This is a genomic window from Bordetella sp. FB-8, assembly GCF_000382185.1.
GTDB lineage: Bacteria > Pseudomonadota > Gammaproteobacteria > Burkholderiales > Burkholderiaceae_B > Bordetella.
This window is the reverse complement of record NZ_KB907784.1, coordinates 1,622,195-1,678,195: the sequence shown is the minus strand read 5'-3', so window position 1 is coordinate 1,678,195 and position 56,001 is coordinate 1,622,195. Positions and strand designations below refer to the sequence as shown.

Below are 56,001 nucleotides of genomic sequence, written 5' to 3'. Positions count from 1 at the left end.
GCCGCCTCGTTCCTGGAGTGGTTCGGCGAACAAGCCAAACGCATCGACGGCGACGTGCTGCAAAGCCCGAAATCCGGCCAACGCTTGATGACGCTCAAGCAAGCCATCGGCGTCACCGCTGCCATAACGCCCTGGAATTTTCCCTCTGCAATGATCACGCGCAAGGCCGGCCCGGCATTGGCCGCCGGCTGCGCCATGGTACTCAAGCCGGCCGAGCAGACGCCGCTGTCAGCCCTGGCCCTGGCCGTGCTGGCCGAAGAGGCCGGTGTGCCCAAGGGCGTTTTCCATGTCATCACGGGCGACGCGCCCGAGATCGGCGGCGCGCTGTGCGACAGCGACACGGTGCGCAAGCTCAGCTTTACCGGCTCGACCGAAATAGGCCGCCTGCTGATGAAGCAATGCGCCCCCACCGTCAAGAAACTATCGCTGGAACTGGGCGGTAATGCGCCCTTTCTGGTGTTCGACGATGCCGATCCCGATGCCGCCGTCGAAGGCATACTCGCGTCGAAGTATCGCAATGCCGGCCAGACCTGCGTCTGCGCCAATCGCATCTACATCCAGTCGGGCATCTACGAAGAGATCGTCAAGCGCCTGACCGAGAAAGTCCAGGACACGCTCAAGGTGGGCAATGGCTTTACGGCCGGCGTCAACCAGGGGCCGCTGATCGACGAGGCGGCCATCGCAAAGGTCAAGGAACACATCGCCGATGCCACGGCCAAGGGGGCCAAGGTGGTCACGGGCGGCAGGCCCCATGCGCTGGGCGGGACGTTCTTCGAGCCGACCATCTTGCGCGATGTGACGCAGGCCATGAAAGTGGCGACCGAGGAGACTTTCGGCCCGGTTGCGCCGCTGTTCAAGTTCGAGACCGAGCAAGACGCGCTGCGAATGGCCAACGACACGATCTTCGGACTGGCCGCCTATCTATACACGCGCGACTACGCGCGGGTCTGGCGGGTCTCGGAAGCGCTCGAATATGGCATCGTCGGGATCAACACCGGCATCATCTCGAACGAAGTGGGACCCTTCGGCGGAGTAAAGCAGTCCGGCTTGGGACGCGAAGGATCCAAGTACGGGATCGAAGACTATGTCGAGATCAAGTACTTGTGCATCGATCTGGGAACGTAGATTTCGGTTCCGGCCCAACAGCTTAGGGGCACGCGGCTCAACAGGTGGAGACGGCCTGACGACGGAACCCGCAAGTGGCATCCTGAGCCGCGATGCCGCCGGCAGTCCTGTTGCCCCTAGCCCTGAGGCGACGGCCGTCACCTCGAAAACGCTCGGCCAGGCAGGCCGGACTGCGCGCGAACGGAAGCGGGAGATACTGCTGGACCGTGAATCGAGAGCCCGGACCCGTCAAACTGGACGCAAGCCCAGCGGCACTGGAAACGCTGGTTTCCGAAATGAAAATGGGCACTCCGGTCGAAGTGCCCAGTTCCGTATCCGTTTGGTGCGGCCGACAGGAATCGAACCTGTATCGAGGGCTTCGGAAACCCTAATTCTATCCATTGAACTACGGCCGCAACGGGCTGCATTGTACCGAAGAATCGGAACTATGCCGCCGCCTGCGCCAGCAAGGACATCTGCAGCTGCACGCGGCGTTGCAGCCATAGGCTGGGGCGATAGCGCATGTCGCCGGTGCCGCGCTGCATATTCACCAGGATCTCCATGATGCGGTGCGCGCCCAGAGCGTCGCCCAACGCAAGCGGACCCATGGGATAGCCCAGGCCCAACGTGACGGCGCGATCGATATCCTCGGGCGTGGCGATGCGCTGCTGCGCGATGTCGCACGCGATGTTGACGATATACGCGACGATGCGCTGGGCGATGAAGCCCGCCGAATCGGCGATCACGCTCACGGGTGTGCCGTCGCAGGCCAGCAGCGCATGCGCCGCGTCGCGCCAGGCCGGCTGCGTGGCCGGCGACAGCATCAGCGTGCGCCGGCGGCCGGGAGTGAACTCATGCAGCGTGTCCAGGCCCACTGTGCGCGCAGCATCCAGGCCCTGCTGCGTGACGCAAGTGGCGATGTCCTGGCCGTAAGGCGTAACGATGAAAAGCGCGTCCGCCTCGGGCTTTTCGCAGACCGTGACGCCCAGGCCCGAAAGCAGCGCCGTGGCCCTTGCACAGCCTTGCGCGCTGTGGCGGCTCACCCATACCTTCAAGCCTGCCGGCAATGCGGGCGCGGCGGGTTCGGCCGGCACCTGCTTCTGGCCGTCGACGTAGTGATAGAAGCCCGTGCCCGTCTTGCGGCCCAGCATCCCGCCCACATGCCGCACGGCGGTAATGGGCGAGGGCCGGTAGCGCGGCTCGTCGTAGAACTGTTGATAGATCGACTCCATCACAGGATGCGAGACATCCAGGCCGGTCAGGTCCAGCAGCTCGAAAGGCCCCATGCGAAAACCCGCCTGCTCGCGCATGACCGCGTCGATCTGGTCGAAGCCGGCCACGGCCTCCTGCGCCGCGCGCAACCCTTCGATGAGCATGCCGCGGCCCGCGTGGTTGACGACGAAGCCGGGCATGTCCTTGGCGCGCACAGGGGTGTGGCCCATGCGGCGCGCAAGCGCTGTCAACGCATCGCCCACGGCCGGGTCGCTGCGCAGGCCGTCGATCACCTCGACCACTTTCATCAGCGGCACGGGGTTAAAGAAGTGGTAGCCGACGACGCGCGCGGGACGATTGCAGGCCGTGGCGATGGCCGTGATGGACAGCGAGGACGTGTTCGACGCCAGGATGCAATCGGCCGCCACGATGGATTCGAGCTTGGCGAACACCTCGCGCTTGACGTCCAACCGCTCGACAATGGCCTCGACCACAGCTTGGCAGTCGGCCAGGTCCTGCAGCGCAGCGGCCGGCTCGATGCGGGCCAACGCAGCCTGAGCATCTGCCGCGCTTAACTTGCCCTTTTGCACCAGCTTGTCCCAAGTCTGACGCAGCATTTCGCGCGCGCCGGCCACGGCGTCGCCATTGGCATCGAACAGCCTGACGCGCACGCCGGCCTGCGCGGCGATCTGTGCAATGCCGCGTCCCATGGCGCCGGCGCCGACAATGCCAAGAATTCGAATGTCTTGCATGATTGCTTTCTCACCTTGATGAATGGAGTGGGCACGCCCATCGGGCCAGCCCGCCAGTAGACGACGATTCAGTTCGCAGGTACGGACAGCGCTTCGATCTGTGCATCGGACAAGCCCAGCCGCTCGCCCAGCACCTGCCGCGTGTGCTGACCCAGCGTGGGCGCGGGTCGCTCGTAGCGCACCGGGCTGCCCGACAACCTGAGCGGACTGGCCGCGATGGGCGCCAGGCCGGCCGTCGGATGCGGCAGCTCCAGCCTCATGCTGCGCGCCTGCACCTGCGGGTCCTGATAGACCTGGTCCAGGCTATTGATGGGACCTGCCGGCACGCCTGCGGCTTCGAGCTCGGCCAGCCACGTGTCGCGCGCGGCGGCCTTCATGCGCTCGGCCAGCATGGGCACCAGAACCTCGCGATTGACCACCCGCTGTGGGTTAGTGGCAAAGCGCGGATCCTCGGCCAGTTCGTTCATGCCGATCACGCGGCAATAGTTGCGAAACTGGCTGTCGTTGCCCACGGCCACGATAAGATGGCCGTCGGCGGCCGCGAACACTTGGTAGGGCACCAGGTTCTGGTGCGCGTTGCCCGCACGACGCGGCGCCTTGCCCGAGGTCATGTAATTGAGATTCTGGTTGGCCAGCATGGCCACCTGACAATCGAGCAAGGCCATGTCGATATGCTGGCCCAGGCCGCTGTTGCCACGTTCGATCAGCGCGGCCAGAATGCCCACTGCGGAATACATGCCGGTCATCAGGTCGGCTACGGCCACGCCAGCCTTCTGCGGACCGCCGCCCGGCAGATCGTCGCGCTCGCCGGTGATGCTCATCAGCCCACCCATGCCCTGGATCATGAAATCGTAGCCGGGCCGGTTGGCATAGGGACCAGTCTGGCCGAAGCCTGTCACCGAACAGTAAATGAGCCGCGGATTGATCTCGCGCAGGCTTTCATAGTCCAACCCGTATTTGCGCAGCCCCCCCACCTTGAAGTTCTCGACGAGAATGTCGCTCTGGCGGGCCAGTTCGCGCACGACGTCGGCGCCGCTCTCGCTGGCGATGTCGACCGTCACCGACAGCTTGTTGCGATTGGCAGACAGGTAATAGGCGGCTTCGCTGGTGAGGTTGCCGTCCAGGTCCTTCAGGTAGGGCGGCCCCCAGGCGCGCGTATCGTCGCCCGCTCCCGGACGCTCGATCTTGATGACCTCGGCACCCAGGTCGGCCAGGTTCTGTGTGCACCAGGGCCCCGCGAGTACGCGGGTCAGATCGAGAACGCGAATGCCGGTAAGCGGTGCGGGACGGGGTGGCGTGGATTGCGCGGACATAAGCTTCAAGCCTAAAAAGACACGACAAGCCGGTAATCTTAGCCAATTCGTTGGGGACGCCCGGTTAGGGACGCCCGGTTAGGGACGCCCGGTTAGGAATGACTGGCTGAGAGTCCTCGCCGGCCGCACCTAGCCGGCCGCACCTCGCCGGCCGCACCTCGCCGGCCCATTTTTTCTCTTTCGCATTCTTCCAGACCATGACCACACCCGCTCCGATCCAACGCGACCAGTTGCCCGCGCTTTTCGCTCCGCGCGCGACCGATACGCACAAAGGCAGCTTCGGCACGCTGGGCGTGCTGGGCGGAGGCCCTGGCATGACGGGCGCGGCCCTGCTGGCCGCTCGGGCCGCGTTGCGTCTGGGGGCCGGTAAGGTGCTGGTGGGTTTCGCCCAGGAAGCGCCCCCTCTGGCCTGCGACCCGTTGCAGCTCGAGCTGATGCTGCGCGCCGGCCGCGACCTGCTTGCCGACGCCCGCCCACTGGGGCTGACAACCTGGGTGGCCGGTTGCGGACTGGGCACGCTGGACAATGCAATCCTGCTGCTGGACACCCTGTTCCGGACCCGTGCGCAAACACCGCTGGTCCTGGATGCAGACGGTCTTAACCTGTTGGCGCAAGGGGCCCTGCAACCCGACTGGGGGCCGGCACCCGTTGTGCTCACGCCGCATCCGGCCGAAGCCGGCAGGCTGCTGGGCTGCCCGGCTGCGCGCGTACAGGCCGACCGTCCCGCCGCAGCCCTGGCCCTGGCCCTCAAGTACCGAGCTTGGATCGTCCTCAAAGGTGCGGGTACCCTGGTCTGCCCCCCGGCGGCGAACGCCTGCTGGATCAACTCCACCGGCAATCCCGGCCTGGCCAGCGCCGGCACGGGCGATGTGCTGGCCGGCATGCTGGGCAGCTTGATCGCCCAGGGTGTGCCGCTGGAACAGGCCGTGCCCGGCGCAGTATGGCTGCACGGCGCGGCGGCCGACGCCCTGGCGGCCGCAGGCACCGGCCCCATCGGGTTGACGGCGGGAGAACTCGCGGATGCCGCCCGTGCGCTGCGAAACCAAATCTAGGGAGGATAAAAATTTCATATTATGAAAACTTATCTCATGATGCAGAAATTTTTACAAAATACCTGGGGTTTACCCTAGAAATTTCATTGCAACGATTTAGGGTTATCCCTATACTGACTTCATTGCATACCAAGGCACTTCCGCCTACCTGGAGCTGCGATGAACACCAACACCGAATTCCGCCTGACCGACCAACTGGAACGCGAGCTGATGCTCGAGGCCATGAACGCCCCCGAACCCTCCTCGCTGCTCCTGCTGCTGAAGTCGTCCGCCCTGACTCTGCTGCGCGCCTGCGACAAGGTGCTGGCCTTCGTCGGCAACCTGAACGACGCCATGGAGCGCGCCTACAGCCGCAACACGCGGTTCGCCAGCCCCCAGCGGTAAGCAACTCGTACACACATTAAGGACCGCGCGTACCCGCGCGGCCTGATTCTTGACCACGGCCTGACCGACGGATTGATCCGCCGGCCAGGCCGTGGTGCTTTTCAGTCCCGCGCATCGGGGAGATAATCGCCTGCTCATCAATCCGGAGTCGCATCCATGATGTCGTGCATCACAGCCGTGCATCACGGCGGTTTTCTTTGCCGCGCTGGGCTTGGCCGATGAAGGTTGCCCCAACCGGTGCATGTTGGCCATGTCGGTCAAACCCGTAAAGATGTAAGGTCATGAGCACGATGCACGCATTCGATTTACCCAAGCCGGATATCACCGCCGAACGCGTCGGCAACACTGGTACCGAAGGTGTCTGGCATTTCGACTCCGGTGCGGCCGGCCGCCACGTGATGGTCTGCGCGCTCGTGCACGGCGACGAAATCTGCGGCGCCTGGGCCCTGAAGGCGCTGCTGGCCGAGGGAGTTCGCCCACGGCGCGGCAAGCTCACCCTGGTCTTCTGTAATCTGGCCGCCTTCGATCGCTTCAATCCGCAAAGCAATCCATCCTCGCGCTTTGTGGACGAGGACATGAACCGCATCTGGAGCGCGGACAAACTGGCCAAGAACGACACACAGGAGCGCCGCCGCGCCAATGCGCTGCTGCCCTGGGTCCAGCAGGCCGATTGGCTGCTCGATCTGCACTCGATGAGCGCATCGGCCGAGCCCCTGCAGCTCACCGGGATCGAACGGCGCAACATCGACCTAGCCTTGTCGCTGGGCCGGCCGGCCTACATCATCGCCGACGCCGGCCACGCTGCCGGCGTACGCATGCGCGACTACGGCCGCTTCGGCGAGTCCGGCGACAACGGCACGCGCTCGCTGCTGATCGAATGCGGCCTGCATGGCGCGGTCCAATCGCGCGCGGTGGCCATCGACCAGACGGCGCGCTTTCTCGCGGCCTGCGGCGCGGTCGATCGCGCCGATTTGCCCGCAGCCTGGTTCCTGCCCGACATCCCACGCCAGCGAGTCCTGCGCGTCACCCAGGCCGTCGCCGCACGCAGCACCGATTTTCGTTTCGCCCAGGCATGGAAAGGCCTGGAATCCCTGCCCGCCGGCGCGGTCATAGGCTGGAGCGACGGCGAGCCGGTGACCGCGCCCTACGACGACTGCGTGCTCATCATGCCTTCGTCGCTGGCCAATTTGCGCCCGGGCGTCACGGTGGTGCGCCTGGCCCAAACCCTGGCCTGAGCCTTGCAAAAACCCCAAGGCGGCCCTATCCCCTGGATCCCGGCCGATCCAAAGCGCTATCGCAAGCTTCGCATCGGCCACTGGTCGGCCTGCCACCTGAACGAAACCGCCTGACCGAATCTGCCTGCCACGACATGAAACCCGCTGATCTGAGCAACTCTGAACGCCTCGCCCTGGAGCTGGGTCACGCCGGCCGCAACGCCATCGTCTACATCGACGAAGACCGCAATGCCGACCGCCCCATCACGCTGCATACCTACCGCCCGTACGGCCACACGCCCGACTGCCCGGTGGTGATCGTGCAGCACGGCGTGATGCGCAACGGCGACGACTACCGCGATTTCTGGGTTCCCGCCGCGGACAAGCACAAGCTGCTGATCGTGGCGCCGACTTTCTCCAACCAAATCTGGCCCGGCGTGGAAAGCTATAACAACGGCCTGGCCTATACCGCCATGGGAAATCCGCGCCATGTCGAGGGCTGGGCCTACGCCTTGCCCGCGCGCGTGGTGGCCGACTTGATCGCGGCCGAACTCGCGGACGGCAGCAACACCTATCTGTTCGGCCACTCGGCCGGGGGCCAGTTCGTGCACAGGCTGATGAGCAGTCAATCGCACACGCCCTGGAAAGAGGTGACCCTCGGCAACCCCGGCTGGTACACGCTGCCCACCCTGGAGCGCAAATTCCCCGAAGGCCTGGGCGGCGTCGGCCTGACCGAAGATCACCTGGAACGCCTGCTGTCCTATCCCATGACGATTCTGGCCGCAGACCGGGACACCGAAACCCAGGGAGAGCACCTGCCCTGCGATCCGCCCGCCCTGGCCCAGGGTCCGCATCGCCATGCACGCGCGCACAACTATCTCGAAGCAGGCAGGACCGAAGCCCGACGGCTCGGCCTGGCCTGCAACTGGACCCTGCACAGTGTGCCGGGCGTCGGCCACGACGGCCGCGCCATGTCGGCCGTCTGCGCCAGCCTGTGGTTCGACGGCAAAATGCCCGATGCCGACGAGATCGCACGCATCACCGGCGGGCCTGTTGCCTGAGTCCGCCCCGCTACCTCCCCGACACTTCATCGCCAATCAACTCCTCACTCCTTCCGACACCGCCATGAGCACGCTACCCGATACCGAACAGTTGGTCGCAGGCATCCGCGCCTGGATGCAATGCGAATCTCCCACCAGCGCGCCGGCCGGCGTGACTGCAATGGCCGAGTTCACCGCCGACTACGCCCGACAGCAGGGCCTGACGGCCACCATGATCCCGCTGGGCGATCATGTCGGCCCGGCGCTGTATGCCACCAACCGCGCCGCGGGGGACACCCGCGCGGGGCTGCTGATCCTGGCGCACATGGATACCGTGCATCCCATCGGCACGCTTGACGACAACCCCATCCGCATCGAAGGCGACCGCCTCTACGGTCCTGGCGGCTACGACATGAAAGCCGGCACCTATATCGCCCTGTCGGCCATGGCTGGTCTGGGCGAGCCCGGCGCCACCGCCCTGCCCATCGACTTCCTGATGGTGCCCGACGAAGAAACCGGCAGCCATGCCTCGCGCCCGCAGATCGAGAAGTTCGCCGCCAACGCCAAGTACTGCCTCGTCTGCGAGCCGGCACGCGCCGAGACCGGCATGTGCGTCACCGCGCGCAAAGGCACGGGCATGCTGCGCCTGGGCGTCAAGGGCATGCCCGCGCACGCTGGTGTGGCCCACCAGAAGGGCCGCAGCGCTATCAAGGAAATGGCCCACCAAGTGCTGGCGCTGGAGGCGATCACCGACTACGACCGGGGCATCACCGTGAGCGTGGGCACGATCGCCGGGGGCACCGCCACCAACACCGTGCCCGAGCGCTGCCGCTGCGTGGCCGATTTCCGCGTGCCCGACATGGCCGCGGCCGATTACGTGCTGCGCCGCATGCGCGAACTTTGCGCCGTAGGCCCCGACATCGAACTGGACATCGACGTCGAACTCAATCGTCCGCCCATGGTCAAGACGGCCGCCAGCACCACGCTGCTGGAGAAGGCCCAAGGCTTTGCCAGGGTGGCCGGTTTCGAGCTGAACGACGCCCCCATGACCGGTGGCGGCAGCGACGCCAACTTCACCTCGGCCATGGGCGTGCCCACGCTGGACGGCCTGGGTGCCGATGGCGACGGCGCACACACGCTCAACGAATACATCCTGGTATCCACACTGGAGCAGCGCGTGAAGTTCTGGCATCTGCTGCTCAAAGAACTGGCCTGAGCCTTATTTTCTGCGGCCCACCAGGAAAATCGCCGCAGCGGCGAACTGGATGGCGCCGGCGGCGATGAACAGCCAATCGGCCTGCGGCCGCGCCGTGCTCACGCCGGCGCCGGCGGCCAACATTAGGCCGAATGCCGCTGGCGCGAAAGCATAGGCGCCCTGTCCGACAGCGACGATCGACGCAACGACCCGGGGCACCTCCCGTGCCGCGAAATCGGTCTGCGCAATCAGCGGCGGCAAGGATGTGGCATTGCCTATCCCAGCGCCGAACAGGACGATGCCGGGCACGATGAGCCAGGGCTGGCCGCGCTGCGAGGCAAGCAACACGAGCGAGCCCACCGCCTGCATGCCATAGCTCGCCGCGGCGACGATGCGGCGGTCTGCCATGTACGTCAAGGCCCGGGCCGCAATCATCCGGCCCGCAATACCGCAGGCCGTACCGCCGCCCATCAGGAATCCCGCCGTCTGCGCGCCCATGGCGGGCGCCAGCAGATCGAACAGATACGCCAGCAAGCCGACCTGCGCGAACAGCCCGATCGCCATGCCTGCGGCCAGCGTAAGAAAGGTGCGGTCGCGCCACAGCGCCTCGCGCGGCAACACGGATGAACCGCCGTGTTCTTGCTGCGCGGCGGCCAACGAGGGCAAGGCGGCGACGCCATCGGGTAATTGCCCCAGGCTTTGCGGCGTTTTCGCAAATACCGCAAAGCTCAGGCACGCAACGACGGCGAACATGACCAGCCCCACCGCCTGCGCCGCGCCGACAAAGCCCATCCATTGAATCAAGGCCACCCATAGCGGCGCAAAAACGGCCCCGCCGATGCTTGCGCCGTTGTAGGCCTTGCCCAAGGCGCTTGGCCGACCCGCAACGTACCAGCGCGACACGATGGCATTGACCGCGAACGCGCCCATTGCCACCCACCCGGCGCCGCTGGCCAGCGCGGCCACGAAGAGCTGCCAGGGCTGCGCCGCGACGGCCCACCCCGTGACGCCGACTGCCGCAAGCCCTGCGCCCAGCGTCGTCGTGACGGGCAGGCCCAGTCTGGCGTGTGCGCGCGGCAGATTCGCCACGACGAGGGCGCCAAACAGGAAGTGCACGGTTACCGCGACCGAGACCAGGCGCAAAGACCAGCCTGTCCGGGTGATGACTTGGGTCAGATAAATAGGCGGCCCGTAGAAACCGACGCCCCAGCCGAAGACCGCAAGCAAAAAGGCGGACCGCACTACCCTGCGGCCGAAAAAGCGAGATTCAGGTTCAGGCAATACAAAGGCACAAGGCATGGCGCAGCAGGATTCCAAGAAAATTCCCGGGCCCTCACTTTGCCGCCTTGTGGCACCCCGACGCTACGATGCAGCCCGTAGTATGTTCATCGAAATAATTGCTAATCTAATCGGACTGCGTAGGAGACCCGCCATGCTCAGCACGGCATCATTGGCTGAAACGGCCGCGCTCATCGGAGATCTGGCGCGCGCGAGCATGCTCGCCGCGCTGATGGATGGCCGCGCCCTGACCGCCGCGGAACTGGCGCTGTTGGCGGGAATCTCGCCCCAGACGGCCAGCGGGCATCTTGCCAGGCTGACGCAAGCCGGCCTGCTGTCCATGGAAAAGCAAGGCCGCCACCGCTACCACCGGCTCGCCTCGCCGTCCGTGGCGCATCTGTTGGAGCACATCATGTCGGTCTCGGTCGAGCGCGAAGCCGGCGCGCGGCCGCGCGGTCCGGATGTCGTGACCGGTCCGCGCGACAAGGCGCTGCGCTACGCACGCACCTGCTACGACCACCTGGCTGGCGAGATCGCGGTGGCCATCACGGACAGCCTGGTCCAGGCGGGCCATATCGAACTGACATCGGAGGCTGGCGCCCTGACGGCGCAGGGAACCCGTTTCCTGCAAGACCTGGGCATCGAACCCCGCGCCAGTGCGCAGCATGCCGCGCAGCGCAAATCGACCCGCGTCTTCTGTCGGCCCTGCCTGGATTGGAGCGAACGCCGCCACCATATCGCGGGCACGCTCGGAGCCACCCTGTTCCAGCACTACCTGAAACAAGGGTGGATAAGGCGGCCCGAAGGCACACGCAGTGTCAGCGTCACGCCCGCCGGACAACAGGCTTTCACCCGCGTCTTCGGATTGCGTCTGTAGCCTCACATTTCCATACCGTGGTCCAGAGCGAGCACGCGACATTCCAGCTGGCCCAGATCGACTGCGCAAGCCAGATAGGCCTCTTCCCGGGACAGGCTGTGAAATCCAAATAAGTGGGTCAGTCGATAGAAAAATTGCGCAAACATGATTCCCTCCCAGCCCGAGAAACGAACGAGATACTGATAAAAAATCGAATAAAGCCGGCGCGGCAGCGGCCGGCGCGGCAACGGCCGGCGAGCCTATGTCGCGGGCGTTTCCCTGAACACCGCAAGCTGCTCGCAATGTGCCGAGAACGCCTGCACGCGTGGGTAATCGGCCGTTGGCACCACGTCGGACACCATCATCTGGGTGAAACCCCAAGCCACCGCGACGGCAACACCGTCATGGCCAAGCGCCTGGCCCGCCCCATGCAGGGGTTGGGCCCGCAAATCCTTCTCCAGCTCGGCATAGGCTGCCAGCAACTGCTTGCGCACGCGATCGAGCCAAGGCTGGTGCAGCTTGTCGGCCGGCCGCAGCTTGCGCTCGTATACGATCTGCACGGTCTTCTCGCACGCGGCCAGCGCCAGGCCTGTCAGGCGTATCGCGCGGGCGAGCTTGGCAAGATCGGCCGGGAAGATCGCGGCCGAAGGTCCGGCCAGGCGTTGGGCGTAGTCGAGGATGAGCGTCGAGTCCATTAGCACTTGGCCGTCGTCCAGGATCAGCGTCGGCGCCTTGACGACCGGATTCAAGGCATGGAACTGGTCAAAGGTACTGAGAACCGAGACCGAACGATGCTCGAACGGGATCCCGAGCAGCTTCAGACCGATCGCGGTGCGGCGCACATAGGGCGAATCGAGCATACCGATGAGTTGCATGATGAACCTGACGTTAGAATTTCTTAAGATCGATAAAATTTCCAGCCCGCAGCATCTCTACGTTTCGAGGATGCCGCGCACGGAACAAATATTCGGGTTGTTACGGATAAGATTAACGATAGTCCGCAGGCTGGAAAAGCGGTAAAAATCAACGTCAATCGTTAGTTTTACCAACATATGAGCCATCTCCCTCCCCTGCCGGCGTTGCGCTATTTCGAGGCCGTGGCCAGGCTCGGCAGCGTCACTTCCGCCGCGCGCGAACTGCACATCACGCACTCGGCCATCAGCCAGCAGATCAAGCTGCTCGAAGACATCATGGGCGTGCCGCTGTTCGTGCGCGCCGGACGCGGCCTGACGCTGACCGAGGAGGGCCGCCTTTACGCGCTCGAGATCCGCGACGCGTTGCGCGACATCGAGACCGCCACCCGCAAGGCCAGAGCCCGCCCGCAAGAAGACGAACTGGTCATCACTACGCTACATTCCCTGGCGCTGCACTGGCTGGTTTCGCGCCTGCCCAAATTCCGGCAAGCCCATCCGCACTACCGCATCCGTCTGCAGACCGGGCTGGAACTGAGCGAACTGCAGCAAGGCATGGCCGACGTGGGCATACGCATGGGGCAAGGCCCCTGGCCCAATCTGGCGCAGCAGCGGCTGTACAAGGATGTCGCGCTCGTGGTCGCCGCACCCAATTTCGCGGGCGGCAAACTGCCCCGCACGCCGCGCGAGGTGATCCGCTGTCCACTCCTGCACGAAACCGATAATGCCTGGATAGACTGGTGCCGCGCAGCCGGCGTGCCGGAACCCGTCCAGCAAATCCAGTTCCGCGCCAACGACTCCAATATCTCAGTAGGCTGCGCCGAGCTGGGCCACGGCCTGCTGCTCACCCGCTACAGCATCGTCGCGGACCTGCTGGAACAGGGTCGGCTGGTGCAGATAACCGACGTGCGCATACCGTATCCCTATCCCTACTGGCTGGTCTGGCCGCAGCGCGAGAACATGCCGGAAAAGGTGCGGGACTTCCGGACCTGGATCACCGCGGAGTTCGAAGCTTTCTCGGCAAAAGTGAAGTTCTAATCTTTCTCGGCGGGCATAAAGCCTTAGTCTTTTGCTGTATTCGGCCCTGAGGACAGGCCGAGCGACTTAAGAGTCGGGGCGGCAGTCCCGATGGGACTTTGGGCGCCTAGGGCGGCGCCCAAACCCGACTCTTCGGAGCCGGCCGGACCTCAGGGCCGAATACAGCAAAAGACCTTACTCATAAGTCAGTAATTTAGGGAACAAATGTCCTTCTGCGCTGTCCAAGCCGACATGATTAGAGACGGACGCACGGTGTCCCGGGCGGCGCTGGAAGAGATGCGCCTGGTGGCGCTTGAACGAATGAAGGAAGGCGAGTCGCCGGCGACGGTGGCCGCCTCGTTCGGCCTGCATCGTGGTTGGGCTTACAAGGTGCTGGCCAAGGCTCGTGGTCGCGGTCATGGCAAACGTGCACTGCTTTCGAGCAAAGGCACGGGTCGCCCGCGGACGCTGACGGCGGCGCAGGAGAGGCAGGTCTTCGGCTGGGTCAACGGCAAGAACCCGCGGCAATACGGCTTCGACTTCGGGCTGTGGACACGGCAGATCGTGCGCGAACTGATCGAAACGAGGTTCGGTGCTCGATTGAGTTTGGCCAGCGTGGGCACCTTGCTGGCCCGGATCGGACTGACGCCGCAGAAGCCGCTGCAGCAGGCCTACCAGCGCGACCCGGTGGCGGTAGCGCACTGGCAGCAGAGCACCTATCGGGCGATCGTGCGCCAAGCCAAGCGGGAAAAGGCCGAGATCTATTTCTGGGACGAATCGGGCTTCCGCGCGGATGCGGTGCAGGGCCGGACGTGGGCGGCCAAGGGGCACACGCCGGTGGTCGCGGTGCCTGGGCAGCGGCAGGGCATCAGTGCGGCCTCGGCGGTCAACAGCAAGGGCGGCTTCTGGTTTGCCCTCTACCGCGGCGGCCTGAATGGCGAAGGGTTCATCAACTTGCTGAGGCAGATGATGAAGGGGCGGCGGCGGCCCATCCATCTGGTCGTGGATGGTTTGCCCGCGCACAAGACCAAGGGCGTGCGCGCGTATGTAGACAGCCTCAAGGGCAAGCTGACACTGCACTTCCTTCCCGGCTACGCGCCGGACTTGAATCCCGACGAATTGGTCTGGAGCTACGCCAAGCGCACTGGCGTGGCGCGCCGCCCGCTGCGGGCAGGCGAAAAGCTGGCCGACCTCGTGCATGCGCAATTGTCTGACATCGCCAAGCGGCCCGACTTGGTTCGATCGTTCTTCCGGCATCCAAGTGTCGCCTATATTTCTGACCTATGAGTAAGAACCCTTGTTCAAAAGCGCCTTCAACATATCTAGCCGTTGCTTGGGACTCATGGCCATGGTGGTCTCATCTTCGACCACCTTCGCGCTCCCGAGTCCCATCTCCTCGATGAAGCGCGAAGGCTCGCGCACGATGTCCTCGCGGGCGCGGCGACGCTTCTTGCACCAGCTCAGGTGCAGGCTGCGCTGGGCGCGCGTGATGCCCACGTACATCAGCCGGCGCTCTTCCTGTATGCGTACCGCCAACGCCTCGGCGGCCTGGGCCGCATTGCCGGTGTCCTCGTCGTCCTTGCCCAGATGCGGCAGTAGGCCGTCTTCCACGCCGGCAAGATACACGTGCGGATATTCCAACCCCTTGGAGGCATGCAGCGTGGAAAGCTTGACCGCATCGGGTTCTTCGTCCTCGCCGCGTTCGAGCATGGTGATCAACGCCACGTGCTGCACCAACTCGAACAGCGTGTAGCCGTCTTCCTCGGCCTTGCGCTTGAGCCATGAAGTCAGCTCCAGCACATTCTGCCAGCGGTTCTGCGCCGGCCGCTCCTCCAGCGTGTCGTAGAGATAGCGCTCGTACTGGATCGCACCCAGCATGTCGTCGAGAATCGCCCCCGCGGGCTCGGCGGCAATAATGTTGCCCCCACGCTGCGCCTGCGGCTTGCTGCCCCCCGAGGGGGCTGTTTCGCCTTGGGGCGGCCCGGCGGCGAAACCCTCGGGCGCCTGCTGAGCGCCTCGTCCCGCGCGCCACTGGATGCGGCGTATGAATTCGGCGAAGGTGCGCAAAGGTTCCAACTGGCGCGCGGCGAGCAGGCTTTCCAGGCCTGCCTCGTCCACCGCCGCCAGCAGCGACAGATCTCGCGAGGCGGCATACTGCCCCAGCGTCTGCAAGGTGCTCTGGCCTATGCCGCGTCGCGGCGTGGTGGCCGCGCGGATGAAGGCCGGATCGTCCTGGCCATTGGCGACCAGGCGCAGATAGGCCAGGATGTCGCGCACCTCGGCCTTGTCGAAAAAACTCTGCCCGCCCGAGAGTGTGTAGGGAATCTTCAGATTGCGCAGCGCCTGTTCCAGCACGCGCGACTGGTGGTTGCTGCGATACAGGATCGCGTAGTCCCTCCACTGTCCGCGACGCTCGAAACGCGAGGCCGATATCTTCATCGCCACGTTCTCGGCTTCCTGTTCGTCGCCCTCCATGGCCGTAACGGTGATGGGCTCGCCCGCGCCCAGATCCGACCATAATTTCTTGTCGAACAGCTTGGGGTTGTGCGCGATCACGCTATTGGCCGCGGCCAGGATGCGCTGAGCCGAGCGATAGTTCTGCTCCAGCTTGATGAGCTTGAGCTGCGGGTAGTCGGTGGTGAGCTTGCCCAGGTTTTCCACCGTGGCGCCGCGCCAGGCATAAATGGCCTGATCGTCGTCGCCCACCGCGGTGAACATGGCGCGCATGCCCGTCAGCAGCTGCACCAGGCGGTATTGGCAGGCGTTGGTGTCCTGGTACTCGTCCACCAGCAGATAGCGAAGGCGGTTCTGCCAGCGCGTGCGTACCGCTTCGTCGCGATCGAGCACCTCGGTGGGTAGGCGGATCAGATCGTCGAAGTCTACCGCCTGGTAGGCCGCCAGCGTGACCGCATAGCTGTGGTACACCTGCACGGCCTCGACTTCGGTGGGCGTGCGCGCGATGTTGGCGGCCTGGTCGGGCGAGACCAGTTGGTTCTTCCATAGCGAGATGATGGACTGCACCTCGCGCAGGCGGCCGCGATCGGTGGTGGCCAGCAACTCCTGGATGATGCCCATGGCATCGTCCGAATCCAGGATCGAGAACTGCGGCTTGAGCCCCGCATGCGCGGCCTCTTCGCGCAGAAAGCGCACACCCAGCGCATGAAAGGTGCTGATCGTCAGCCCCTTGGCCAGCTTGGGGTCGACCAGTGTCTTGACCCGTTCGGCCATCTCGCGCGCGGCCTTGTTGGTGAAGGTCAGCGCCGCCACATTGCGGCCCATATATCCGCAGTCGCGCAGCAGGTAGGCGATCTTCTGCGTGATCACGCGCGTCTTGCCGCTGCCCGCGCCGGCCAGCACCAGGCAAGGGCCGTTCAGGTAGAGCACCGCTTCTTTCTGGGACGGGTTCAGGCCGTGACCGATGGGCGTATCGCTTGCGGACATCATATTTCCAGGGGATCGACTTCGAGCTGCCAGCGCACGCGCATCTCGCCCGCGATCTGAGGCAGCCACGCCGACCATGCCGTGAGAAAGGCCTGCAGGGCCGGGCGATGCGTACTCTCGACCAGCAGCTGTGCGCGCTCCACGTGGGCCACGCGCACCACACGCAGGGGTACGGGATCGTAGCGCGTCACCGCGTCCAGCGCCGGCAGCCCGGCCTGGTCGGCCACGTCGCGGGCGCGCTGCAGAAAGGCCAGCGCCTGCTGCAATTCGCGCGCCTCGGCCGTGAGCAAGGCTTGATAGGCATAGGGCGGCAGGCCGGTGGCCTCGCGCTCCTGCAACATGTAGCGCGCAAAGCCGGCATAGTCGTGGCGCTTGAGCGCCTGGTACACCGGCTGCTCGGGGTAGCCGGTCTGGATGATGACCTCGCCGTTCGCCGTATGGCGCCCGGCTCGGCCCGCCACCTGCATCAGCTGCGCGAAAAGACGTTCGGGTGCGCGAAAGTCATGGGCGAACAGCATCGAATCTGCATTGAGCACGCCGACCAGCCCCAACCGCCTGAAGTCGTGCCCCTTGGACACCATCTGCGTACCCACGAGGATATCGACCTCGCCGGCGTGTACCGAAGCGAACAAGGCCTGCGCACTGCCTTTTTTGCGCGTGCTGTCCGCATCGATGCGCGCGATCCGCGCCTGCGGAAACAGCTCAGCCAGGTGTTCTTCCACGCGTTGCGTGCCGCGCCCCATGGGCAGCAGGTCCTGGTCGCCGCATTCGGGACAGGCGCGCGGCACCGTGCCTTGATAGCCGCAGTGATGGCAATGCAGACGATATGCCGAACGCCCTTCGACGCGATGCAGCACTGTGAACGTGGAGCAGCGCGGGCAATGGCTGACCCAGCCGCACGAGCCGCAATGCAGCACCGGCGCATAGCCGCGCCGGTTCAGGAAAACCAACGACTGCTCGCCGCGCGCCAGACGGTCTCCCAGCGCCTCGATCAACTGCGGCGACAGGCCCTGCTTCATCTGCAGGCGGCGCGTATCCACCAGGCGCACATCGGGCAGCCGGCTGGCGCTCGCGCGGTTCTGCAAAGCCAGCCGCAAATAATGGCCGCGTTCGGCGTGCTGCCAGGATTCGAGCGAAGGCGTCGCCGACCCCAGCACCACCGGAATGTCCCGATCGTGCGCGCGCCACACGGCCAGATCGCGCGCCGAATAGCGCAGACCTTCCTGCTGCTTGTAGGAAGGATCATGCTCTTCGTCGACCACAATCATCCCGAGCTCGGGCATAGGCGCGAAAATGGACATGCGCGTGCCCAGCAGCAACCGCGCCTGGCCGCGCTGCACGCGCGACCACGATTCGATGCGTTCGCCGTCGGCCAGGCCGCTGTGCAGCACGGCCAGGCCGCCGGCGCCGATGATCGGCTCAAAGCGCGCGCGCAGCGCCGCCTCCAGCTGCGGCGTGAGATTGATCTCGGGCACCATCAACAGCACCTGCCGCCCGGCCGCCAGCACCGCTTGCGCCGCGTGCAGGTAGACCTCGGTCTTGCCACTGCCCGTCACGCCATGCAGCAGCACGGGCTTGAATCCGTTTAAAGCGGCGATGGCATCCACCGCGACCTGCTGCTCAGGGTGCAAGGCCGGCGGCTGAGCGATAGGGGAGGCCGATGCTTGCGGTGCCAAGGTTTGAGGCTCATCCTGGGGCGCCGGATCGGGGGCAACCTGCGCCTTGCGCTCCTGCCTGGCTTGCGCCGCGTCACGCCGCGCTACCGGCCCCAGCCCCGATCGCTTGCCCTGGTAAGAGGACGGCTTGCGCAAGGGCGGCGGGAGCACGGGCAGCATGACCTCGCCCAGCGGCCGCTGGTAATACTCGGCAGCGAAACGCGCCAGGCGCATCCAATCCGGCGCGAAAGGCGGCAGATCGTACAGCACCCGTTCCACGGTCTTGATCTGGGCTGGATCCATGCTCGGCGCCTGCGCCAGTTCGACCACCACACCCACCAGTTTGCGCCGTCCGAAAGACACGATGACGCGCAGGCCCGGCTCGACGTCTTGGTCGCAGCGGTAATCGAACAGTCCGGGCAGCGGGACGTCAAGCGCCACCCGCAACCAGCGGGGTTCGCCGGCAGGCTGCCTGGCCAGGACGGGAACGGAAACCGGATTTGTCATGCTCGTTTGAAAGCCATGACCGGAATCGACTTAAAGTGTTTTCTTGAAATACGCGCTAAATCTGCACGCATCAGAGGGTTGCCTGAAATTTTTGTTCCGCCTGTGGATAACTTTGGGGAAAAGAGCTTGAGTAAGCCCCGAAGTACCGATGGAAATGTTTCAAAATGATAAAATGAAAGTATGCGGTTTTTCTATTTTTCTATTTAAAATCATATTGTTATGTATTAATTCAAGAATCACTCGCAAGTTTTCGGGGTAATCTCGGAGATTCCCAATATTGTGCACAACTCTGAATATGTAGGCATAGATTACGCGTGCGTCTGCGCCGAAGCAGACACTCACTGCGAGTGAAAGACAGGGCTGTAACGATGTACTTCATCGATCAGTTCGCCTACGGCTTCGGGCGGTGTGAACTGGGAAATTCCATGCCCAAGATTGAAGACATGCCCGCCCGCGTCGGCCGGTCCGAAGGTATCCAACACCCGCCGGGCTTCAGCCCGCACGGCCTGCTCGCCGCCGAAAAGCGTCATGGGATCCAGGTTGCCCTGCAGGGCAACGGCGTCGCCCACACGCTTGCGCGCCGCGCCCAGGTTGACCGTCCAGTCCAGGCCCACGGCATCACAGCCGCAAGCAGCGATGTCTTCGAGCCAGGCCCCGCCGCCCTTGGTAAAGACGATGACCGGCACTGGGCGGCCTTCGCGTTCGCGGCGCAGCCCCTGGATCACCTGGCGCGTGTAGGCCAGCGAGAACTGCTGGAACAAGCCGTCGGCCAAAACTCCGCCCCAGCTGTCGAACAGCATCACCGCCTGCGCACCGGCGTCGATCTGCGCGTTGAGGTATTGCCGAGTGGTCCGGGCGTTGACCTCAAGGATGCGATGCAGCAGGTCGGGACGCGCGTAGAGCATGCTCTTGATGAGGCGATAGTCGTTGCTGCCCTGACCCTCGACCATATAGCAGGCGACCGTCCAGGGACTGCCGGCGAAGCCCAGCAGCGGCACGCGACCGTCGAGCTCGCGCCGGATCTGCGCGACGGCGTCGAATACATAGCGCAGCTTGTCCATGTCGGGCACGGCCAGTCGGGCCACATCCGCCTCGTCGCGCACGGGCCGGACAAAGCGCGGCCCCTCGCCCTGCACGAACTCCAGGCCCAGGCCCATCGCGTCGGGCACGGTAAGGATGTCGGAAAACAGGATGGCGGCGTCCAGCGGATAGCGGGCCAGGGGTTGCAGCGTCACCTCGGTCGCGTAGTCGGGACTCTGCGCCAAGCCAAGGAACGATCCCGCTCGCGCCCGGGTGGCGTTGTACTCGGGCAGGTAGCGTCCCGCCTGGCGCATCAGCCAGATTGGTGTATAAGGTACGGGTTGTCGCAGCAGGGCACGCAGGAGCACATCGTTTTTCAGGGCAGAAGGCACGGCTTTACTCGTCGATTGCGAACCCTGATTCTACTGTCCCGCCGCCGCTAGCTCGTGCTGCGCCGGGGGCGACCGGCGAGCGGCGGCGCATCGTACTCGCTCTGGGCCGCCGCGGCGGCACGATAGGTCTTGGCGTCGATGGCATGCTTGTGCATGAGGGCCCAGAAGGCTCGCCTATGCTTGTTGACAGCCCGAGCTGCCCGCGCGACATTGCCGTCGTGCCGGGATAGGATCTGGTGCAAATAAGCGCGTTCGAATCCCGAAACGATGCGCGCCTTGGCCTGGCGGAACGACTCGTCGGGCTCATAGGAGGCGATGTCGATGCCGCAGGAGCGCTGCAAATGCGACGCAGTCGGGCGAATCTCGATCGGCGTAAAAGAAGACGCCGCGCCGTAAGCCGATGCTGGCTCCTGCAGTTGTCCGCGACCGGGCAGGTGCAGGAGCCTGGCGCGCAGTTCCTCGGAACATACCGGTACCCGAAGGAAGTCCATCACGCCCAGCGCCAGCAGATCGGCCAGCGCCGCGGCCTTGACCTCGCGCACCAGCGCCAACACCGGGGTTCGCAGCACGGACCGTGCGCGCGACAAGGCAATGCGCACCCACGGCAGATTGGCCGGCTCGACATAGAGCAGGCAGGCGTCGTAGCGCTGCAGAGCCAGCGCCGACGCTGCGATCAGCCCCGTGGTATCGGAGATGGCGCCGTTTGGCCCACCGGCAGCCAATGCCAGGTCATAGAGGTGCAGCTTGAGCCGGCCGCCGCCGTCGATCGGATCCGCCCCGGCCTGGTCGGGCACCTGCAGTACCGCACACTCGAACATTTCGCGCATGGATAGCTCCTGAAGAAATAGTCAGGAGCGATGTTAAGGAAATAGTCAGAAATGGGCTATGCGCACTTCCCACAATGCGCAGGCACTCGCGGAGCGCTTCGGTCTTCGGCGGGACACAGATACTGTTCGGCTCGGACTGGCCGTTTCCCATGGGTCTGCCCAAGCCTCACGAACAGCTTGCGGACGTAGATCCCGCCCTGCTGGACAGCATCCGCCTCGCCAATGCCCAGTCCTTGCTGGAACAAAAATAAGCTTTCGGAAAGGAACAAGGCGGGCCTGAGCCCGCCTTGCCATGGCCGCGACGTGCGCGGCGCGAAAGTTGCCCGAAGGCGCGCGGTTAGTGCGTCGAACGACCCTGACGGATCTTGCGCGCCGCGGCGGCTTCGGCGGCCAGCATAGCCAGTTCGGCCTCGACCACGGCGATGTCGGCCTTGTCCTTGGCGTTGCGCAGGGCCTCTTCGGCCTTCTTGCGCGCTTCCACGGCGCGGGCTTCATCCAGGTCGGCGCCGCGGATGGCGGTGTCGGCCAGGACCGTCACGCTGCCCGGTTGCACTTCCAGGATGCCCCCCGCAACGAAGACATGTTCTTCGCTATTGTCGGGCCGGACGATCTTGACCGTGCCGGGACGAATGCGCGAGATCAGCGGAGTGTGGCCGGGCAAGATGCCCAACTCGCCCGATTCGCCAGGCAGCACCACGAACTTCGCCTCGCCGGCGAAGATCGCTTCATGCGCGCTGACGACGTCCACTTGAAGGTTAGCCATGCGTATTCCTTGTTGATAACGCCGCCACGCAGCGCCTGCGGCTTGCCGCTCCCGAGGAGACAGTTTGCCTGGCGGCGCGACGCGGCAGCAAACGCTTATTGCAGCTTCTTGGCCTTCTCGAAGGCTTCGTCGATGGAGCCGACCATGTAGAAGGCCTGTTCGGGCAGCGCGTCGCACTCACCGTCGACGATCATCTTGAAGCCGCGGATAGTTTCAGCCAACGGTACGTACTTGCCGGGCGAGCCGGTAAACACTTCGGCCACGTGGAAGGGCTGCGACAGGAAACGCTGGATCTTGCGCGCGCGGGCCACGGCCTGCTTGTCTTCCGGCGACAGTTCGTCCATGCCCAGGATCGCAATGATGTCGCGCAGTTCCTTGTAGCGCTGCAGGGTCTGCTGCACGCCGCGCGCCACCTGGTAGTGCTCCTCGCCCACGACCTGCGGGTCGAGCTGGCGGCTGGTGGAGTCGAGCGGATCCACGGCGGGATAGATGCCCAGCGAGGCAATATCGCGCGAGAGCACGACGGTCGAGTCCAAATGCTGGAACGTCGTGGCGGGCGAGGGATCGGTCAGGTCGTCCGCCGGCACGTACACGGCCTGGATCGAAGTGATCGAGCCCGTCTTGGTCGAGGTAATGCGCTCTTGCAGCACGCCCATTTCTTCGGCCAGGGTAGGCTGGTAGCCCACGGCGGAAGGCATGCGGCCCAGCAGGGCGGACACTTCGGTGCCGGCCAGGGTGTAGCGGTAGATATTGTCGACGAAGAACAGGATGTCGCGGCCTTCGTCGCGGAACTTTTCGGCCATCGTCAGGCCGGTCAGCGCCACGCGCAGGCGGTTGCCCGGGGGTTCGTTCATCTGGCCGAACACCATCGCGACCTTGTCCAGCACGTTCGACTCTTCCATTTCATGGTAGAAGTCGTTGCCTTCGCGGGTACGCTCGCCCACGCCGGCGAACACCGACAGGCCGCTATGCTGCTTGGCGATGTTGTTGATCAGTTCCATCATGTTGACGGTCTTGCCCACGCCAGCGCCGCCGAACAGACCCACCTTGCCGCCTTTGGCGAAGGGGCAAACCAGATCGATCACCTTGATGCCGGTTTCCAGCAGTTCGACCGAAGGCGAGAGTTCGTCGAACTTCGGGGCATGCTGGTGAATGGCACGCTTTTCTTCGTGGACGATGGGACCGGCTTCGTCAATGGGACGACCCAGCACGTCCATGATGCGGCCCAGCGTGCCAGTACCTACCGGCACCGAGATCGGGGCGCCGGTGCCGGCCACAGGCATGCCGCGGCGCAGGCCGTCGCTGGAACCCAGCGCAATGGTACGGACCACGCCGTCGCCGAGCTGCTGCTGCACTTCGAAGGTCAGACCCTTCTCGGCGAACGCACCCTCACCGGCGTCAACCAGGGTGAGCGCTTCGTAGATCTTGGGCATGTGATCGCGGGGGAACTGAATATCCACCACGGCGCCGATGCACTGAACGATGGTTCCGTTGCTCATGTCGATTCCTTGCTTGATAGCTTGTAATAGGTGGCGAGGGCCTTAAACGGCCGCCGCGCCCCCCACGATTTCCGAAATTTCTTTGGTGATCGCGGCCTGGCGGGTCTTGTTGTAGACCAGTTGCAGCTCGCCGATGACCTTCTTGGCATTGTCCGACGCGGCTTTCATGGCCACCATGCGAGCGGACTGCTCGGAGGCCATGTTCTCGGCGACCGCCTGAAACAGAAGTCCCTCGATATAACGCTGCAGCAGGTCGTCGATGACGGCCTGGGCATCGGGTTCGTACAGATAGTCCCAGCCATGCGTGGTCGGCAGCTTGGCGCCTTCGGTCTGCTCGGCCGACACGCCGGCCTGAAAGGGATCGTCCAGGCTGCCGGCCAGGGGCAGCAGGCGGATGAAGGTCGGCTCCTGGCGCATCGTGTTGATGAAGCGCGTCGTAGCCAGGTAAAGCGCGTCGATGCGACCGGCCAGGTAGTCGTTGATCTGGACTGTGATGGCACCGAGCAGGCGTTCCATATTGGGCGCATCGCCCAGATGGATTTCCTGCGACACCAGCTTGCTGCTGATACGGGTCAACAGGCCCAGGCCCTTGTTCCCCAGGGCGGTGGTCTGCACCGCGACGCCCTTCTGCTGGAACTCCTTGAGCTTGGCCAGCACCACGCGGCTGATGTTGGTGTTCAGACCGCCACACAGGCCCTTGTCGGTGCTGACCATGACTACACCGACCGCCTTCATCTCGCGTTCCTTGAGGAAGGGGTGGTTGTACTCAGGGTTAGCCTGCATCAGGTGCAGGGCGATGTCACGCACCTTGCGGGCATAGGGACGGCCCGCGCGCATCCGCTCCTGCGCCTTGCGCATCTTGGATGCGGCGACCATCTCCATCGCCTTGGTGATCTTGCGCGTGTTTTGCACGCTCTTGATCTTGGTGCGGATTTCCTTGATTCCGGGCATTGCGCTTTCCCGTTACTTAGTAAGCACCGTGCTTCTTGAATTCCACGACGGCCGCGGTGAGCTCGGCTTCGTCGCCCTTGGACAATTCCTTGGTGTCTTCGATGCGCTGGATCAGGTCGGCGTGCTTGGACTTGAGCTGTTCCTTGAGCGCCTTCTCGAAAGGCAGCACCTGGGAAACGTCGATATCGTCCAGGTAGCCATTGTTGACCACGAACAGCGACATGGCCAGCTCCCACACCTGCAGCGGCTGGTACTGAGGCTGCTTGAGCAGCTCCACCACGCGCTTGCCGCGCTCGAGCTGGCGGCGGGTGGCGTCATCCAGATCGGAGGCGAACTGCGCGAAAGCGGCCAGTTCCCGGTACTGGGCCAGATCGGTACGGATACCGCCGGACAGCTTCTTGACGACCTTGGTCTGGGCGGCGCCACCGACGCGCGACACCGAGATGCCGGCGTTGATGGCCGGACGCACACCGGCGTTGAACAGGTCGGTTTCCAGGAAGATCTGACCGTCGGTGATCGAGATCACGTTGGTCGGCACGAAGGCGGACACGTCGCCGGCCTGCGTTTCGATGATGGGCAGGGCGGTCAGCGAACCAGTCTTGCCCTTGACGGCGCCGCCGGTGAACTTCTCGACGTACTCTTCGTTGACGCGGGCGGCACGCTCGAGCAGGCGCGAGTGCAGGTAAAACACGTCGCCGGGGTAGGCTTCGCGGCCGGGCGGACGGCGCAGCAGCAACGACACCTGGCGGTAGGCCCAGGCCTGTTTGGTCAGGTCGTCATACACGATCAGGGCGTCCTCGCCGCGGTCGCGGAAATATTCACCCATGGTGCAGCCGGCATAGGGGGCCAGATACTGCATGGCGGCCGAGTCCGACGCGGCGGCAGCTACGACGATGGTGTACTCCATCGCGCCGTGCTCTTCGAGCTTGCGCACCACGTTGTTGATGGTCGAAGCCTTCTGGCCGATGGCGACGTACACGCAGGTGACGCCCTTGCCCTTCTGGCTGATGATGGCATCGACGGCAACGGCGGTCTTGCCGGTCTGGCGGTCGCCGATGATCAGTTCGCGCTGACCGCGGCCGATCGGCACCATGGCGTCGATGGCCTTGATGCCGGTCTGCAGCGGCTGCGACACCGAGCGGCGGGCGATGACGCCCGGCGCCACTTTTTCGATGATGTCGGTCTGCTTGGTGTTGATCGGACCCTTGCCGTCGATGGGCTGACCCAGCGTGTTCACCACGCGGCCGCACAGCTCCGGGCCGACCGGCACTTCGAGAATGCGGCCGGTGGTCTTGACCGGGTCGCCTTCGGACAATCCGGTGTAATCGCCCAGGATCACGGCGCCGACCGAGTCGCGCTCGAGATTCAGCGCCAGACCGTAGACATTGTTGGGGAATTCGAGCATTTCGCCCTGCATCACGTCGGACAGGCCGTGGATGCGGGTGATGCCGTCGGTCACGGACACGATGGTGCCTTGCGTACGAACATCGGTCGAAGCGCCCAGGCCCTCGATGCGGCTTTTGAGCAGTTCGCTGATCTCGGAGGGATTGAGTTGCATATTGACTCCTGGAATCCTGTATGTGGCTGGCTGCGCGACTTTTATTACGCGGCCAGCATGTCGCGCATGCGGGTCAGTTGGGCTTGAACGGAAGTGTCGAGCACCTGGTCACCCACGGCTACGCGCACGCCGCCGATCAGCGAGGGATCGACCGTGACGTGGGGCTTGAGCTTGAGGCCGAACTTGCCTTCCAAGGAGGCAACCAGATCCTTGACCTGGGCCTCGGAAAGCTCGAATGCGCTGGTGATTTCCGCCTGCGCCGAACCTTCATGGCGATTCTTCAGCGCGATGAAATGCTCGGCGATTTCAGGCAGCAGCAGCAGGCGGTCGTTCTGCACCAGCAGTTCGATGAAATTGCCGGCCGACGCGGACAGTTTGTCCTTGAGGTCCTTGAGCAGGCCGCTGAAGACCTGAACGCGCTGGGCGTCGTCCAGGCGCGGATCGCTCATGGCTTCGCGCACGTCGGGATTCGCGGCGATCTGCGCCATCTGGCCGATCAGGTCGGCCCAGCCCGACAGGCCCAGGGCCTTGTCGTCGCTGGCCGCCTGAAACAGGGCCTCGGCGTAGGGACGGGCGACAGTGGAGAGTTCAGCCATGTCAGTTCCGCGTTGTCATTAGAGCTGCGCCTTGAGCTGTTCGAGCAGCTCGGCGTGGGCGCGCGCGTCAACTTCGCGCTTGAGGATCTGCCCGGCGCCCTTGACGGCCAGCGCCGCCACGTCGTCGCGCAGCGCATCGCGGGCGCGCTGCACTTGCTGCGCGGCGTCCTGCGCAGCCTGGGCCACGATGCGGGCGCGCTCGGCTTCGGCTTCGCGTCGGGCTTGCTCGATCATGGAGGCAGCCTGCTTTTCGGCTTCGGCCATGCGGGCATGGTTCTCAGACTTGGCAGACGCTTCCATCAGGCTGACGCGAGCCTGGGCCTGGGCCAGATCGGCCTTGCCCTTCTCGGCCGCAGCCAGGCCGTCAGCGATTTTCTGACGGCGCTCGTCGATCGCCTTCATCATGGGAGGCCACACGAATTTCATCGTGAACCAACCCAGAATGAAGAACACGATCATCTGGAAAAAGATCGTCGCGTTCAGATTCACGGTCGTTCCTTTAACACCTTTCTGCTTCGGACGCGCTCATGGCGTTCCGAAGCTCTCGACAATCGAAACCCGCATCCGTGTAGAACCCGGAAGCGGGCACGGCCATGATCATGGCCAGGCCCGTGCTTAACCAGCGAAGGGGTTGGCGAAGGCGAACAGCATGGCGATACCCACGCCGATCAGGAACGCGGCGTCGATCAGGCCAGCCAGCAGGAACATCTTGGTCTGCAGGGCGTTCATCAGTTCGGGCTGGCGAGCCGAGGCTTCCAGGTAGCGACCGCCCATCAGGCCAATGCCGATACAAGCGCCGATGGCGCCCAGACCGATGATAAGACCGCAAGCGAGGGCAACGAAAGCGACGTTGGTCATGACAACTCCTTGGTTAAATATCTGAAATCAAACTTGAAAACGGGTACTGCTCTATGCAAGAAACTCTTGCGACCCGGCGCGTGCCCGAAGCCCGCGCCGGAAAACCGGGAATCAGTGTCCTTCGTGGGCCTGACCGATGTACACCAGGGTCAGCATCATGAAGATGAACGCCTGCAGCAGCACGATCAGGATGTGAAAGACGGACCAGATGGAGCCGGCCACGATTTGGCCCAGGCCCAGGGCGATGCTGGTGCCGTTAAAGCCCGTCCAGGCGCCGCCCAGCAGGGCGATCAGCAGAAAGAGCAGTTCGCCGGCGAACATGTTGCCGAACAACCGCATGCCCAGCGACACGGATTTGGCGGCGTATTCGATGATGTTCATCAGCAGGTTGATGGGGGCCAGGATCACGCCGCCGATGCCGTGCGCATGAAAGGGCGCGGTGAACAGCTCCTTGACGAAGCCGCCCGGACGCTTGATCTTGATGCCGTAATAGAACATCAGCAGCAGTACGCCCAGCGACATGCCCATGGGCACGTTCAGGTCGGCCGTTGGAAGAATGCGGTGGTAGTAAAGGAAATCGCCAGGATGGCGACCCCAGCCCAGGGCGTGGAAGATCGTGCCCGGCAGGTCGACCGGCAGCAGATCGAGCGCGTTCATCACGGCGATCCACAGAAAGACCGTGAGCGCCAGCGGAGTAACGAAAAGGCGGCTCTTGGCGCTATTGACGATGCCCTTGGCCTGATCGTCGACCATGTCCACGACCATTTCCACCGCGCCCTGGAAGCGGCCCGGCACGCCGGACGAGGCGCGGCGGGCAACGTACCACAGGCACAGCACAACCACCAGACCCATGAAGATGGACCAGAACAACGAGTCGTAGTTGACGACGTTGAACTGGGCAATGGTGGTCTGCTTTTCACCCAGATTGTTCAGGTGCACCAAGTGGTGCTGAATGTACTCTGCCTGAGGCGAGACACCGCTTTCTGCAGCCATGGAAAATCCTATCTTCTACTGCTGTTATACCCAGGCGGGCCGTTGCTGCTGCCCCGCGTGGAACCCGGCGCAAACGACCGCGCATTTCTGTTCTTGGTACTGCCTACTGCCTTGACCGCTTGCGCAACAACATGAACGGAAGATAGCCCTTCAAGGTGAGCAACAGGCCAACCAGCACCGCCGGCCACACCAGCCACCCCCGCGCATACCAGGCCGCAAGACCCAGGATCAGCACCGTCAGCAGCAGCTTGGCAAGCTCGCCCAGGAGGAAGGCAAAGGGATTGGCCCGCATCGACCGCACGACACCGACCAGAAGGCGCAGCGCGAAAAACGCATTGGGAAACCAATAGGCCCCCGCCCCGATCAATGCCGACAGCCCCGCCGCCGACCCTGCCCACACCCCCGCCAGCACCGCCGCACCAAGGCCCATCACTGCCTGAGCCGCCAGAATGAGCAGCATGTCCCGGCAGGCCTGGGCATCGAGGGCGAGGCGCTCCTCGATCGACAAAACGATCGGCGGCGTCTCCACTTCTGCTTCGATGTCGGTGTTCTCTTCCCGCATGGCTACGACTCGCGCGTGCTTTTGCCCTTAAGTTCTACAGACAACAAAAGGTGGCGCCAGATCGCTCGGCCCCACCTTAATTTGTCAGCTTGCAACTCGCACCCGGAATTCGCGTTCCGCTAGCCGTGTTTCGCTAAGCATCAAACCTATCAAGTATAGCTTGCTTTTCTGGCCGACCGCAAATTAGCAAGCCCTCTGTCAGCCATTACGCGCCGGGCGAAACGACTGAAAAAAGTGACGAAACAACGGATCGGCGCGCCCGCGCCTAGCGATGCTTGAACGACGGCGCGCGCTTTGCCACGAAGGCGGCCATGCCCTCCTTCTGGTCTTCGGTGGCGAACAGGGAATGAAACACGCGGCGCTCGAACAGGATGCCTTCGGCCAGCGTGCCTTCGTAGGCGCGATTGACGCACTCCTTGGCCATCATGGCCGAGGGCAGCGACATGGAGGCGATGACCGTGGCAGCCTCGATGGCCTCGTCGAGCATCTTGTCGGCGGGCACCACGCGCGACACCAGGCCGGCGCGTTCGGCCTCCTCGGCGCCCATCAAGCGCGAGGTCAGCACCATGTCCATGGCCTTGGCCTTGCCGACTGCGCGCGGCAGGCGCTGCGTGCCGCCGGCGCCGGGAATGACGCCCAGCTTGATCTCGGGCTGGCCGAACTTGGCCGTATCGGCGGCGATGAGGATGTCGCACATCATGGCCAGCTCGCAGCCGCCACCCAGCGCATAGCCCGCCACCGCGGCGATCACCGGCTTGCGCACGCGCTTGAGCGTCTCCCAATTGCGGGTGATGTATTCGCTGCCGTAGACGTCCATGTACGACCAGTCTTTCATGGCGCCGATGTCGGCGCCCGCCGCGAAGGCTTTCTCGCTGCCGGTAATGACGATGGCGCCGATGCCGTCATCGGCGTCGAAGGCCAGCAGGGCCGCGCCCAGCTGGTCCATCAGGGTGTCATTGAGCGCATTCAGGGCCTTGGGACGGTTCAGGGTCAAGAGTCCCACGCGGCCGCGGGTTTCGGCCAGAACAAAGGATTCGCTCACGGGTATGTCTCCTGGCGGTCGGAATTAAGATATGAGGCATGAACGATACCGCCATTCTCTACCGCCTGCAGCCCCACGACCCCGCCGGGCACCGTTACCGTGTCGCGCTCACTGTGGCGAGGCCCGACCCCCAGGGCCAGAGACTCGCCCTGCCCGCCTGGATACCCGGCAGCTACCTGATCCGTGATTTCTCGCGTCAGATCGAGACGCTTGCGGCCAGGAGCGCAGGCCGGGCGGTGCCCGTGGAAAAGATCGACAACCATACCTGGCAGGCCGCACCCTGCGACGGCCCGCTGCAGGTTGAGTACACCGTCTACGCCTGGGATCTGTCGGTGCGCGGCGCGCATCTGGACGAGACACACGCCTTCTTCAACGGCACCAGCGTGTTTCTGCGCGTCCAGGGGCAGGAGCACGAGCCCTGCCTGCTCGATCTGGTTGCCCCGCCCGGGCGGGAGCACTGGAAGGTCTACACCGCGCTGCCCGAGGCACGTGGCATGCGCGGTTCCGCGCCGCGGCACGGCTTCGGCCTGTACCGGGCGCCCGACTACGACGCGCTGATCGACTACCCGGTAGAGATGGGCACGCCACAGGTCGTGAGCTTCACCGCGCACGGCGCCCTGCATGAACTGGTGTTCACCGGCGAGGTTCCCAGGCTGGACCTCAACCGCATCGCCAAGGACGTGCAGGCCATTTGCGAAACCGAGATCGCCCTCTTCGAACCGCGCACCAAACGCGCGCCGTTTCTCGACGGCACGGACCGCTATGTGTTCATGACCATGGTCACGGGCGACGGCTATGGCGGCCTGGAGCATCGCGCCAGCACGGCGCTGATGGCCACGCGCAAGGACTTGCCCGTAATGGGCCAACAGGGCCAGGGCGAGGGCTATCGCACCTTTCTGGGCCTGGTGAGCCACGAGTATTTCCATACCTGGAACGTCAAACGCATCAAACCGGCGGCCTTCGTGCCCTACGACCTGTCACGGCCCGATCTAACGCGGCTGCTATGGATTTTCGAGGGCTTCACCTCGTACTACGACGACCTGCTGCTGCTGCGTTCGGGCTGCATCACCCGCCCGGACTATCTGCGCCTGCTGGCCAAGACCATCACCGGCGTGGCGCGAGCGCCCGGGCGCAAGAAGCAGTCGGTGGCCGACAGCTCCTTCGATGCCTGGACGCGCTACTACAAGCAGGACGAAAACTCGCCCAACGCAATCGTCAGCTACTACACCAAGGGTTCGCTGGTGGCGTTGGGACTGGATCTGACGATACGCCAGCAAAGCAATGGCCGGCACTCGCTGGATGACGTGATGCGCCTGCTGTGGCAGCGCTATGGCCGCGATTTCTACCGGGGCCGCCAGCAGGGGCTGGATGAAGAAACCTTCCCGTCGCTAGTGCGCGAAGCCACCGGGGTGGATGTGCGCCGCTTCGTAGCACGCCATGCCTATGGCACGGCCGATCTGCCGCTGGCCGAGCTGCTGGCGACGGCCGGCGTGACGCTGCAATGGAAGCCGGCCTCGCCGATTCCTTGCATCGACGCGCGCGTGCGCAAGCAAGGCGAAGGGCTGGCGCTGGCTACGGTGCTGGAAGACGGCGCCGCGCACAAGGCCGGCTTGTCGGCGGGCGACGTGCTCGTGGCGGTGGATGGATTGCGCGTGGATGCGCCGGCCGGGCTGGACGTGCTGCTGTCGCAATACCGGGCGGGCGAGCGCGTGCAAGTGCACGTGTTCCGGCGCGACGAGCTGCGCGTCTTCACGGTCCGACTAAGCGCGCCGGCGGCGCTGGATTGCGTGCTGTCCTGAGCAGCCGGAAAATTCACGCTTACTGTTCGCGCCGCCGCTGTATGGCCTTGGCGGCCACGACGCCGTCGGCCATGGAGGTGACGACGCAAGGGTGCATGCGATTGGCGACTTCGCCTATGGCGTAGACGCCGGGCAAGCTTGCCTGCGCGGTCGCGGCGTCGGTGCGGATGTAGCCGCGCTCGTCGCGCGCCAGATCCAGGCCGTCGGCAAATGCCGCCTGCGGCTGCCAGCCGTAGAAAACCAGGATGAGATCGTAACGGCGGCCGTTGACCATGCGCGCGGCTGGGTCGACCCCATAGTCGCCACGATGCACGCCGGCTTCGCCGGCGCGGGCGATCCATTGCGACTGCGCGCGCACGGTACGCGAGTAGAGATGCACCGTCTTCGCGCCGCGTCCGCGCACATAGACGAAGTTCTCGAAAGCATTGTCGCCGCCGCCCAGCACGGCCACCGACAGCCCGGTGTAGTCCTGGGCCACGACGGCCGAACCCGGCCCCACCAGCACGCCGGGCCAACGCGCCTGCGGCGCATAGCCGGCCAGATTGCGCGCCTGCACGCCGGAAGCGATGACCAAGGCGCGGCCGCATACGGCCTTGCGCGGCCCGGCCTTGCGCGGCCCGACCTGACGCGGCCCGACCGACTCGACTACATAGAAGTTTTCCTGGGCCAGGACCTGCGCGGCCGGCGATTCCAGCATGACAGGCACGCCCGCCGCCTGCGCGCTTTGCGCCAGATTGTCGGCGATCTGCGGTCCGCTTGCCCCGGGCAGCGCCGCGATCCAGTCGTTGGCGAAAGGGTTGGCGGCTGCCAGTCCGCCCAGGCGTTCACCAGCCTCCATCAGCACGGGCGACAAACCCAGGCGCGCCAGCCAGACTGCACACGAAACGCCGGCCGGCCCGCCTCCAACGATCACTGCGTCGTATAGCTGTTGCATGTTCTTGAGCCTTACTCGATGCCCGATTGTAGTCACGCCTTACAATGACGCATTCTCATCCGCCCCCGAGATCATGCTGACCCGCCGCATCATTCTCTCCGGCCTGGCGCTCGACGCCCGCGTCGGCATACTCGAACACGAACGCCGCGCCACGCAGCCCCTGCACATCGACGCCGAGTTCGACGTGGACATCACGCACAAGACCGACGATCACGACATCCACAGCGTGCTCGATTACCGCAGCTTGCGCGAGGCGATCATCGAACAGTGCACACGCGCACACGTGAACCTGCTGGAGACCCTGACAGAGCAGATCGCGCAGCGGCTGCTGGCCGATTTTCCGGACATCAGCGCCATCAAGTTGCGCATCAGCAAGCCGATGGCGTTTTCCGATTGCGCGGCGGTCGGGGTGGAAATACAGACGCGCCGCTAAACGATGGACTCCACCGCTTTTCTCAACCGGGCCGAACTGAAGGCGCAGCACGAAGGCAACAAGCTTTCCAAGCGCCTGGCGCGCGAAACCACGCGCGCGATCTCCGACTACCACATGATCGAGGCGGGCGACCGCGTGATGGTCTGCCTGTCGGGCGGCAAAGATTCGTACGGCATGCTGGACATCCTGATGGCGCTGCAAAAGCGCGCGCCGTTCCCGTTCGAACTCGTCGCCGTCAACCTTGACCAGAAGCAGCCGGGCTTTCCCGACGACGTGCTGCCCCAGTACCTGAGCGATCTGGGCGTGCCTTTCCACATCGAGACGCAGGATACGTATTCCATCGTCACGCGCGTCATACCCGAAGGCAAGACCATGTGCTCGCTGTGCTCGCGGCTGCGGCGCGGCATCCTGTACCGCGTGGCCGGCGAACTGGGCGCGACCAAGATCGCGCTGGGCCATCATCGCGACGACATCCTGGGTACTTTCTTTCTGAACCTGTTCTATGGCGGCAAGATGAAAGGCATGCCGCCCAAGCTGGTATCGGACGACGGGCGGCACACGGTGATACGGCCGCTGGCCTATGTGCCCGAAAGCGATCTGGTCGCCTACGCCCAGCTCAAGCAGTTCCCCATCATTCCGTGCAATTTGTGCGGTTCGCAGGAGAACCTCAAGCGCAAGGAAGTCTCGCGCATGCTGCAGGAATGGGACCGCAAACACCCGGGACGCGCCTGGAACACCTTCAACGCGCTATCGCGCGTGGTGCCTTCGCACCTGATGGACCGCGAGCTGTTCGATTTCGCGGGCCTCAAACCTACAGGGCTGGCAGATGTCAATGGCGATATCGCCTTCGATCACGAAGATCCGCAGGTAGGCGCCGCTGCGCCGGCTTGCGACAGTGGCGACGATGGCATGATCGAGAAAGCGATTCGGTTCAGCGGGCTGCGTTCTTGAGCCTTAAGTTTGCCGTGACGGGACTGCCTGCTTGAGTTCTTGAGCCGTCTGCGGGGTATCGGCCCCTATCAGGGTGAGATGCTGCGAGTCCGAGCGAATTGGGCTGGGACAGCGCAGCTCGACACGCTCGGACGTCCCGAGAACTCACGACAACACACGAATCGGTGCGCCCTGCGCCCAAGCCCTTACGGCTTGGACCGCGTTGCCATAGAAATCGCGGAAGTTGGGTTCGTTCACATAACCCAAGTGCGGCGTGAGAACGACCTTGTCCATCGCGCGCAGCGGATCATCCGCCGGCAATGGCTCGACCTCGTAAACATCCAGGCCGGCTCCAGCCAGGCGGTCTTCGCGCAGAGCGGCGAACAAGGCGGCCTGGTCCACCAGGCCGGCACGCGACGTGTTGACCAGAAAAGCCGTGGGCTTCATCGCAGCCAGCGAAGCCGCATCCACCACCTGTTGCGTGCGCGGGCTCAGCACCAGATGCAGGCTGACCACGTCGGACGTGGCGAACAGCTCCTGTTTGTCCACGCACCTGAACCCCGCCTGCGCGGCTCGCTCGTCGGTGAGGTTGGGGCTCCAAGCCACCACGTCCATGCCGAAAGCCTTGCCGACCGTGCCGGTGGCCGCGCCCAGCTTGCCCAGGCCCACCACGCCCAAGCGCTTGCCGGCCAGAATCTGCGGCATGCCGGTTTCCCACAGGCCGGCGCGCATGGCCGCCTGCTCCTGGGGAAGGCGCTTGAACAGCGCCAGAATCATCGCCCAGGCCAGTTCGGACGTGGCGTTGGAGGCCTGGCTGCTGCCCGGCGCGCCGCACACCAGCACGCCACGCGCCTTGCAGGCCTGCATGTCGATGGCGTTGTTGCGCATGCCGGTGGTGACCAGCAGCTTGAGCTCGGGCAGGGCCTCGATCATGGCAGCCGGAAACGGGGTGCGCTCGCGCATGGCGACGATCACATCGAACGGCGCCAGCGCCTCGATGCGGCCAGGACCTTCGGGCAAATATTGGTGAAACACTTGCACTTTCGCCTGCGCCCCCAAGACCGTCCAATCGGCATAGCGTTGGGCCGCGCCGTGGTAATCATCCAGTATCGCGATGCGCATGGCCTGCTCCACTTAGCATTGACAGTGCCTAGTCCTGATCGCCCTGCCCGTCGAGCCTGGCCTGCAGCATATCCAGCGGCAGCGCGCCGCTGATATGCGTGCCGTCGGCGAAATACAGTGTGGGAGTGCCGGTCACCATCAACTTCTGGCCCAAGGCCAGGAGCTTGTCGATCGGCGCCTTGCACGGCGTGGCGGCAGCGGGCATCTTTCCCTTGAGCATCCAGTCGTCCCAAGCGGTGGCCGGGTCTTTCGCGCACCAGATGGCGCTCGACTTCTCGGCCGAATCGGGCGCCAGGATGGGATAGAGGAAGGTATAGATAGTGACGTTGTCGACCTTCTGCAGCGTGTGGCGCAGTTGCCTGCAGTAACCGCAGTTGGGGTCTTCGAAGATGGCCACGCGGCGCTTGCCGTTGCCCTGGACCTTCTTGATCGCCAGGTTCAGCGGCAGCTTGTCGAAAGCGATGTTGGAAAGCGACTGGATGCTGGCCTTGGTGACGTCGCGCCGCGTCATAGCGTCGATCAGGTGGCCTTCCAGAACCCAGCTCACTTTCGCATCGGTGTAGACCATATTCATGCCGACCTGCACTTCATAGAGGCCATAAGGCGTGCGGCTCACGCGCCCTATATTCAGATCGGGAAAGCGCTGGTGAAAGCGTTCCTTCACGGCTACGACGGCTGGATCGGAAGAACGGGCGGCCGGCTCATCCGCGGCCCTGGCGGCTGCAGCAAAGGCGGCAAGCGACGCCGCGGCGCACAAGGCAGCAGCGAATTTGCGGAAAAAAGCGGGGATCATTGCAGGACTCCGGTTCGGCGCCTCGCTCAGTTGCGCGAAGCACCCTCGATCAATTGTCGTTTCACAAAAGGCAGCGCGTCGACCCACCGCATGCCGGCATTGCGCAGCCAGGCCAGCGGCGCGGCCTGGGCGCCGAACAGGCGATGCAGTCCGTCGGTGGCCAGGCGCATGGCCAGCACCGGCTCGGCTCGGGCGCGCTGATAGCGGCGCAGCACGCGGGCATCGCCCGCCGCACGGAAACGCTCGCGCCGGGAAACGGCCTCGGACAGGGCCTGCACGTCGCCCAGGCCCAGGTTCAGCCCCTGCCCGGCCAAAGGATGCACGCGATGCGCGGCATCGCCCACCAGCGCGATGCCGGGACCGGTCATCTGCGCCTGATCCAGCGACAGCGGGAATCCGTGCAGGGCACTTCGCACACGCAGCATGCCCAGTCGGCCCTGCGCGGCATGCGCCAGCCGCCTTTCCAGCTCGGCGGCCTGCTCCGTGCGCGGCATGCCCAACAGGGCCTCGGCCTGCGCCTCGCGCATGGACCAGACCATGGATACCTGCGGGCCCACAGCGGTGTCGGGCAGTGGCAGCAGCGCCAGCACGCCGTCCTCGCGGAACCATTGCAAGGCCGTGCCCTGATGCGGCCGTTCGGCGTCCAGGTGCGTCACCAGGCCTGTGTCCTGGTAGGAGCGGGATTGATGCCTGATCCCGGCGGACTCGCGCAGCCGGGACGCAGCGCCGTCGGCGCCGACGAAAAGATCGGCCTGCATCCGGCGGCCGGCGGCCGTCACCACGACGCCGCCTTGCTTGTGCGGGCCATCGCCCTCGAGCCAGCCTTCACAGCGATCGTCCAGCCATTCGATGCCGAACATGCGCACGGCCTGGATCAATACGCGCTCGATCTCGCCCGATTCGACGATCCACGCCAGGTTTTCCCGCGCCGCCTGCCAGGCATGCAGATCGACGCGACCGTCGCCGTCGCCGCAGATCTCCATGGCCTGCACGGGCGCAATGCGGGCCGATGGCAGCATCTGCCATACGCCCAGTTCGTCCAGAAGGCGCTGGCTGGCCGGGGAAATGGCGTAGACGCGTGGATGGTAAACATCGGACTGCGCCGCCGGCACGTCGTTGCGCGGCGCCAGCACGGCCACGCGCTGCCCCTTTCGGGCCAGGGCCAGGGCACAGGAAAGGCCTACGATGCCCGCACCACAAACAAGTATCTGAAGTTTCATCGCGCCGACGGCTCCCCGGCCTGCCTGGGCCACAAAAGCCACATCTGGCCGCGCTGCTTCATGCGGCCGGCCTGTTGCCCGGCCTGGTCTCCCGATCCCCAGTAGAAATCGGCCCGCGCCGCGCCCTGGATCGCCGCGCCCGTGTCCTGCGCCAGCACCAGACGCGACAGGGGCAGCTTCGAGTCCGGCTCGGTCGTGTCCAGGAACACCGGCGTGCCCAGCGGCACGAAATGCGCATCCACCGCGATCGAACGGCGGGCCGTAAGCGGCAGGCCATAGGCGCCGGTCGGCCCCAAAGCGGGATCAGCCAGCTTTTCCGAGCGAAAGAACACCACGGCCGGATTGGCATCGAGCATTTCCCGCACGCGCGCGGGGTTGCGCTTGGCCCAGGCGCGGATGTTCTGCATGGAGGTCTGCGACAGCGGCATCTGCCCGTGGTCGGCCAGCCAGCGGCCGATCGACACATAGGGCCGGCCGTTGTGATCGGCATAGGCCAGGCGCAAGACCTGTCCGGCATCGGGGCCGGCCGTCAGGCGCACCAGGCCGGATCCCTGCACCTGGAGAAAGAAATTATCGATAGGATCGTCGATCCAGACCAGCACCGGCGGCTTGTGATCCGATGCCTCGATCTGCGCGCGCGAGTCGTAGGGCACAACGCGATGTCCCACCAGTTTGCCGCGCACGCGCTTGCCGGCCAGGTCGGGATAGACCGAACCCAGGTCGATGGTGAGCAGGTCGCTGGGCACCGCGTACAGGGGCCATTGATAGAGGCCGCCGCGCTGCAGCGATCCGCTGACGATTGGCTCGTAGTAGCCGGTGACCAGATTGCTGGCCGGCCGGTTGTCGGGCCCGTTCAGGCGCCAGGGCTGCAGCCAGGACTGCAGGAAGCGGCGCACCGCTGCCGCGTCGCCCGGATTCTGCGCCGCCGCCGCGGCGCACACCGGCTGCCAAGCGCGGGGCGTGGCGCGCGCGGGCATGGCCAGACTGCCGCTTGCCGGCCGCATCAGGCCGCGGCAATCGCGCAGGAAGACCGGCCAGAAGCCGGACAGGTCGTCATCGTTCCAGCGCGGCACGTCCGCCCAGGCAACACGCGAAAACCTGCCGGACAGGGACCGCGGCGCCGTCTCGGGCAGAGCCGACAGAGGCGGCACGACCAAAGGGCCTTCCAGCGTCGGGGCGCCGGCACCGGGCAAGGGGGCGCTAGGTTTTTCGGGAGTGGTGCTGCAGGCTGCCAGGACAGCGGCGAGCAGAACCAGGCAAAGACTGCGGGTAAGACGCTTCATGAAGAATCGGATCTCGCCTGGACTCAATGCAGAGTCCGAGGCATGGACAGCAGGAATTCCGCGATGGGTACGTCGAACGGGATGCCGTTCTCGCCCACGCAATGATAGGTGCCTTTCATGGTGCCCATGGGCGTGGGCAGCGGACAGCCGCTGGTGTATTCGAAGGTTTCCCCGGGAGCGAGCAGCGGCTGCTGACCCACCACCCCCAGGCCGCTCACTTCGCGCACCTGCTGGTTATCGTCGGTGATGGTCCAGTGCCGGCTGATGATCTGCGCCGGAAATTCGCCGGAATTGGTGATGCGCACCGTGTAGGCGAACAGGTATAGCTGCTGGCCGGGCTTGGACTCCTCAGGGACGAATCGCGGCGTAACAGAGACGGTCAGGTTATAGGGTTTCAAATGGCGGTCCCGGAAGGCTTTCGGGGAAAATACAATACCGCACATTATGCCTTCGGAAGCGCCGAACACCATGTCCACCCCCCAGGCCGCCACGGCCCGCATCGCCCCCAGCATCCTGTCCGCCGATTTCGCCCGCCTGGGCGAGGAGGTGCGCAACGTCGTCGACGCCGGCGCCGACTGGATCCACTTCGACGTGATGGACAACCATTACGTGCCCAACCTCACCATCGGCCCCATGGTGTGCGCGGCCATACGCCCGCACGTGCAGGCGCCCATCGACGTACATCTGATGGTCGAGCCGGTCGATGCCCTCGTGCCGCAGTTCGCCAAGGCCGGCGCGGACATCATCACCTTTCACCCCGAGGCTTCGCGCCACGTTGACCGCACCTTGTCGCTCATCCGCGACAACGGCTGCAAGGCCGGCCTGGTGTTCAATCCAGCCACGTCGCTGTCCTACATGGACTACGTGATGGACAAGCTCGACGTGGTGCTGCTGATGTCGGTCAACCCCGGTTTCGGCGGCCAATCGTTCATCCCGTCCACGCTCGATAAGCTGCGCCAGGCGCGCGCGCGCATCGAACGCTGGACGCAGGAAGGCGGGCAACCCATACTGCTGGAAGTCGACGGCGGCGTGAAGGTGGACAATATCGCCGAAATCCGCGCGGCCGGCGCCGATACCTTCGTGGCTGGCTCGGCGATCTTCGGCAAACCCGATTACCGGGCCGTGATCACGGCGCTGCGCGCGCAGATCGCCATCGGCCAAGCGTCTTGACCCTGCATGGCGACGACAATGAAAAAACTTTTTTATTACCCCAGCAATGCAAGCATGGCGCCCCACATCGTGCTGGAGGAGATAGGTCGCCCCTTCGAACTCGATCTGGTCGACCGCACACAGGGAGCGCACAAATCCGCGCAATACCTGCGGCTCAATCCGAACGGGTTGATTCCCGTGCTAGTCGATGGCGACCTGGTACTGTACGAAACCGCCGCCATCTGCCTGCATCTGGCGGATACGCATCCGGAAAGCCGGCTCGCTCCCGAATTGGGAACCCCGGCGCGCGCGCAGCTCTACAAGTGGCTGATGTGGCTGACCAATACGCTGCAAACATCGCTGATCGTCTATTTCTATCCCGAAAGATGGGTCGATGCGGATAACGCGTCGGGGGCCAAGCAAGTGCAGACCCACGCCGCCTCGAAAGTCGCGACCCTTCTGGACCAGTTGGAAGCGCAGCTGAATTCGAGCAAGGGCCCGTGGCTGCTGGGCCAGCAATATACGGTTCTGGATCCCTATGCGCTAATGCTTTGCCGCTGGACACGCGGCTTTGCAAAGCCCGCGCGTGAATGGCCGCTGCTGGGCGCGTATCTTCAGCGCATGCTCGAACGGCCGGCGGTCCAGCGGGCGATTCGGACCGAAGGGCTAGTCCAGCCCCTGGTGTAACCATGACTTCCCGAACCCCCATCCTCGTCGTGCTGCTGGACCTGGACGGCACGCTGGTCGATTCCATTCCCGACCTGGCCTCCGCCGCCAACGCCATGCGCCTCGAACTGGGCATGCCGCCCCTGGGCCTGGAAGTGCTGACCACTTTCGTGGGCAAGGGCATCGACAACTTGGTGCGCCGCACGCTGGCCGGTTCGCTTGGCGGCAAGGGATTGTCGGGCGGCGAGCCCGATGCAGGCCTCTTTGCCCAGGGCCTCGCGTCGTTTCGCCGTCACTACGGCCTGATCAATGGCGATATGGCTGCGGTGTACGACGGCGTAATCGAAGGCCTGCGGGCCATGCAAGACCAGGGTCTGAAGCTGGCCGTGGTCACCAACAAGCCCACGGAATTCACCGGCCCGCTGCTGACGCGCACCGGACTTGCCGGTTTTTTCTCCGTGATCGTATGCGGCGACACCTGCGCGCGCCGCAAGCCGGATCCGGATCAGGTTCTGCATGCCTGCGAACGCCTGGGCGTGGCGCCCGCGCAGGCCGTCACCATCGGCGACTCCCTGAACGACGCCCAGGCCGGCCGGGCGGCCGGCACCCGCGTGCTGGCCGTGCCTTACGGCTACAACGAAGGGCAGGACGTCTACCTGCTGGACGTGGACGGCATCGTGCCGCGGCTCACCGACGCGGCCCAGGTCATCGCCCAATGGAACGCCGCGGCCCGATAGCCGCTCGCCTCACACCCCCGACTCCTGCACCGCCCGGCGGATGTGTTCGAGAAAGGCCTGGCAGGCATTGGGCAGGACCCGGCCGGCCAGGGTCTGCACCTCGAACTGACGTTCGTTCATTTCGCGATCGCGCAGAGGTACGGCCGCAACCCCGCCCCGGCGCAGATGACTGCGGACCGCCAGTTCGCCGCACAGCATCACACCGCCACCCTCGATCGCGAAATTGATCAGCGCATCGAGATGGCGGCTGACGAACACCGGCTCGCAGCGCAGCTGCTGGCGGCTGCAGCTGATGTCGAACAGCTGCCTGACTGTCGAGTCCTGCCCGGGCAGCGCCAGCGGATAGGACACGAGCTGGCTGATCGACAGGCGGCGCAAGCCCGCCAGGGGATGATCGGACGCCATAATGGCCAGCACCGGCGCCGGACGGCGCAGCTCGACGCGGATGTCGCGCTCGGAAGTCATGGTCAGCGTGACGCCGATATCCGCGTCGCCTTTGCGCACGCAATTCGAAATCTCCTTTGACGAGTAGGCTTCCAGCGAAAAGTGGATGCCGCCATAGGTACGCCGGAATGACGCGATGGCCGAGGGCAGGAAATCAAAGGCATAACCTTCGGTACTGGCCAGCCGCACCCGGCCCTGCCGCAGGCCGCGCAGGGCCAGGATGTCGCCGGCCACGCGGTCGATGTCCTGCTGCACACGCTTGGCGTAGGCCGCCAGCAGTTCTCCCGCGGCATTGAGAGACATGCCCCGGGCTCGCCGCTCGAACACCAGAACATCGAGCTCGCGCTCGAGCCGGGCGATCTGGCGGCTTACTGCCGAGGGCGCCACGTCGAGCCGGCCGGCCGCTTCGGTGATCGAGCCGGTGCGGGCGACCTCCAGGAAATAGCGCAAGGCCGTGCCTTGCAGAACCTGCTTGTTGATCATGGCCGCACCTATGAATATGCATTGCCTTTTTGGCAAATCATAATTCTAGTCATTGATCTTGCTGCATGGGTCACCTGTCCTCTAGGATGAAGATTCCTTCCCTCTTTCTCCCTACGACGCCATGGTCATAGCCTCCCCCTCCCGCTTCCGTCACGATGCTGTCCGCCGCATTGCGCGCACGCTGGCCATCGCTTCCCTCGCCCTGGGTGGCCTGCTGGGCGCGGCCGCCCCCGCCGCCGCCCAGTACCCCGAGCGCCCCATCACGCTGATCGTCCCCTTTGCGCCCGGCGGCGCGACGGACATCAGCGCGCGGCTGATCGCAAAGTATCTGACCAAGTCGCTGGGCCAGAGCGTCATCGTCGAGAACAAGGCCGGTGCCGGCACCATCATCGGCGCGCAGTATGTCGCGCATTCGCCCCGCGACGGCTACACGCTGCTGCTCAGTTCGGGCACCACTTTCACGATCAATCCCGCGATCCACAAAACCCTGTCCTACGATCCGATCAAGGATTTCCAACCCGTGGCCATCGTGGCGCGCACCGGCCTGATCCTGCTGGCCAACCCGAAGGTACCCGCCGACAACGTGAAGTCCTTCCTGGCCTACGTCAAGGACCCGGCCCATAAAGACACGCCTTACGGCACCTTCGGTAGCGGCACGACCGCCAATTTCGTCGGGGCGGCCTTCGCCGCGGCCGCCGGCATCCATCTGACGCAGATTCCCTACAACGGCAGCGCTCCGGCCATGACCGACCTGATCAGCGGCCAGATCCCCTTTTCCGTGGACACCGTGGCGGCGGCCCTGCCGCAGTTGAAGGCCGGCAAGGTCAAAGCCATCGCGGTATCCAGCCCGCACCGCTCGGTCTTCCTGCCCGACGTGCCGACGTTCGCCGAACAAGGCTACCCCCAGGTCGCCATGGACACCTGGCTGATGGCGGTCGTGCCGCGCGGCACGCCCGCGCAGGCCGAGGCCAAGCTGGAAAAAGCGCTTGCCGACTTCACCAAGGACCCCGAAGCCCGCAAGGCCATGCTGGCAATGGGCATGGAACCCGGCTTCGAGGATTCCAAGCAAGGCGAAGCGCTGATTGCCAAGGAACTGCCGCAGATGCGTGAACTCGCCCAGCGCGCCCACATCACGGCCAACTGAACCCCGGGACCTTTTCACGCCAACTGCGCACATGATCTCGCCCAACGATACGCTCGTCTCTCTTTCAGCCGTTGAACTGCGGCGGCTGATCGGCGCCCGCCAGGTTTCGCCGGTCGAACTGCTGCAGGCCTGCATGGATCGCATCGCGGCGGTCAACCCCTATATCAACGCCATCACGGCCACCGACTACGAGCGCGCGGGCGCGGCAGCCCGCGCGGCCGAGCAGGCCGTCATGCGCGGCGAGCCGCTGGGCCTGCTGCACGGCCTGCCGCTGGGCGTCAAGGACCTGGAACCCACCGCGGGCCTGCTCACCACCTACGGATCGCCCATTCATCGCGGCAACGTACCTGAGCAGGATGTCGAACTGGTCGCGCGGCTGCGGCGCGCCGGCGCCGTGGTCACGGCCAAGACCAACGTGCCCGAAATGGGCGCAGGCGCCAACTCGCGCAACCCTGTGTGGGGCGCCACCGGCAACCCGTTCAATCCCAATCTCAATGCCGGCGGTTCGTCGGGCGGTTCCGCGGCCGCGCTGGCCTGCGACATGCTGCCGGTCTGCACCGGATCCGACACGGGCGGCTCGCTGCGCATTCCCGCAGCCAAATGCGGCGTGGTGGGCTTTCGCCCATCGCCCGGCGTGGTCCCCAGCACGCGCAAGCCGCTGGGCTGGACGCCGCTCTCGGTCGTCGGTCCGATGGGCCGTACCGTCGCCGACGCCTGCCTGCAGTTGGCTGCCTCGGCAGGCCCGCATGCGGGCGACCCGCTGAGTTATCCGCTGGATCCGCTGTCGTTCCTGCACCCCGGTACCGCCGACCCGGGCTCGCTGCGCGTGGCCTACACCGAGGACTTCGGCCTGTGCGCCGTGGACGACGGCATACGCGCCGTCTTCCGCGAGAAGATCGCCGCAATGCGCCATCTGTTCGCAGCCTGCGATCCCATCGAGCTGGACCTGGGCCAGGCGCATCGCTGCTTCGACGTGCTGCGCGCCGAGGCTTTCGTGGCCGGCATGCAGCAAGCCTACGAGCAGGACCCGGACAGCCTGGGTCCCAATCCCCGCGCCAACTACGAGATGGGCGCGGCCATGAGCCTGAAGGACTGCGCCTGGGCGCAGTCCGAGCAGACCCGCATCCTGCAGCGCTTCCAGCAGGCCTACACCGGCTACGACCTGATCCTCTCGCCCACTACGCCGGTCTCGCCCTTTCCCTGGACGCAGCCCTACGCCGACACCATCAACGGCGAGAAGCAGCAGAATTACTATCGCTGGCTGGCCCTGACCTACGTCGTCACGCTGACCACGCATCCGGCCATCGCCCTGCCTTGCGGCCGCGACCGCCAGGGCATGCCGTTCGGCCTGCAGGTGACGGGCCGTTTCCGCGGCGACCACGCCCTGCTGGCGGCCGCGCAAGCCCTGGAACATGCCTTCGCCCGCATCGACGGGCTGGGCAGGCCGCTGCCCGACCTGGCGGCGCTGCGCCCGGCGCAGCCCGCGCTCAAGTCCATCGTGACCGCACCGCCCATCCTGGGAGGCGTAACGGCGAGTGGCGTTTCGGCGGTCTGACTTTTGCCGCCGGGGCGCCCAAAAATGCAAAATGCCGTGCTATAGTCGCTGGCACGATTTGTCGATTCGAACTGAAACGCTCGATCTAAATTTCACTGCCCACCATGAACGCCCGCCTCGCCGCCCCCCTTCGCAACGCCACCTGGCGTTGGTGGCGCTCGACCTCCGGGTGGCAATCGGCTCGCCTGGCACTGGACGCAAACGCCGCCTAGTGCCTCGCACGACACGAAAAGCCAAGCCCGGAACCTGAACAGGACCGGGCTTTTTGTTTGGCATGTCCCGGTCGCCACAACCCTACTCACCTGGACCCGACATGACCGAACTGGAATTCAAAGCCCTGGCGGCCCAAGGCTACAACCGCATCCCCCTGGTCGCCGAAACCTACGCCGATCTGGACACGCCGCTGGCGCTGTACCTGAAACTCGCGCACGGCGGCGCAAAAGCAGGCACCTACACCTGCCTGATGGAATCGGTGGTGGGCGGCGAGCGCTTCGGGCGCTATTCCTTCATCGGCCTGCCGGCTCGCACTGTCATCCGCGCCAGCGGCAGCACCACCGAGGTCCTGGCCGACGGCGTCGTACAGGAAACCCACCAGGGCGATCCACTGGCCTTCATCGAGCAATTCCAGAAGCGCTTCAAAGTGGCCGTGCGTCCCGGCATGCCGCGCTTTTGCGGTGGCCTGGCAGGCTACTTCGGCTACGACACCGTGCGCCACATGGAGCCGCGCCTGGGGCCCGCGGTCAAGCCTTTTCCCGCCGGCATGGAAGAAGGCATACCCGACCTGCTGCTGATGCAGGTGGACGAGCTGGTGATCGTGGACAACCTGGCCGGGCGCATCTACCTGATGGTCTACGCCGATCCCGCTCGCCCCGAGAGCTACAGCCGCGCGCAGCAGCGGCTGCTGGACCTGCGGATCCAGCTGCGCAAGCCCGCTGATATTCCCTACAGCCATGCCAGCATGGTCACGCAGGAGCGCCGCGACTTCGAGAAAGAGGACTACCTGGCCGCTGTGCGCCGGGCCAAGGAATACATCATGGCCGGCGATCTGATGCAGGTGCAGGTAGGCCAGGTAATTGCCAAGCCCTTTCGCGATGCGCCACTATCGCTGTACCGCGCGCTGCGTTCGCTCAATCCCTCGCCCTATATGTATTTCTGGAATTTCGGCGACTTCCAGGTGGTGGGCGCTTCGCCCGAAATCCTGGTGCGCCAGGAGCGCACCACGCACCAGAACGAACCCAGGTCGCAGATAACGATCCGCCCATTGGCCGGCACGCGCAAGCGCGGCGCCACGCCCGAGCAGGACGCCGCGCTGGCCGACGAGCTGAGGGCCGACCCCAAGGAAATCGCCGAGCACGTGATGCTGATCGACCTGGCGCGCAACGATGTGGGCCGCGTGAGCGAGCCGGGCACCGTCAAGGTGACCGACACCATGGCCATCGAACGCTATTCGCATGTGATGCACCTGGTGTCCAACGTGGCCGGCACGCTCAAACCCGGCATGAGCAATATGGACGTGCTGCGCGCCTCGTTTCCCGCCGGCACGCTGACCGGCGCGCCCAAAGTGCGCGCCATGGAACTGATCGACGAACTCGAACCCGTGCGGCGCGGCCTGTACGGCGGAGCGGCCGGCTACCTGAGCTATGGCGGCGAAATGGACCTGGCGATCGCCATCCGTACCGGCGTCATCAAGAACGGCACGCTATACGTGCAGGCCGCGGCCGGCGTCGTCGCCGACTCCAATCCCGAATCCGAATGGGCCGAGACCGAAGCCAAGGCCCGCGCCGTGCTGCGCGCGGCCGAACAGGTGCAGCACGGACTGGACGCGCCCATCTAGGCGGCCCGGGACGCGAACAGCAATGGAAACCAACTCAGCCTTCGGCCAGCATCAGGAGGGGACGCGTGCAGTTGCGTCCGGCGCGCTTGGCCTCGTAAGTCTGCTCGTCGGCGCGCGCCAGCATATCGTTCAGCGCGCCATCGCCAGGCAGCCTCTCGGCCACGCCGAAGCTGGCGGTGACCTGCAGGCCGGCGACACGGGTCGATTCCAGCAGGCGGCGCAAGCGTTCGGCCACGGCATAGGCTCCCGCCAGTCCCTCCCCGGGCAGCAGAATGACGAATTCCTCGCCGCCGACGCGGCCGAACAGCGTGTCGTTGCGAAGGGCGCTGTGCATCAGCACGACCATGTCGCGCAGCACTTCGTCGCCCTTGGCATGGCCCAGGTTGTCGTTGATGAGCTTGAAGTGGTCGATGTCCAGCAGGATGCAGCCCAGTTTTTCTTCCCGACCCAGCACCTTGAACAGGCGGTCGCCTTCTTCGTGCAGCGCGCGGCGCGACGCTGCGCCGGTGAGCACGTCCACCGTGGCCTGGGCGCGCAGCTCCATGCATTCCATCGTGAGCCGGGTCAGGTCACGCAAGATATCCAGGTCCGCTTGCGCCGGATGCCTTGGCACGATATCGAACGCACACAAGGCGCCCAGGTTATAGCCGCGGCGCGTGGTCAGGGGCATGCCCCAGTACGAGCGCACACTGGCCTCTCCCGTCACTGCCGGAAAGTCGCGCACGCGCGCATCGAGCTGCGTATCGGAAATGATGAGCGGTTCGTAGTCCTGGATGGTGAAATTGCAGATGGACTGGTTGCGAGGTATCGCGTTGCTCGCCGACGAGCCGCTGGTTTTGTAAATATGCAGACTCTGTGTGATGAGCGTGATATGCACCGTGGGAAATCGCAGGGCGGCGCGCCCGATGCGGGCGATGCGGTCGAAGGAAGCTTCCGGGCCGCCCTCGGTCACGTGCAGGTCGGCGAGCGCGGCCAAGCGGTCCGCTTCGCGCGGCATTTGACGCACGGCGTGGATCGCTTGAGTACTGGAATCGACCACGGACGTCTCCCAGAGTTCGCATCGGACGCCATGCGTGGCGCGGCGTCCTTGTTTAACGACATTGCCTACGAAAAACCTTATACCCCAGGAGCGCTTGCATGTTGCTCATGATCGACAATTACGATTCCTTCACTTACAACATCGTGCAGTATTTCGGTGAACTAGGCTGCGAAGTGCGGGTCGCACGCAACGACCAGATCACCCTGGACGAAATCGAAGCCCTGGCGCCCGATCACCTGTGCGTTTCGCCCGGCCCCTGCTCTCCGGCCCAGGCCGGCATCTCGGTAGGCGTCATCCAGCGTTTTGCCGGACGCATTCCCATCCTGGGCGTATGCCTGGGCCACCAGTCCATCGGCGCGGCCTACGGCGGCAAGATCGTGCAGGCTCAGACCGTGATGCATGGCAAAACAGTCCGGATCACGCACCAGGGCACCGACATATTCCAGGGCCTGCCCTCGCCCTACACCGCCATTCGCTACAACTCGCTCACCATCGACCCGGACAGCCTGCCCGACTGCCTGGAGGTGACGGCGACGGCCGACGACGGCGACATCATGGGCGTGCGCCACAAGGCGCTGCCCGTCTTCGGCGTGCAATACCACCCTGAATCCGTACTGAGCGAGCACGGCCACGCCATGCTGCGCAATTTCCTACAATACCGCGCCTGATCGGTGCCAAGCATAAAAAGACATGGAGCAACCATCATGACCCTGATCACTCCCAGCGAAGCCCTGACGCGCTGCATCGAGCATCGCGAGATCTTTCACGACGAAATGCTCGAACTGATGCGTATGCTGATGCGCGGCGAGATGTCGCCACAGCTGGCCAGCGCGCTGCTCATGGGCCTGCGCGTCAAGAAGGAAACCATAGGTGAGATCACCGCCGCCGCGCAGGTGATGCGCGAGTTCGCCACCACGGTGGAAACGCCCAATCCGCAGGATCTGCTCGATATGTGCGGCACCGGCGGCGACGGCAGCCACACCTTCAATATCTCGACCGCGGCCATGTTCGTGGCTGCGGCCGCGGGCGTGCCTATCGCAAAACACGGCAACCGCAGCGCTTCGTCCTCGTCAGGCAGCGCCGATGTGCTCGAAGCCTTGGGCGCCAATATGGAACTCAGTCCCGAACAGGTGGCCGAATGCCTGCAGGCCACCGGCATCGGCTTCATGTTCGCTCCCGCCCACCACGGCGCCATGAAGAACGTGGCGGCCGTGCGCAAGGAACTGGGCGTGCGCACCATCTTCAACATCCTGGGCCCCCTGACCAACCCGGCCAACGCCGCCAACCAGTTGATGGGCGTGTTTCATCCCGACCTGGTCGGCATCCAGGTCAGGGTTCTGCAGCGCCTGGGTTCCCGTCACGTGCTGATCGTGCACGGCAAGGACGGCATGGACGAGGCATCGCTGGGCGCGGCCACCCTGGTGGGTGAACTCAAAGACGGTGCGGTGCACGAGTACGAGATCCACCCCGAGGACTACGGACTATCCATGATGTCCAACCGCGGCATCAAGGTGTCCAATCGCGAAGAATCTCGTCAACTTGTCATGGAAGCGCTAAATAATGTCGAAGGCCCAGCGCGCGACATCGTCGCGTTCAACGCCGGCCTGGCCATTTACGCGGGCAACAAGGCAAGCGACATTCCCGAGGCCCTGAAGCTGGCCTTCGAACTCATCGCCAACGGCGCAGCCCGGGCCTCGCTCGAAAAATTCTGCGCCTATACCCAGACATTTAAAAAATGAACGATATCCTCGCAAAGATTCTGACAATCAAAGCCGAAGAGGTAGCCACGGCGCGCCAGATGCGCAGCGAGTCCGAATTGCTGCGCGAAGCGCTGGCCAGACAGGACGTGCGCGGTTTTACGCAAGCCATCGAGAACAAGATCGCGCGCGGCCTGCCCGGCGTGATCGCCGAGATCAAAAAGGCCTCGCCCTCCAAGGGCATCCTGCGCGAAAACTTCAATCCGGCCGAGATTGCGGCGTCCTACGCCGCACACGGCGCGGCCTGCCTGTCGGTGCTGACCGATGTACAGTTCTTCCAGGGCTCGCACGACAATCTTCGCATGGCCCGCGCGGCCTGCCCGCTGCCGGTGCTGCGCAAGGATTTCATCATCGATCCCTACCAGATTGTCTCGGCCCGCGCCATGGGCGCCGATTGCGTGCTGTTCATCGTGGCCGCGCTCGACGCGGCGCAGTTGCGCGACTTCGAAGACGTGGCCATGGGCCTGGGCATGGATGTGCTGGTCGAAGTACACGGCCCGGCCGAACTCGACATCGCGCTGAGCATGAAGACACCGCTGCTGGGCATCAATAACCGCAATCTGCGCACCTTCGAAACCAAGCTCTCGAACACGATCGACCTGCTGCCGCGCGTGCCCGCGGGCAAGCGCGTGGTGACCGAAAGCGGCATCCTCGCGCCGGAGGACGTCAAACTCATGCGCGAGAACGGCGTAAATGCGTTCCTGGTGGGCGAGGCCTTCATGCGCGCGCCTGAACCGGGCATGGAACTGGCGCGCATGATGGGCACGGCCTAAAGCCTAAGCGGCACGGCGCCCCTGGCGCAGTGCCTCGAACACATCTTGCGGCCCCATCTGACCGCCCTTGAGCATGAGCTCGACGCCATTGAGGACGGCATCGTCCGAATGCACCGCACAAACGGCCACGCCAGGGCTCAGCGTATAAGCCAGCGTGAGCGCGCGCGCGTTCCAGGCCTGGATCGCCAGACTCGACGTATCGCCGCCGGCAAAACCCACCCGGGCCAGCCGATGGCGCCGCAATACCTGGTGCATCAACCGGCCCGCCGCGGCGGCCAGTTTGGGTCCGCTGCCGGCTGGCGCCGTTTCCGTCAGGGTCGTCTGGGCTATTACGCTGCGTCCGGTGCGCAGGCACTGCACCACCTTGTCCGCCAGTTCCCGGCAGTATGGTCCGCCGTCATTCTCGCCGGCCTCCTGCACCACGCGCCGCGGATCGACGTCCAGCAGCGCGAAGCCATCGTCGCGGGCGCGCCGGATCTGCTGCGCCGTCACCGGCGACCGGCTGCCCGCCACGATGAAAACCTGTTCGGCGGACACCGGTGCGGGCCGCTGTACGGCCGCTTGCGTTTCCCGCGTCTGTCCTGGCCAGGCGGTCAGGAGCGCCTGCTCGACGCTGCTGGGTCCCACCAGCAAGGCCGGACCGTCGGCGCTGCGTGCAATGCGGCCCCAAAGCATCCGCCCGATGGCAGCCAGATGCTCGTCGCCCAGCACATCAAAGAGCACGGCCGCGGGCAAGTCCGCCAGCATGGCGTCCAACGCCGCGGGCGCGGCGCCGGCCAACTTGTCGAGCGCGAAGGAGACGACCCCTTCCAGGCCCTGCCGTCCCAGGTGCAGGCGCAGATCGGCCTCGTCCATCGGCGTGACGGGATGGCAGCGCATGGTGGGATGCCGGTCCAGGCGATACACCCGGCCGCCCTGGCCGGCGCGGGCATAGAGCGTGGCGAACGCGCAATAGCGGCCCAGATTCGGCTGGCCGCCGACGATATATGCCGTAGACTGCCCCAATGCGCGCAAGCCAAGGCGCACGGCCCTTCCTATGCTGCCCACATGCGGCGCGCTGTCGAAGGTGGAACAGGTCTTGTAGTGCACGGCCTGGGCGCCGGTAGCCGCCAGCGCCGCATAGATGTCCGGCAGCCTGAGGTCCATTTCCTGCGGCGACCAGGACCTGGCGCCGCCAGCCAGGCCCACACAGTCGAGCTCGCCGAAGGCCGCCAGATCGGCCGGGCCGGGCGTTTGCAAGAACAGTGCGGCGCGCAAGCCGCCGCGCACGGCCACCGACAGCGTGTCGGTGGCGCCCGTGAAATCATCGCCGTAATAGGCGATGCGCGGACGACGCGCCGAGGTGTCGGGTGCGGTCGGGGAGGACATGCGATGAGAATTCAGCCGTAGAAGTCCAATGCGGCCGCCAGCGCGGGATGAGTCTGGGCGTGGCGCGGCAGCGCCACGCCGCTGCGCGCAGCCTCCCAGGCATCGCGTATGCTCTGCACGCCCGCGGCCGGACCGTGCGGATGGCCGAGTATGCCGCCGCCGGATAGAAAGATCAGATCGTCGCTGCCGACCGCATCGAAAGTAGCCGGCACCGTGCCCGCCCACTGCCCCGACGAGAACACCGGCATTATCGCGTCGCCGCCGGCCAAGGGCTGCAGGCAGGCCCGCGCGGACGCCACCACGCTCTGGTCGGCTTCGTAGAACTTGCCGCCCAGTCCGTTGACGTGCAGCTGGTCGACGCCGGCGAGGCGCCACAGCACTTGATAGGCATGAAAATCGATGCCCAGCATGGGATGGCGCGCCATCGCCGCCAGGCCGTTGCGATGCCCGTGCAATGCCAGCGGCGTGGCGCGGCGCAGCGACTGTATCGCGCCGTAGCCGCACCAATTCAGGCTGGCCATCACGCAGGTGCCGCCGGCCGCCTCGACCATCTCGGCATTACGGCGCATGGCGTCGGTCTCGTCCGAGATATTGAAGGCATACATCACCTTGCGGCCAGTGCGCTGCGCGTGCGCCTCGATCACTTTCATGACCTGCGCCACGCGCGCCGCCAGCGGCGCATTCGGCGGATTGGCCATGACTTCATCGTCCTTGATGAAATCGACGCCGGCCTGGCACAGCGTGGCCACGGTGGCGGCGGTCTGCTCGGGCGTCATTCCCACGTTGGGCTTGATGATGGTGCCCAGGATGGGACCGGCGGCGATGCCCGTCAGCGCGCGCGTGCCCGCCACGCCCTGGCGCGGCGCATCGAAGGCGCGCACATAGTCGGGAGGCAGACGCAGCGACATCAGCTTCACGCCGGTCATCTCGCCCAGGTCGTAGATATTGCCCGCCACCGTGGCGACGAGCGTGGGCAGGTTGGCGCCGACGTTCTCGATCGGAAAGCGCACGGTGATCTGGGCGCGGCGATACGGGCCCGCAACCTTGCGCCGGTCGAGAAAAGCATTAGGCAAGCTGGGCTGGGCCACCGGCTCGAACTCGCGTATGGCCGTCACCTGTGCCCGCGAACGCGCGCGCAGATCGTCAGTCTCGCCCGCCACGCGCACGAAAGTGCCGCTGGACTGTTCACCGGCCAGCACCTGGGCCGCCTGGTCCGGCGGATACGGAGTCTCGATGAGATAGGTCGCCTCGAATTCGGCGCGCGCAGCGTCAGTCATGGATTACAGGGTACCCAGGTCGGGGAAGGGCCGTACGGGGTCGCTCCCGTCCCAGCCGATGCAAGCCTCGCGGATTATTTTGAACAGCCTGCCTTTCGGCCCGGCGACTTCGGATAGTTCGACCACCGTACCGGGATGCGTTTCGGTCTCGAAATACACGTAGCGCCCCTTCTCGCCGACCTCGCCGCTCATGCCGACAACCAGACCCTGAGCCTGCAGGCGTTCGAGGTCGGCCTCGAATGATTCGGTCCAGTAGGCCAGATGTTGCAATCCCGTGCGGCCCGCATCCAGGAAGTCCTTGTACATGGACGGCGCGTCGTTGCGCTGCTCGATGAGTTCGATTTGCAGCGGTCCGGAATTGGCCAGGGCCACCGACGTCTGGATGGGCGAGGGCCTACCCTTGTAGTGGAAATTCTTCACCGGCACGCGGTCGGCGTAGTACCACGGGCCTACGCCCAGCACGTCGCTCCAGTGACGCATTTCCTTATGTATATCGTGCACCACGTACCCCAACTGGCGTACTTCTCCAAAAAATCGACTCATGATTTTTCCTGTCTCAAAGAAAACCCGTAGAAATCCAAGGGATGAAGGCCACCAGGAACACCCCTGCGACCAGGGCTGCCAGATAGCCCCACATATACGGCATCGCCTCGTCCGGATCGACCTTGCTGATGGCGCAGGCGCCGTAGAAGCCCACGCCGAACGGAGGCGCGAACAGGCCCAGACCCATGGAGAGAACCACCACCATCGCATAGTGCACTTCATTGACGCCCATCTGGCGTGCGATGGGAAAAAGCAGCGGCCCGAACAGCACAATGACCGGAATGCCTTCCAAGACGCTGCCCAGGAGAACAAAGACTGCGATGGATACCAGCAGGAAGCCGACGGAACCGCCCGGCAGCGCCTTCATCCATGCTGCCAGATCGCTCGAGAAGCCCGACTGTGTCAGTCCCCAGGCCATGGACGTGGCCGCACCGACAATGAAGAGGATCGCGCCGGACAGCGCGGCGGTATCGACCAGCATAGCGGGCAACCGCTTCCAGTCAAAGCAGCGATAGAGCAACAGTCCCACCAGCACCGAATACACGATTCCTATCGTCGACACTTCGGTGGCCGTGGCCACGCCCTCGACCACGGCAGCGCGGATTACGACGGGCAGCACCAGCGCCGGCAAAGCCTTGACCAGCCGGCGCCCGATCTGGGCCGTGGATGCGCGGCGCGCCTGGCTCGGGGTCTGGCTGCGGCTGCGCACCCACACGATCAGTCCCAGCGTCAATCCCAGCGCGGCGCCCGGCAACATGCCGCCGGTAAACAGGGCAGCGATCGACACGCCGGTCACCGACCCGATGGTAATGAGCACGATACTGGGCGGGATGGTCTCGGTCTGTGCGCCCGTGCAGGACAACAGGGCCGCCAGATCGCCCGGCGCCGCGCCGCGCTGCTTCATCTCGGGAAACAGCGCCGGGGCCACCGCGGCCATGTCGGCCACCTTGGAGCCCGAAATGCCCGAGACCAGATACATGGACCCAATCAGCACATAGGACAATCCGCCGCGCACATGGCCCAGCAGGCTGGCCAGGAACCCGACCATGGCGCGCGCCATGCCCGTCATCTCCATGAGCTGGCCCAACAGGACGAACATGGGTACGGCCAGCAGGATCAGACTCGACATGCCTTCGTCGATCCGGCCCACCATCACCAAGAGCGGTGTGTGCGTAGCCAGCGCCAGGTAGCCAAAGGTAGCCAGCGCAAATGAGAATGCGATCGGCACGCCGAGAAAGACGTTTACCGATACGACACCGACGAAAAAGACCAGCAGGTTCAACTTGCCCAACGGCAGCAACAAGGGCCGGACGAACCAGAACAGCAGCACCGCCGCAACCACCGCCGCCAGGGCCACGGCGATATCGCGCGGCCTTGCGGCATCGGCCAGGCGCAACAATCCGAACAGCAGCATCAGGCCGAAACCGGCCGGCAGCGCGCAGGAACCCCAGGCACTGGAAATACCGAGCGCCGGCGTCGACACCAGGGCATCTTCGGCGGCGAACTCAAACGCATGCGGCAGGATCAGCGTCAGAAAGGCGATCGACGCCCCGATGGCCATCACGTCAAGCAGCGCGCGCACGCCGGGAGAAACACGCGCGACCACCACGGTCATGCGCATGTGCTCACCGCGGCGCAAGGCCACCGCCGAACCCAGCATGGACAGCCAGAGAAATAACAGGCCGGCCAGTTCGTCGGACCACACCAATGGATTGTGAAACACATACCGCGCCAGGACACCTGAAAACAGCACGACGATCTCGGCCAATACCAGCACGGCGGCGACGAGCTCGACCATCCGGCCGAGCACGCGGCTGCAACCGGCTGCCAGGCCTGACTTGCCGGCGCCGCTGCTCTGGCAGGTTGAAGCCGCGCACATCGCTTCAGGCCAGCTTTCCGACGGCGCCTTCCAGCTGGCTCCAGGCCTGTTCGCCGAACTTGCCGCGCCACTCCTTGTAGAACCCGGCATTGCGCAGCGCAGCCTGGAAACTGTCGGATTGGGTCGTGTTGAACACCATGCCCTTGTTCTGCAGATCGGACTGGATCGACTCGTTCATCTTGCGCAAGTCTTCGCGCTGCTTCATGCCTGCGTCGTTGAACGCGGTTTCCCACAGCGTCCGCAGATTGGCAGGCAGCTTGTCGAAGGCGCGCTGATTGGCGACGAACCAATAGCCGTCCCAGATATGGTTGGTCAGGGAACAGTACTTCTGCACCTCGTACAGCTTGGCCGACTGGATGATGGCCAGCGGATTCTCCTGCGCATCGACAATGTGGGTCTGCAGCGACGTGTACAGCTCGCTAAATTGCAGGCTGGTCGGCGACGAGGACAGCGCCTTAAACATGGAGATGCTCAAGGGACTGACCGGCACCCGGATCTTGACGCCGTGCAGATCGGCCGCGGTCTTTACGGGCTTGGAACTGGTCGTGACCTGGCGAAAGCCGTTGTCCCACATTTTCTCGAAGGTGTGCAGATGGGACTTGCCGATCTGCTGGCGTACGAAGGTGCCCAGCTTGCCGTCCATGGCTGCCCACACCTGGTCGTAGTTGGAAAACGCGAACCCCACGGCACTGATGGCCGCCTCGGGCACGACCGTGGCGATGACCAGCGCCGACGGCGTGTACAGCTCCACGGCGCCGGCCCGTACCTGGGTCAGCATGTCGGTGTCGCCGCCCAACTGGTTGTTGGGGAAGATATTGATCTGCAGCCGGCCGTTGGACTCCTTCTT

Annotated in this window: 55 protein-coding genes and 1 tRNA gene (2 of these 56 only partly in view); 23 read left to right on the top strand and 33 right to left on the bottom strand. The window is 64.9% G+C overall.

Annotated elements, in window-relative coordinates:
• Positions 1-1,125, top strand: the 3' portion of a protein-coding gene (locus H143_RS0108030; protein WP_019937718.1) for an NAD-dependent succinate-semialdehyde dehydrogenase. 339 nt of this gene lie to the left of the window's left edge; only the last 1,125 of its 1,464 coding nucleotides appear in the window; its start codon lies off the left edge, out of view; the stop codon is at positions 1,123-1,125.
• A 320-nt stretch (positions 1,126-1,445) separates the two neighbouring features.
• Here H143_RS0108030 and H143_RS0108025 read toward each other — a convergent pair.
• The 3 genes from H143_RS0108025 to H143_RS0108015 all read right to left on the bottom strand — a co-directional run bounded on the left by H143_RS0108025 (position 1,446) and on the right by H143_RS0108015 (position 4,381).
• Positions 1,446-1,520 (bottom strand) — tRNA-Arg (locus H143_RS0108025).
• A gap of 30 nt (positions 1,521-1,550) precedes the next feature.
• The gene (locus H143_RS0108020) at positions 1,551-3,068 is read right to left on the bottom strand and encodes a 3-hydroxyacyl-CoA dehydrogenase (protein WP_019937717.1); all 1,518 of its coding nucleotides are present in this window, start codon (positions 3,066-3,068) and stop codon (positions 1,551-1,553) included.
• Between the two features lie 68 nt (positions 3,069-3,136).
• Positions 3,137-4,381, bottom strand: a complete 1,245-nt coding sequence (locus H143_RS0108015; protein WP_019937716.1) for a CaiB/BaiF CoA-transferase family protein — start codon at positions 4,379-4,381, stop codon at positions 3,137-3,139.
• A 197-nt stretch (positions 4,382-4,578) separates the two neighbouring features.
• Here H143_RS0108015 and H143_RS0108010 point away from each other — a divergent pair, with 197 nt between their 5' ends.
• From H143_RS0108010 to H143_RS0107990, 5 genes are all read left to right on the top strand, one after another.
• Positions 4,579-5,433: an NAD(P)H-hydrate dehydratase gene (locus H143_RS0108010; protein ID WP_019937715.1), complete on the top strand. Its 855-nt coding sequence runs from the start codon at positions 4,579-4,581 to the stop codon at positions 5,431-5,433.
• Between the two features lie 159 nt (positions 5,434-5,592).
• Positions 5,593-5,817, top strand: a complete 225-nt coding sequence (locus H143_RS0108005; RefSeq protein WP_019937714.1) for a hypothetical protein — start codon at positions 5,593-5,595, stop codon at positions 5,815-5,817.
• 290 nt (positions 5,818-6,107) lie between these two features.
• Positions 6,108-7,052 carry a succinylglutamate desuccinylase/aspartoacylase family protein gene (locus tag H143_RS0108000; protein ID WP_019937713.1) on the top strand — a complete coding sequence of 315 codons (945 nt, stop codon included), beginning with the start codon at positions 6,108-6,110 and terminating at the stop codon, positions 7,050-7,052.
• A gap of 134 nt (positions 7,053-7,186) precedes the next feature.
• On the top strand, positions 7,187-8,092 hold the full coding sequence (locus H143_RS0107995; RefSeq protein WP_019937712.1) for a hypothetical protein: 906 nt from the start codon (positions 7,187-7,189) through the stop codon (positions 8,090-8,092).
• A 64-nt stretch (positions 8,093-8,156) separates the two neighbouring features.
• Entirely contained in the window at positions 8,157-9,287 is a 1,131-nt protein-coding gene (locus tag H143_RS0107990) for a M20 family metallopeptidase (RefSeq protein ID WP_019937711.1), read from the top strand.
• Between the two features lie 3 nt (positions 9,288-9,290).
• On the opposite strand, the gene H143_RS0107985 is transcribed toward H143_RS0107990, so the two are convergent.
• Positions 9,291-10,565 carry an MFS transporter gene (locus H143_RS0107985; RefSeq protein ID WP_026349841.1) on the bottom strand — a complete coding sequence of 425 codons (1,275 nt, stop codon included), beginning with the start codon at positions 10,563-10,565 and terminating at the stop codon, positions 9,291-9,293.
• A 133-nt stretch (positions 10,566-10,698) separates the two neighbouring features.
• Here H143_RS0107985 and H143_RS0107980 point away from each other — a divergent pair, with 133 nt between their 5' ends.
• On the top strand, positions 10,699-11,421 hold the full coding sequence (locus H143_RS0107980; RefSeq protein WP_019937709.1) for a helix-turn-helix transcriptional regulator: 723 nt from the start codon (positions 10,699-10,701) through the stop codon (positions 11,419-11,421).
• Positions 11,422-11,423: 2 nt separating this feature from the next.
• Here H143_RS0107980 and H143_RS22410 read toward each other — a convergent pair whose 3' ends face one another.
• Positions 11,424-11,567 (bottom strand): DUF3563 family protein, encoded by a 144-nt coding sequence (locus tag H143_RS22410; RefSeq protein ID WP_155803352.1) that lies wholly within the window; start codon positions 11,565-11,567, stop codon positions 11,424-11,426.
• Between the two features lie 93 nt (positions 11,568-11,660).
• Positions 11,661-12,275: a glutathione S-transferase gene (locus H143_RS0107970; protein WP_019937707.1), complete on the bottom strand. Its 615-nt coding sequence runs from the start codon at positions 12,273-12,275 to the stop codon at positions 11,661-11,663.
• A 177-nt stretch (positions 12,276-12,452) separates the two neighbouring features.
• Here H143_RS0107970 and H143_RS0107960 point away from each other — a divergent pair, with 177 nt between their 5' ends.
• Together H143_RS0107960 and H143_RS0107955 are read left to right on the top strand one after the other, a co-directional pair.
• A complete protein-coding gene (locus tag H143_RS0107960; RefSeq protein ID WP_019937705.1) occupies positions 12,453-13,349 on the top strand; it encodes a LysR substrate-binding domain-containing protein in 897 nt (298 codons plus the stop codon).
• Between the two features lie 231 nt (positions 13,350-13,580).
• Positions 13,581-14,615, top strand: coding sequence for an IS630 family transposase (locus H143_RS0107955; protein ID WP_155803558.1), 1,035 nt, complete (start codon positions 13,581-13,583; stop codon positions 14,613-14,615).
• Here H143_RS0107955 and H143_RS0107950 read toward each other — a convergent pair.
• Positions 14,610-16,769 (bottom strand): UvrD-helicase domain-containing protein, encoded by a 2,160-nt coding sequence (locus H143_RS0107950; protein WP_019937704.1) that lies wholly within the window; start codon positions 16,767-16,769, stop codon positions 14,610-14,612. The genes H143_RS0107955 and H143_RS0107950 overlap by 6 nt on opposite strands.
• Positions 16,769-18,931: a primosomal protein N' gene (locus H143_RS0107945; RefSeq protein WP_019937703.1), complete on the bottom strand. Its 2,163-nt coding sequence runs from the start codon at positions 18,929-18,931 to the stop codon at positions 16,769-16,771. The genes H143_RS0107950 and H143_RS0107945 overlap by 1 nt, the downstream gene beginning before the upstream one ends.
• 15 nt (positions 18,932-18,946) lie before the next feature.
• Here H143_RS0107945 and H143_RS22925 point away from each other — a divergent pair, with 15 nt between their 5' ends.
• Positions 18,947-19,099: a hypothetical protein gene (locus H143_RS22925; RefSeq protein ID WP_231378475.1), complete on the top strand. Its 153-nt coding sequence runs from the start codon at positions 18,947-18,949 to the stop codon at positions 19,097-19,099.
• A gap of 170 nt (positions 19,100-19,269) precedes the next feature.
• On the opposite strand, the gene hemE is transcribed toward H143_RS22925, so the two are convergent.
• A complete protein-coding gene (gene hemE, locus H143_RS0107940) occupies positions 19,270-20,343 on the bottom strand; it encodes a uroporphyrinogen decarboxylase (protein ID WP_033365421.1) in 1,074 nt (357 codons plus the stop codon).
• Between the two features lie 47 nt (positions 20,344-20,390).
• Positions 20,391-21,170, bottom strand: a complete 780-nt coding sequence (locus H143_RS0107935) for a helix-turn-helix domain-containing protein (protein ID WP_019937701.1) — start codon at positions 21,168-21,170, stop codon at positions 20,391-20,393.
• Between the two features lie 74 nt (positions 21,171-21,244).
• On the opposite strand from H143_RS0107935, the gene H143_RS22405 reads away from it, so the two are divergent.
• Entirely contained in the window at positions 21,245-21,421 is a 177-nt protein-coding gene (locus H143_RS22405) for a hypothetical protein (RefSeq protein WP_019937700.1), read from the top strand.
• A gap of 86 nt (positions 21,422-21,507) precedes the next feature.
• Here H143_RS22405 and H143_RS0107925 read toward each other — a convergent pair whose 3' ends face one another.
• The 10 genes from H143_RS0107925 to H143_RS0107880 form a co-directional block, all read right to left on the bottom strand.
• Entirely contained in the window at positions 21,508-21,933 is a 426-nt protein-coding gene (locus H143_RS0107925; RefSeq protein ID WP_019937699.1) for a F0F1 ATP synthase subunit epsilon, read from the bottom strand.
• Between the two features lie 95 nt (positions 21,934-22,028).
• Positions 22,029-23,432 carry a F0F1 ATP synthase subunit beta gene (gene atpD / locus H143_RS0107920; RefSeq protein ID WP_019937698.1) on the bottom strand — a complete coding sequence of 468 codons (1,404 nt, stop codon included), beginning with the start codon at positions 23,430-23,432 and terminating at the stop codon, positions 22,029-22,031.
• A gap of 42 nt (positions 23,433-23,474) precedes the next feature.
• Positions 23,475-24,383: a F0F1 ATP synthase subunit gamma gene (gene atpG, locus H143_RS0107915; RefSeq protein WP_019937697.1), complete on the bottom strand. Its 909-nt coding sequence runs from the start codon at positions 24,381-24,383 to the stop codon at positions 23,475-23,477.
• Positions 24,384-24,399: 16 nt separating this feature from the next.
• A complete protein-coding gene (gene atpA, locus H143_RS0107910) occupies positions 24,400-25,941 on the bottom strand; it encodes a F0F1 ATP synthase subunit alpha (RefSeq protein WP_019937696.1) in 1,542 nt (513 codons plus the stop codon).
• Between the two features lie 44 nt (positions 25,942-25,985).
• Positions 25,986-26,537: a F0F1 ATP synthase subunit delta gene (locus H143_RS0107905; protein ID WP_019937695.1), complete on the bottom strand. Its 552-nt coding sequence runs from the start codon at positions 26,535-26,537 to the stop codon at positions 25,986-25,988.
• Between the two features lie 18 nt (positions 26,538-26,555).
• Positions 26,556-27,026 carry a F0F1 ATP synthase subunit B gene (locus H143_RS0107900; protein WP_019937694.1) on the bottom strand — a complete coding sequence of 157 codons (471 nt, stop codon included), beginning with the start codon at positions 27,024-27,026 and terminating at the stop codon, positions 26,556-26,558.
• Between the two features lie 126 nt (positions 27,027-27,152).
• A complete protein-coding gene (gene atpE / locus H143_RS0107895; protein ID WP_019937693.1) occupies positions 27,153-27,395 on the bottom strand; it encodes a F0F1 ATP synthase subunit C in 243 nt (80 codons plus the stop codon).
• Between the two features lie 111 nt (positions 27,396-27,506).
• On the bottom strand, positions 27,507-28,388 hold the full coding sequence (gene atpB / locus H143_RS0107890; RefSeq protein ID WP_019937692.1) for a F0F1 ATP synthase subunit A: 882 nt from the start codon (positions 28,386-28,388) through the stop codon (positions 27,507-27,509).
• Between the two features lie 103 nt (positions 28,389-28,491).
• Positions 28,492-28,950, bottom strand: a complete 459-nt coding sequence (locus H143_RS0107885; protein ID WP_019937691.1) for an ATP synthase subunit I — start codon at positions 28,948-28,950, stop codon at positions 28,492-28,494.
• Positions 28,951-29,215: 265 nt separating this feature from the next.
• On the bottom strand, positions 29,216-29,992 hold the full coding sequence (locus H143_RS0107880; protein ID WP_019937690.1) for an enoyl-CoA hydratase: 777 nt from the start codon (positions 29,990-29,992) through the stop codon (positions 29,216-29,218).
• Between the two features lie 38 nt (positions 29,993-30,030).
• Here H143_RS0107880 and H143_RS0107875 point away from each other — a divergent pair, with 38 nt between their 5' ends.
• Positions 30,031-31,791 (top strand): M61 family metallopeptidase, encoded by a 1,761-nt coding sequence (locus H143_RS0107875; protein WP_019937689.1) that lies wholly within the window; start codon positions 30,031-30,033, stop codon positions 31,789-31,791.
• Between the two features lie 19 nt (positions 31,792-31,810).
• Here H143_RS0107875 and H143_RS0107870 read toward each other — a convergent pair whose 3' ends face one another.
• On the bottom strand, positions 31,811-32,725 hold the full coding sequence (locus H143_RS0107870) for an NAD(P)/FAD-dependent oxidoreductase (protein ID WP_019937688.1): 915 nt from the start codon (positions 32,723-32,725) through the stop codon (positions 31,811-31,813).
• A gap of 73 nt (positions 32,726-32,798) precedes the next feature.
• Between H143_RS0107870 and folB the strand changes: the two genes are divergently transcribed.
• Both folB and ttcA read left to right on the top strand, forming a co-directional pair.
• Positions 32,799-33,158: a dihydroneopterin aldolase gene (gene folB, locus H143_RS0107865; RefSeq protein ID WP_019937687.1), complete on the top strand. Its 360-nt coding sequence runs from the start codon at positions 32,799-32,801 to the stop codon at positions 33,156-33,158.
• A 3-nt stretch (positions 33,159-33,161) separates the two neighbouring features.
• The gene (ttcA, locus tag H143_RS0107860) at positions 33,162-34,109 is read left to right on the top strand and encodes a tRNA 2-thiocytidine(32) synthetase TtcA (RefSeq protein WP_019937686.1); all 948 of its coding nucleotides are present in this window, start codon (positions 33,162-33,164) and stop codon (positions 34,107-34,109) included.
• Between the two features lie 144 nt (positions 34,110-34,253).
• On the opposite strand, the gene H143_RS0107855 is transcribed toward ttcA, so the two are convergent.
• The 5 genes from H143_RS0107855 to apaG are packed head-to-tail and all read right to left on the bottom strand — an operon-like array spanning position 34,254 to position 38,904.
• Complete coding sequence (locus tag H143_RS0107855) at positions 34,254-35,210, bottom strand: D-2-hydroxyacid dehydrogenase family protein (protein ID WP_019937685.1); 957 nt, start codon at positions 35,208-35,210, stop codon at positions 34,254-34,256.
• 28 nt (positions 35,211-35,238) lie between these two features.
• Complete coding sequence (locus H143_RS0107850; RefSeq protein WP_019937684.1) at positions 35,239-36,003, bottom strand: DsbC family protein; 765 nt, start codon at positions 36,001-36,003, stop codon at positions 35,239-35,241.
• A 26-nt stretch (positions 36,004-36,029) separates the two neighbouring features.
• Complete coding sequence (locus tag H143_RS0107845) at positions 36,030-37,223, bottom strand: UbiH/UbiF family hydroxylase (RefSeq protein ID WP_026349838.1); 1,194 nt, start codon at positions 37,221-37,223, stop codon at positions 36,030-36,032.
• Positions 37,220-38,506 carry a murein transglycosylase A gene (locus tag H143_RS0107840; protein WP_019937682.1) on the bottom strand — a complete coding sequence of 429 codons (1,287 nt, stop codon included), beginning with the start codon at positions 38,504-38,506 and terminating at the stop codon, positions 37,220-37,222. The genes H143_RS0107845 and H143_RS0107840 overlap by 4 nt, the downstream gene beginning before the upstream one ends.
• Positions 38,507-38,529: 23 nt before the next feature.
• Complete coding sequence (apaG, locus tag H143_RS0107835; RefSeq protein ID WP_026349837.1) at positions 38,530-38,904, bottom strand: Co2+/Mg2+ efflux protein ApaG; 375 nt, start codon at positions 38,902-38,904, stop codon at positions 38,530-38,532.
• 46 nt (positions 38,905-38,950) lie between these two features.
• On the opposite strand from apaG, the gene rpe reads away from it, so the two are divergent.
• From rpe to H143_RS0107820, 3 genes are read left to right on the top strand one after another with little or no spacing between them, the layout of a single operon-like run.
• Entirely contained in the window at positions 38,951-39,676 is a 726-nt protein-coding gene (gene rpe, locus H143_RS0107830) for a ribulose-phosphate 3-epimerase (RefSeq protein WP_026349836.1), read from the top strand.
• Positions 39,677-39,694: 18 nt separating this feature from the next.
• Positions 39,695-40,342 (top strand): glutathione S-transferase family protein, encoded by a 648-nt coding sequence (locus tag H143_RS0107825; RefSeq protein WP_019937679.1) that lies wholly within the window; start codon positions 39,695-39,697, stop codon positions 40,340-40,342.
• Between the two features lie 2 nt (positions 40,343-40,344).
• Positions 40,345-41,058, top strand: coding sequence for a phosphoglycolate phosphatase (locus H143_RS0107820; protein ID WP_019937678.1), 714 nt, complete (start codon positions 40,345-40,347; stop codon positions 41,056-41,058).
• A gap of 9 nt (positions 41,059-41,067) precedes the next feature.
• Here the strand turns inward: H143_RS0107820 and H143_RS0107815 are convergent, their stop codons facing one another.
• Positions 41,068-41,985 carry a LysR family transcriptional regulator gene (locus H143_RS0107815; RefSeq protein ID WP_019937677.1) on the bottom strand — a complete coding sequence of 306 codons (918 nt, stop codon included), beginning with the start codon at positions 41,983-41,985 and terminating at the stop codon, positions 41,068-41,070.
• A gap of 121 nt (positions 41,986-42,106) precedes the next feature.
• On the opposite strand from H143_RS0107815, the gene H143_RS0107810 reads away from it, so the two are divergent.
• The 3 genes from H143_RS0107810 (at position 42,107) to trpE (ending at position 46,518) form a co-directional block, all read left to right on the top strand.
• Complete coding sequence (locus tag H143_RS0107810) at positions 42,107-43,129, top strand: tripartite tricarboxylate transporter substrate binding protein (protein ID WP_019937676.1); 1,023 nt, start codon at positions 42,107-42,109, stop codon at positions 43,127-43,129.
• 31 nt (positions 43,130-43,160) lie between these two features.
• On the top strand, positions 43,161-44,684 hold the full coding sequence (locus tag H143_RS0107805) for an amidase family protein (RefSeq protein ID WP_019937675.1): 1,524 nt from the start codon (positions 43,161-43,163) through the stop codon (positions 44,682-44,684).
• A gap of 313 nt (positions 44,685-44,997) precedes the next feature.
• On the top strand, positions 44,998-46,518 hold the full coding sequence (gene trpE, locus H143_RS0107800; RefSeq protein WP_019937674.1) for an anthranilate synthase component I: 1,521 nt from the start codon (positions 44,998-45,000) through the stop codon (positions 46,516-46,518).
• Positions 46,519-46,552: 34 nt separating this feature from the next.
• Here trpE and H143_RS0107795 read toward each other — a convergent pair whose 3' ends face one another.
• Positions 46,553-47,557: a sensor domain-containing diguanylate cyclase gene (locus tag H143_RS0107795; RefSeq protein ID WP_155803350.1), complete on the bottom strand. Its 1,005-nt coding sequence runs from the start codon at positions 47,555-47,557 to the stop codon at positions 46,553-46,555.
• 98 nt (positions 47,558-47,655) lie between these two features.
• On the opposite strand from H143_RS0107795, the gene H143_RS0107790 reads away from it, so the two are divergent.
• Genes H143_RS0107790 through trpC form a run of 3 tightly spaced genes read left to right on the top strand, consistent with a single transcriptional unit; the run spans position 47,656 to position 50,087 of the window.
• Entirely contained in the window at positions 47,656-48,225 is a 570-nt protein-coding gene (locus H143_RS0107790; protein ID WP_019937672.1) for an aminodeoxychorismate/anthranilate synthase component II, read from the top strand.
• A gap of 36 nt (positions 48,226-48,261) precedes the next feature.
• Positions 48,262-49,296: an anthranilate phosphoribosyltransferase gene (trpD, locus tag H143_RS0107785; RefSeq protein ID WP_019937671.1), complete on the top strand. Its 1,035-nt coding sequence runs from the start codon at positions 48,262-48,264 to the stop codon at positions 49,294-49,296.
• Positions 49,293-50,087: an indole-3-glycerol phosphate synthase TrpC gene (trpC, locus tag H143_RS0107780; RefSeq protein ID WP_019937670.1), complete on the top strand. Its 795-nt coding sequence runs from the start codon at positions 49,293-49,295 to the stop codon at positions 50,085-50,087. The genes trpD and trpC overlap by 4 nt, the downstream gene beginning before the upstream one ends.
• Before the next feature lie 3 nt (positions 50,088-50,090).
• On the opposite strand, the gene H143_RS0107775 is transcribed toward trpC, so the two are convergent.
• The 5 genes in view from H143_RS0107775 to H143_RS0107755 are tightly spaced (at most 13 nt apart) and all read right to left on the bottom strand, a layout consistent with a single transcriptional unit that may run on beyond the window.
• Entirely contained in the window at positions 50,091-51,455 is a 1,365-nt protein-coding gene (locus tag H143_RS0107775) for a four-carbon acid sugar kinase family protein (RefSeq protein WP_019937669.1), read from the bottom strand.
• A gap of 11 nt (positions 51,456-51,466) precedes the next feature.
• Positions 51,467-52,732: a ribulose-bisphosphate carboxylase large subunit family protein gene (locus H143_RS0107770; RefSeq protein ID WP_019937668.1), complete on the bottom strand. Its 1,266-nt coding sequence runs from the start codon at positions 52,730-52,732 to the stop codon at positions 51,467-51,469.
• 3 nt (positions 52,733-52,735) lie between these two features.
• Positions 52,736-53,275 carry a VOC family protein gene (locus H143_RS0107765; protein WP_026349831.1) on the bottom strand — a complete coding sequence of 180 codons (540 nt, stop codon included), beginning with the start codon at positions 53,273-53,275 and terminating at the stop codon, positions 52,736-52,738.
• Positions 53,276-53,288: 13 nt separating this feature from the next.
• Entirely contained in the window at positions 53,289-55,154 is a 1,866-nt protein-coding gene (locus H143_RS0107760) for a TRAP transporter large permease subunit (protein ID WP_019937666.1), read from the bottom strand.
• Between the two features lie 4 nt (positions 55,155-55,158).
• On the bottom strand, positions 55,159-56,001 hold the 3' portion of the coding sequence (locus H143_RS0107755) for a TRAP transporter substrate-binding protein (RefSeq protein WP_019937665.1). It continues 171 nt past the right edge of the window; the window shows 843 of its 1,014 coding nt (coding positions 172-1,014); its start codon lies beyond the right edge, outside the window — the gene reads right to left on this strand; the stop codon is at positions 55,159-55,161.

Bases quoted from the DNA above. Each gene is read 5' to 3' on its own strand.
- H143_RS0108020 (WP_019937717.1), bottom strand. From the start codon at position 3,068: ATGCAAGACATTCGAATTCTTGGCATTGTCGGCGCCGGCGCCATGGGA.
- H143_RS0108015 (WP_019937716.1), bottom strand. From the start codon at position 4,381: ATGTCCGCGCAATCCACGCCACCCCGTCCCGCACCGCTTACCGGCATT.
- H143_RS0108010 (WP_019937715.1), top strand. From the start codon at position 4,579: ATGACCACACCCGCTCCGATCCAACGCGACCAGTTGCCCGCGCTTTTC.
- H143_RS0108005 (WP_019937714.1), top strand. From the start codon at position 5,593: ATGAACACCAACACCGAATTCCGCCTGACCGACCAACTGGAACGCGAG.
- H143_RS0108000 (WP_019937713.1), top strand. From the start codon at position 6,108: ATGCACGCATTCGATTTACCCAAGCCGGATATCACCGCCGAACGCGTC.
- H143_RS0107995 (WP_019937712.1), top strand. From the start codon at position 7,187: ATGAAACCCGCTGATCTGAGCAACTCTGAACGCCTCGCCCTGGAGCTG.
- H143_RS0107990 (WP_019937711.1), top strand. From the start codon at position 8,157: ATGAGCACGCTACCCGATACCGAACAGTTGGTCGCAGGCATCCGCGCC.
- H143_RS0107985 (WP_026349841.1), bottom strand. From the start codon at position 10,565: ATGCCTTGTGCCTTTGTATTGCCTGAACCTGAATCTCGCTTTTTCGGC.
- H143_RS0107980 (WP_019937709.1), top strand. From the start codon at position 10,699: ATGCTCAGCACGGCATCATTGGCTGAAACGGCCGCGCTCATCGGAGAT.
- H143_RS22410 (WP_155803352.1), bottom strand. From the start codon at position 11,567: ATGTTTGCGCAATTTTTCTATCGACTGACCCACTTATTTGGATTTCAC.
- H143_RS0107970 (WP_019937707.1), bottom strand. From the start codon at position 12,275: ATGCAACTCATCGGTATGCTCGATTCGCCCTATGTGCGCCGCACCGCG.
- H143_RS0107960 (WP_019937705.1), top strand. From the start codon at position 12,453: ATGAGCCATCTCCCTCCCCTGCCGGCGTTGCGCTATTTCGAGGCCGTG.
- H143_RS0107955 (WP_155803558.1), top strand. From the start codon at position 13,581: ATGATTAGAGACGGACGCACGGTGTCCCGGGCGGCGCTGGAAGAGATG.
- H143_RS0107950 (WP_019937704.1), bottom strand. From the start codon at position 16,769: ATGTCCGCAAGCGATACGCCCATCGGTCACGGCCTGAACCCGTCCCAG.
- H143_RS0107945 (WP_019937703.1), bottom strand. From the start codon at position 18,931: ATGACAAATCCGGTTTCCGTTCCCGTCCTGGCCAGGCAGCCTGCCGGC.
- H143_RS22925 (WP_231378475.1), top strand. From the start codon at position 18,947: ATGACCGGAATCGACTTAAAGTGTTTTCTTGAAATACGCGCTAAATCT.
- H143_RS0107935 (WP_019937701.1), bottom strand. From the start codon at position 21,170: ATGCGCGAAATGTTCGAGTGTGCGGTACTGCAGGTGCCCGACCAGGCC.
- H143_RS22405 (WP_019937700.1), top strand. From the start codon at position 21,245: ATGCGCAGGCACTCGCGGAGCGCTTCGGTCTTCGGCGGGACACAGATA.
- H143_RS0107925 (WP_019937699.1), bottom strand. From the start codon at position 21,933: ATGGCTAACCTTCAAGTGGACGTCGTCAGCGCGCATGAAGCGATCTTC.
- atpD (WP_019937698.1), bottom strand. From the start codon at position 23,432: ATGAGCAACGGAACCATCGTTCAGTGCATCGGCGCCGTGGTGGATATT.
- atpG (WP_019937697.1), bottom strand. From the start codon at position 24,383: ATGCCCGGAATCAAGGAAATCCGCACCAAGATCAAGAGCGTGCAAAAC.
- atpA (WP_019937696.1), bottom strand. From the start codon at position 25,941: ATGCAACTCAATCCCTCCGAGATCAGCGAACTGCTCAAAAGCCGCATC.
- H143_RS0107905 (WP_019937695.1), bottom strand. From the start codon at position 26,537: ATGGCTGAACTCTCCACTGTCGCCCGTCCCTACGCCGAGGCCCTGTTT.
- atpE (WP_019937693.1), bottom strand. From the start codon at position 27,395: ATGACCAACGTCGCTTTCGTTGCCCTCGCTTGCGGTCTTATCATCGGT.
- atpB (WP_019937692.1), bottom strand. From the start codon at position 28,388: ATGGCTGCAGAAAGCGGTGTCTCGCCTCAGGCAGAGTACATTCAGCAC.
- H143_RS0107885 (WP_019937691.1), bottom strand. From the start codon at position 28,950: ATGCGGGAAGAGAACACCGACATCGAAGCAGAAGTGGAGACGCCGCCG.
- H143_RS0107875 (WP_019937689.1), top strand. From the start codon at position 30,031: ATGAACGATACCGCCATTCTCTACCGCCTGCAGCCCCACGACCCCGCC.
- H143_RS0107870 (WP_019937688.1), bottom strand. From the start codon at position 32,725: ATGCAACAGCTATACGACGCAGTGATCGTTGGAGGCGGGCCGGCCGGC.
- folB (WP_019937687.1), top strand. From the start codon at position 32,799: ATGCTGACCCGCCGCATCATTCTCTCCGGCCTGGCGCTCGACGCCCGC.
- ttcA (WP_019937686.1), top strand. From the start codon at position 33,162: ATGGACTCCACCGCTTTTCTCAACCGGGCCGAACTGAAGGCGCAGCAC.
- H143_RS0107855 (WP_019937685.1), bottom strand. From the start codon at position 35,210: ATGCGCATCGCGATACTGGATGATTACCACGGCGCGGCCCAACGCTAT.
- H143_RS0107850 (WP_019937684.1), bottom strand. From the start codon at position 36,003: ATGATCCCCGCTTTTTTCCGCAAATTCGCTGCTGCCTTGTGCGCCGCG.
- H143_RS0107845 (WP_026349838.1), bottom strand. From the start codon at position 37,223: ATGAAACTTCAGATACTTGTTTGTGGTGCGGGCATCGTAGGCCTTTCC.
- H143_RS0107840 (WP_019937682.1), bottom strand. From the start codon at position 38,506: ATGAAGCGTCTTACCCGCAGTCTTTGCCTGGTTCTGCTCGCCGCTGTC.
- rpe (WP_026349836.1), top strand. From the start codon at position 38,951: ATGCCTTCGGAAGCGCCGAACACCATGTCCACCCCCCAGGCCGCCACG.
- H143_RS0107825 (WP_019937679.1), top strand. From the start codon at position 39,695: ATGAAAAAACTTTTTTATTACCCCAGCAATGCAAGCATGGCGCCCCAC.
- H143_RS0107820 (WP_019937678.1), top strand. From the start codon at position 40,345: ATGACTTCCCGAACCCCCATCCTCGTCGTGCTGCTGGACCTGGACGGC.
- H143_RS0107815 (WP_019937677.1), bottom strand. From the start codon at position 41,985: ATGATCAACAAGCAGGTTCTGCAAGGCACGGCCTTGCGCTATTTCCTG.
- H143_RS0107810 (WP_019937676.1), top strand. From the start codon at position 42,107: ATGGTCATAGCCTCCCCCTCCCGCTTCCGTCACGATGCTGTCCGCCGC.
- H143_RS0107805 (WP_019937675.1), top strand. From the start codon at position 43,161: ATGATCTCGCCCAACGATACGCTCGTCTCTCTTTCAGCCGTTGAACTG.
- trpE (WP_019937674.1), top strand. From the start codon at position 44,998: ATGACCGAACTGGAATTCAAAGCCCTGGCGGCCCAAGGCTACAACCGC.
- H143_RS0107790 (WP_019937672.1), top strand. From the start codon at position 47,656: ATGTTGCTCATGATCGACAATTACGATTCCTTCACTTACAACATCGTG.
- trpD (WP_019937671.1), top strand. From the start codon at position 48,262: ATGACCCTGATCACTCCCAGCGAAGCCCTGACGCGCTGCATCGAGCAT.
- trpC (WP_019937670.1), top strand. From the start codon at position 49,293: ATGAACGATATCCTCGCAAAGATTCTGACAATCAAAGCCGAAGAGGTA.
- H143_RS0107775 (WP_019937669.1), bottom strand. From the start codon at position 51,455: ATGTCCTCCCCGACCGCACCCGACACCTCGGCGCGTCGTCCGCGCATC.
- H143_RS0107770 (WP_019937668.1), bottom strand. From the start codon at position 52,732: ATGACTGACGCTGCGCGCGCCGAATTCGAGGCGACCTATCTCATCGAG.
- H143_RS0107765 (WP_026349831.1), bottom strand. From the start codon at position 53,275: ATGAGTCGATTTTTTGGAGAAGTACGCCAGTTGGGGTACGTGGTGCAC.
- H143_RS0107760 (WP_019937666.1), bottom strand. From the start codon at position 55,154: ATGTGCGCGGCTTCAACCTGCCAGAGCAGCGGCGCCGGCAAGTCAGGC.